Below are 55603 nucleotides of genomic sequence, written 5' to 3' on the forward strand. Positions count from 1 at the left end.
GAGTAGGGGAGTAGGGGAGTAGGGGAGTAGGGGAGTAGGGGAGTAGGGGAGTAGGGGAGTAGGGGAGTAGGGGAGTAGGGGAGTAGGGGAGAGTTCGAGCGCCCTTTAAACATATTGCCCTACTGCCCTACTGCCTTATTCCCCTTATCACTATCCCCCAGCGCCAAAGCATCCGTAATCTCGAAGCGTTCGGAAACGCCGATGCGGACGATGTTGAGGCTGCCCTCGCGGGTGAAGCGGAATTCGCCGGGCGCGTCCGCACCGGCCGGCTTGCCGGCTTTGAAGCTGATGATGCGCGTGCCGCCATCGGGCCATGTCACGGTCACGTCGATCTTGTCGCCGGTGCGCACGACGTCTGCCTTGCAGCTGGTCATCGGCTGGCCGAGATAGCGCGCGCAGGGGATGGCGTTGCCGGCACCGGGTACCGGTGTCCCCGGCGGCTGAAGCCGCGCAACGGTCTGTGCGTCGGCCGGAGGCGCCGCGTTGGCCGCGCCGAAATTCCGGACGGGGTCCGCAGCCACGGGCGGCGATCCATCAACCTGTCCAGTCGAGGGGTTTCCAGCGGCCAGGGCCAAGCGGTAAGCGTCCTCGATCGCCACCTTGCCGATTGCGTCAGCGGAGTTCAGCACCGTTTCGGGAGCGGTCGCGCCGAGGCGCGTTGTCAGATCGGGCAGTGGTTGAGAGGCAGGGCTCTCCGTATTGGCCGCCGCCTGGGGTGTCACTTGCTGGGGATTGATAGGATCGAGGTAGCGCGCCGGCGCCCATCCGCTCAGTTTGGGGTCGTCAATGTCTTCAACCTTGCACCATTTGTAACCGCTGACGTCGCCGCAGCCGAGATTTTTCACGCTCGAACCGCTCGGCAGCCGCGCCTCGATCTTGCCCATGGCCGACGCCGTGGCGCGCACGTTCAGGAGATCATCCGGAGCAAGACCCGTCACAATCGAGATAATGGGCTCCGGCTCCTGGCCGTTGGCCGGCAACTCCGCCAGCATCAGCGGAGCGGCAACCATCGCAAGCAGCGTCGTCGGGAGTGTTACTGTGCGCCTAATCATCTGCCATGGCGGTAGGTTCAATTGCCGAAGGCGCGGCCAGGCACGAAAGCGCCATCACACGCCAGCCGGTTTTTATAGGCGACGAGACGGCGCTGTGTAAGCCTGAAAAGGTGCCGCGTGTTGAATCGCGACCAAGCCACTTCCGTGAACTATCAGCCGGCAAAATATTGCACATTTCATGTAAATATGCACTCTCTCAAGTAAGGTTGAGGAGGGCAATATGGTCGACCTTGAAATATTTGCGCAGGTGGAAAACATAGTTCGCCAGCGTATCAAGAAAACGCGCGCCGAGATTGAGGCTTCACTTGGCCACATCGCCCACGGCAATCCGCTGGCCGCCGAACAGACCCTCTCCAGGCGGCTCGACAGGTTGCAGGTAAAGGCGTCGCTCAGCCGCACCGAAGCGGAGATGATATCGGCAGCGATCGACATGAGGTCTGCCGGGGAAAGAAAGGCCGCCGCCAAGCAGCCGGGGCCGGAGGCAATTCTCGGCCCAACGCTCGATTTCATCGGGGTCGCATTCCTCGAGCGTGGGCGCCGTGCTGCCGATGCGGTTGGCCGCGTTGCCTTTCTCAACGGCAATCCACAAGGATCGGGTTTTCTGGTCGGGCCAAGGCTGTTCCTCACAAACAACCATGTGATTTCGTCGCCGGCGGATTCCCGGCGCTTCCAGGTCCAGTTCGATTATGAGCAGGACGGTGCGAATGCCGTGCGTACGCCGACGACGTTCCTGTTCGATCCTGAATCCTGTTTCGTGAGCGATAGCATAGAGGGTCTGGACTATACGCTGATCGGAGTTGGCGAGCGGCGTTCCGGCCCAAAGGAACTGGGGGAGTTCGGTTTTATCTCGCTGTCGGATGCGCGCGACAAGCATATGCTCGGCGAAATCGCCAACATCGTTCAGCATCCCGATGGCCGCTTCAAGGAACTGGTGTTGCGTGAAAACCGGCTGGTGGCCCGCGACGAAACGGTGCAAGTGCTGCACTATGTCGCCGACACCGAACAGGGTTCGTCCGGCTCCCCGGTCTTCAACAATGAATGGGAACCTATCGCCCTGCACCATTGGGCCGGCCCGTTCCACGAGGTGACGGGCATAGGTGGCTATGCGCTTGCGCGCGAGATCAACGAAGGCATACGGATCAGCGCCATCGTTGATGATCTGGGTGCTAGAAAGTCCAAGCTGCCGGGCTCCTCGGCATCGGCGGTTTCGCAAGCTCTGGCGATTTGGGCCGGCATGCCGCGCATGATGGACGAGACAGTTCGGCTGAACGCCGATATTCGCGAAGATGTGCCGGACAAGCCGGTGCAGCGGCCGGAACCGGATCGCAATCCGCCGGCGACGAGACACAATGCCGATGGCTCGGTCACCTGGACTTTTCCCGTCGAGATAAATGTCCGGGCGCCGCTGATCGACCGCGACGGAGGCGATGCGAGACGAAACGACGGCAAAGGCCCGGCAAGCGAACCCGGGAAGGTGGCCATCGCCGAGGCCGCGGGTTGGAAAACAGAGGATTTCGACGATCGTGGAGGGTATGAGCCCGGCTTCATACCGGGCTTTGTCCTGGCAATGCCGACGGTTGCCAATTCACCCTACCGGTTGGCCAAAAACCTTCTTGCCAAACCGGGAGAGGACCCACACGAATTGCGCTACCATCATTTTTCGATCTTGATGAACGCCGATCGCAGGCTTGCCTTCGTCACCGCCTGCAATATCGATGGATCCCGCACCAAGGCAGTCAATCGTGAGGACAAGACGGTCATCGACAACCCGTCGCTTGTCGAATTGGGGGTGGAGTCGATTTCCGGTTCGGAAGCCAGCGATGCTTTCCGGCCGGATCGGCGCATCGACCTTGGCGAGCAGATGAACCAGGAATTCTATTCGAGCCAGAATGTGCCTGGATTTCCCGTCGCAAAATCCAAGGAACGAATCGCTCGAATGTTCCAGAAGGGCCATATTACACTTCGCGGCGACCCCGCATGGGGCGTCGATCAGGAGGCGGTCGCGGCAGAACGCGACACGTTCTTTTATACCAACGCTGCGCCGCAAGTCGGCTTCTTCAATCAAGGAAGCTCGCTTAACCATCCCGGCTCCAAAGGGAAGTTGAGATGGCGCGCGGTAGAAACCTATGTGCTGCGCAACGCCTACACGACGCGAGGCCGTGTCACGGTGTTTGCCGGGCCAGTGTTCGGCGAGGACGATCCTCCCTACCGCTTCGACAGCCATGTTCCGCTGAAGTTCTGGAAGATCGCGCTGTGGTCCGATCAAGCTGGCCTGCGCGCCATCGCGCTGCTGGCGGACCAGAAGCCGGTTCTGGAAGTGATGCCCGAAGCGTTCGGCGAGCGTGCCGAGGCATTCGATGACCCGCTTGAAATTGCCAGGGTATCGGAGTTCCTTTCGACGGTGGCCGAGATTGAAGAGCTGACCGGCCTGAACTTTGGCCAGCAGGTGCGCGACGCCGACATTCGGGCCGGTTCCGAATCCGCCCCAGCACAGACTTTCAACCCAACGCAACTAGCGCCCAAGACGTCACGGCCAAAGCCTTCGGCGACCAAGACTTCGACGTCCAAGACTTCGACGTCCAAGACTTCGGCGGCCAGCGCCCGACGTCCTGCCAAGCGATCGAAGCGATCGGCGTCTGACGACTGAAGATTGGACCGGTGGCGACTTCTGCCGCTCGAAGGCGGTCTTCCGTTCAGCTGGGCATGAGCAAGCTCAGCCTGGCATGAGCAAGCTCAGCCTGGGATGAGCAAGCTCAGCCCGGCATGAAGCCGGTGCGCAGCGCGTGAGCCCATTCGGGCCGTCCCGCCTGCTCGGCCTGATACGCCGCCGCCTCATGGTCATAGTCGACGGCGATGGATTCGAAACGATCGGGATGCAAGTCGACGATGCCGTAGCGGGCGTGCGGCGAACCCTGTTCGGAGACATGCGCCGGCGGGGTTGAATCGTCATAGGCGGGGCAGCCGATGCTGCCCGGGTTGAAGATGACCGGACCGCCGGGAATGCGGACCAGCTCGCTGCGATGGCTGTGGCCGCAAAGCATGATGCGGCAGGCGGGATCGATCGCGCCGAGGCGCCGCTGGATTGCGACCAGCGGCGCGCGCACCAGCCGGCCGTCGACGATCGCGTCAGTCAGGTATTTTTCGTCGTGGTCGGGCCGGGCGTGGAAGGCGAGTATGCCGGGCGCCACCTCCAGCGTGACGGGCAGCGCAAATAGCGCCTCGCGTTGGCCTGCGGTCAGCCGTTCCTGCGCGTAGCGGTCGGACGGCCACATGGTCTCGTCGGCGGTGTCGCGGGCAACGCGGCGGTCGTGGTTGCCGCGCACCGTCGGCAGGTCGAGCGTCTCGAGCCGCTCCATGGTCTCGCGCGGCCAGAGCGGGCCGGAAACGCAATCGCCGAGATTGACGATGAGGTCGGCGCCGCCGCGCTGCCGCAGATCATTGAGCACGGCGTCGAGCGCCAGGACATTGCCGTGGATGTCGGCGAGGACGGCAATGCGCATGGCAGGCTCCGTTAATTGGAATGGCTGGAGGGCGGGTGAAGCTACTTTGCTCGCCTCGCGAAGCGGGCGAGAGCGGAACCCAGCTTCGGGCCGTTCAGGCGCGGACTTCGATCTCGTGGCCGCCAACCGCCGGCAACGATGCGTCGTCGCCGGCCGCGGCAATCACGCTGTCGAGCAGGCCCGGGAAGCGGCGGTCGAGATCGTCACGGCGCAGCGTGATCAGCCGGCTGGTTCCAACCGCCTCGGTGCGGGTGACGCCGGCCTCACGCAGCTTGGCCAAATGGTAGCTCAGATTGGTCTTCGAGCAGAGATCGAGGAACCGGCTGCAATTCAGCGGAACGCCCTCTTTGCTGGCGAGATAGCGCACGATGGCCAGTCGCGTCGGGTCGCCGAGCACGGCAAGCACGTTCGGCAGGCTGATCTGGTCGGCGGTGGGATGGGGCAAGGTCATGCCCAGGAATTAAGCACATTCGGAGCCGATTTCAACGCATCTCCTCTCGTGGCTAATGGACACATAGTTTCGTTCCGTCGCCCCGTCCTGACACCGGGCTGTCAGGATGGTTCGGCTATTTTGCAGCGGCTTTATTGACATCATGCCCTGTTATGTCCAATTGTTCAATAAGCTTTGAACTAAGGAAATTGCCATGGATAAGCGCCTCATCTGGCTTGCGCTCGGATCGTTCACGATTTCGACCGAAGGTTTCGTCATCTCCAGCCTTTTGCCCGACATTGCAAAGGATGCCGCCATCTCCGTTCCGCTCGCCGGCACGCTGATCACCGCGTTTGCGCTCGCCTATGCGATCGGCACGCCGATCCTGGCAACGCTGACCGGCGAATGGGACCGGCGCCGCGTCATCCTGTGGACGCTGGTGTTCTTCGTGTTGGGCAACGTCGCCGCGGCGCTAAGCTCCTCCTTCGAATTGCTGTTGATCGCGCGCATCGTCATGGCGCTGTCGTCAGGCTTGTTCGCGGCGACCGCACAGGGAACGGCCGTTGCGCTTGTCGACGACCATCATCGCGCCCGCGCCATTGCCGTGGTCGTCGGCGGCACCACCGTGGCGGTCGCGGTCGGCGCGCCGCTCGGCGCGCTCGTTGCGACGGTTGCCGGCTGGCGCGGCACCTTCTTTGCCATCGCCGGCCTTGGTGCGCTCGCCGGCGCGATCCTGTGGTACCGGCTGCCGCGCGGCATCGTCGGCACCAGGCTGCCGCTCCGGATGCGGCTGGCAGCGGCACTTCGCCCCGGCGTCATGCCTATCCTGGTGACGACGATCCTGGCGCTGATCGGCGCCTTCACCGTCTTTGCCTTTGTCGCGCCGCTCGCCATCGAAGGCGGCGGACTGAGCCCGATCGCGTTACCCGGAATGCTGCTCGCCTTTGGCGTTGGCGCGGTCATCGGCAATATCGGCGGCGGTCAGGCCGCCGACCGTTTCGGCGCGACGCGCACCGTCTGCTGGTCGCTGGCGCTGAGTGCTGCCATGCTGGTCACGTTTTCGCTGATCCCGATGTTCCTGCCGCGCGGGATCGCCGGGCCGGCGCTCATGGCCATGATGGTGCCGTGGGGCATCGTCGGCTGGGCGTTCCCGCCGGCGCAGGCTAGCCGTATCATCAAGCTGGCGCCCGATGCCGCGCCCATCGTGCTATCGCTGAACGCTTCGGCGCTCTATCTCGGCGTGGCACTGGGTGCCGTGGTCGGCGCCGCGGTGCTGCGCTATGGCGCACCGGCCGACCTCGGTGTGGTCGCGGCGGCATTCCCGATCATTGGTCTGGGCGTGGTGCTGGCGGGCCATCTGGCGGCGCGTCCGGTGGCGATGCCGGCCGAATAAGGCTTGTTAGCGGAGCTTGGCTGCCCGCCGCCGATAATTCAAGTCGCGGCGGGCGGTGCGTCAAAATCCAGCGCGGCGATTTCGTCCAGCGCCGAATTCTGGGAAGTTGCCGGAAGCGACCTCGCCGACGTTCCGCAAGAAATCGTCGTGACCGCCGACGATCTGGTCGATGCAGCGCTGGTTGGCCTGGCAAAGGGTGAAGCATTCACGGCACCGGGTCTTGCCGATATTGCCGGGGTGGATGCCTTTCTTGGCGTCCGGCAAGGCTTCTTCGGCAGTCTTCTGGCGGGCAAGCCGGCGGCGCGTTACGCTGCCTGACATGGCTAAAGACTGATCTTACGCTGTCCGCCACATCGGGATGATCGAGGCGGCCAGCAGCAGGCCAAGCATGATGTTGAGCATGCGCCACTGCCGCTCGGTTCGCAGCAACCGGGCGAGCAGCGTGCCCGCCACGCACCACGCCGCCAGCGATAGGGCCGCTGCAAGACCGAAGACCGTGCCGAGCAGCACGGCGAGCTGCAGCGGCCCGTTGGCGAGCGCGGCAAAGGATGCCGCCGCTCCCAGCCCCATGGCCCAGCCCTTTGGGTTCATCCATTGCAGGCCGGCGCCGCCCAAAAAGCTGTTCGGCTTTGCCATGGCCACGTCCAGATTGGGCGGACCGCTGCGGCCGATCTTGAGGGCAAGCCACGTCAGATAGAGGGTACCGGCCATTTTCATTGCCAGTTGCAGCGAAGGAGCGGCGGCCAGCAGACCGGCGAGCCCGGCAGCACCTGCCGCAGCCACCGTGGCCAGGCCGGCCGCACTCCCGGCCATCAGCGGGATAGAGCGGCGAAAGCCGAACTGCGCGCCGGACGCCGTCGATAAGGTCGTTGCCATGCCGGGCGTTGAGGTTGAGACCAGCGCGAACAGGACGAGGGGAAGGACGGTTTCAAACATGCTGCTTCCTTTGAAGCCCGCACGGTAGGCTGTTCGGCTCATCAGTAAATGCAATGTTTGCTATGACACGCATTAGCAAATATAATAGCTGGATGCTCCGCAACCTCGATACTGCCCTGGTTCGAACCTTCGTCACCGTTGCCGACAAGGCCAGCATGACGGCGGCGGCCAACGCGCTGCATTTGACGCAGGGTGCCGTCAGCCAGCAGATCAAGCGTTTGGAAGAGGTTCTCGGCTGCAGCCTGTTCGATCGCGATCGGCGCGGATTGCGATTGACCCGCTCCGGCGAGCGATTGTTCGGCAAGGGCAAGCGCCTGCTTTCCCTCAATGACGAGATCCTGGCGGAGATGGCGGGCGATTCGGTTGCCGGTCAGGTGCGGCTTGGCGTGCCGTACGACCTTGTCGGCACCTTGCTTGCGCCAGTGCTGAAGGCCTATGCCGAGGCCTATCCGCAGGTCGAGATCTCGCTTGTCTGTGCTTCGTCGCCAGAGTTGGCCGCAGCCTTGGCGACCGGCACGATAGAGCTCGCGGTGATCGAGGAGCCGATCGGTCGGTCGGCCGGTGAATGCCTTGTTGTTGATCGGCTGGTCTGGGTCGGCGCCAAAGGCGGCGCCGCCCGCGGCAAGCGGCCCTTGCCGGTTTCGATGGTCGCCGAGACCTGTGCGTTCCGCCCGGTGGTGCTGGAGGCGCTCAACGAGCATGGGCTGGAATGGCGCACCGTATTCGAAAACGGCAGCATCGACGCGACGACGGCGACGGTGCGTTCGGACTTGGCCGTCACCACCTGGTTGGCGTCGACCGTGCCTGTCGACCTCGACATTTTGGCCAACGATCCGGAGCTGCCGTTATTGCCGAATTTTTCGATCAATCTGCATTTGCCGAAGCACGACGTCGCGCCGGCTGCACTGGCATTCGCGGGCCACCTCCGCGATGGGTTGGCACGGCGACGAGAGGCGGCTTAAAAACAGCAAAAAGGACGGCCAGTGTTCAGCCGTCCTTGATCGCCCCGCGGCATCTACTTCCAGTTCTTGCGCCGCTCGATCTCGGCTTCGGACGGCTGCTCCGTGGCAAATGACCCGGTCTTGATCTCGCCGGAGCGTTCATAGCTCGCCATGAGGACGCCGGTGGTCGATGCCTGCGAACGGGTCAGCTTGAAGGCGGCAGGTATCGTGCCGCTGCCGAACAGTTTTTTGCCCTTGCCCAGCACCAGCGGGAAGATCAGCAAGCTGATCTCGTCGATCAGGTCATTGGCGAGCAAGGTCTGGATCAGCTCGCTCGATCCCTGAATGAGCAGGTCGGGGCCGTCCTCCTGCTTCATCCGGCGCAACGTCGCCACGACATCGCTGCCGAGCGGCTGGCTGTTTTGCCAGGACAGCGACTCCGGCCTGTGCGTCGCCACATATTTGGTGACGGCGTTGAAGCTGTCGGCGATCGGATCATTCTTCTGATAAGGCCAGTGGGCGGCGAAGATGTCGTAAGTCTTGCGGCCGAGAAGCAGCGCGAACGGTTTTGAAAACGTCTCGCCCATCGCGGCGCCCATCACATCGTCCCAGTAGTGAAACGTCCAGCCGCCGAATTTGAAGCCGCCGACAGGGTCCTCTTGCGGGCCGCCGGGCGCCTGCATGACGCCGTCGAGGCTGACGAATGTTGCGGCGATGATCTTCCTCATTGGAGCTCCCTTTCCCTGATCCGTGCCGTCATGGCCGGAGTTCGAGCCAAGGACGGGCGAACGGACATTTATCCGACAGCGGCCGGCAAATTTCCAGGGTTGGAAGGGCGGATGACTGCCGACCTGGTTGCGTCGGCTTGGAGAAGAGAAACGCTCAGCCCAGACCGACGACCGTATCGTAGAGCAGCTTGAAGTTGAGCACCAGGATGAGCCCGGCGACCACCCAGGCCAGCACGGCAACAGCGCGGGAAATGGCGAAATTGCCCATCTTGCGCTTGTCCGAGACGAACTGCACCAGCGGTACGACAGCGAAGGGGAGCTGCATCGACAGGATTACCTGGCTGAAGACCAGCAACTGGCCGGTTCCCTTCTCGCCATAGAGCGCGGTGACCACCACCACCGGGATGATGGCGATGCCGCGCGTCAGCAGGCGGCGCGCCCATTGCGGGATGCGCAGCCGCAAGAACCCTTCCATCACGATCTGGCCGGCGAGCGTCGCCGTCACCGTCGAGTTCAGGCCGGAGGCGAGCAGCGCTACGGCAAACAGGATGGAAGCGATGCCGAGGCCAAGCAGCGGCGACAGAAGCTCGAAGGCCTGGCCGATCTCGGCAACGTCATGATGACCGGTGCCGTGGAACGCCACCGCCGACACGATCAGGATGGAAGCATTGACGAACAACGCCAGTATCAGCGCGATGGTCGAGTCGGTCGTCGCCCATTTGATGGCGTCGCGCTTACCGCGATCGGTGCGCTCATAGGCGCGGGTCTGCACGATCGAGGAATGCAGATAGAGATTGTGCGGCATCACCGTGGCGCCGATGATGCCGATGGCGATGTAGAGCATGGCCGGATTGGTGACGATCTCGGACGACGGCACGAACATCGCGTGCAGGATGGAGCCGACCGGCGGGGCGGCGGCAAAGATCTGAATGGCGAAGCAGCCGAAGATGATAATCAAAAGCGCTATGATGAAGGCCTCGAGGAAACGGAAGCCCTTGTTCATCAGCAGCAGCAGCAGGAAGGCATCGAGCGCGGTGATAATGGCACCGCCGATGAGCGGAATCCCGAACAGCAGTTGCAAGGCGATCGCCGTGCCAATGACCTCGGCCAGGTCGCAGGCGATGATGGCCAATTCGCAAGCGACCCAAAGCATGAAATTGACCGGTCGCGGATAATAGGCGCGGCACGCCTGCGCAAGGTCGCGGCCGGTGGCGATGCCGAGCCGGGCGGCGAGTGCCTGCAGCAGGATCGCCATCAGGTTCGACAACATGATGATGAAAAGCAGCGTGTTGCCGAATTGGGCCCCGCCGGCGAGGTCGGTCGCCCAATTGCCCGGATCCATATAGCCGACCGAAACCATGTAGCCCGGCCCCATGAAGGCGAACAGCCGGCGAAGCCAGATCCCCGAGTGCGGCACCGCGATCGTTGCGTTGACTTCGCGAAGGCTGGGCTGCTCGTCGTCCTCCGGGCGGGCAAATCGCCACATGGACCGGGGGGCTGAGGTGGCTTCGGCTTCCGACATGAAATGGCTTTCCACTGGAACGATCGATGTTGTCTCCTTATCTATGCCACGGCTGAACATTATGCAATATGCTATATTTCATTGTCTGAGCTTTTTCTTGTGGCCGCTTGGCCGTGCGGCCGGAACGGCAGTGAACGCCGGTTGCGCCGGCCACCGAATGGAAATAAACGGCCAGAACCAATAGGGTTCCGTGTTATGACCGCAATGTCGATTCAAACTGCCGGGAGGAGCGCGTATTGGCGCTGAAGAAAAGACCGGTTCCTCGCGAAAAGCCGCTGCCTGACGCAGAAATCCACTCGGAAGGCTTTAGGCAGACGCGTGAAGCGCGCCGCAGCGCGCTGGTCGAGGATTATGTCGAGCTCATCGCCGACCTGATCGAGGATGGCAACGAGGCGCGCCAGGTCGATATCGCGGCACGGCTCGGCGTCGCTCAGCCGACGGTGGCGAAAATGCTGACGCGGCTGTGCGCCGACGGGCTGGTCTCCCGGAAGCCTTATCGCGGCGTGTTCCTGACCGATGCCGGCCGCAAGGTTGCGGAAGAGAGCCGCATTCGCCACCAGACGGTCGAGGCCTTCCTGCGCTCGCTCGGGGTCAGCGCCGAGACGGCGCGCATCGACGCCGAGGGCATCGAGCATCACGTCAGCGCCGAGACGCTCGAAGCCTTTCGCAAGGCAATAATCGCCGCCCGCTGAAAAGCACGGCCAGCGTATCTCTTCGCGCGACTCGCTTCCCACGAGCAGGGTGAACGGCACAGACCTTGCGATGTCTCGGCCAGAGAGCAGGCAAGCGTCAGCAAGCATTGCTTGTTCGCACGAAAAATACTGTGACTTGGCCTAACCGTTGAGATAATTGTTGTCGCGTCCGATCGAACCGGGACACGGCCCGATCGGCCGGAAAATTGCATCACGGGGGTTGCCATGCTCTGGAAGGGCCGTCGTCAGAGTGACAATGTCGAGGACGAGCGCGGCCAGAGCGGCGGGCTTGGCGGCGGGCCGGGGCAGTTTCGCATCCCGATCGGCGGTCGCGGCGGCGGCGGCGGCATGTCGGGCATTATCATCGTAGGGTTGATTTTCCTGGCAGGGTGGTATTTCGGCTTCGACCCGAGTCAGATCCTCGATAACAGCGGCTTGCAGCCCGGCGGCGGCCAGATCACCGACAATAGCGGCGAGCAAGGCGGCGGCACCGGTGCGCCGGCATCCGACGAGATGAAGCAGTTCGTGTCGACCGTGCTGGCCGAGACCGAGGATACCTGGACTGGCATTTTCCAGTCCGAGGGCCTGACCTATCAAGATCCAAAACTGGTCCTGTTCAGCGGCCAGATTCGCTCCGCCTGCGGTTCTGCCTCGTCAGCGGCCGGACCATTCTACTGTCCCAACGATCGCAAGGTCTATCTCGACACCACCTTCTTCCAGCAGCTCGATCAGCAGTTCGGTGCCTCGGGCGATTTCGCACAGGCCTATGTGATCGCGCATGAGGTCGGCCATCACGTGCAGAACCTGGTCGGCATCCTGCCCAAATTCAACCAGATGCGGCAGAGCATGGGCGAAGCGGACGCCAACCACATGTCGGTGCAGGTCGAGCTCCAGGCCGACTGCTTTGCCGGCATTTGGGCACATTTCACCGGCCAGAAGGGCATTTTGGAGCAGGGCGACATGGCGGAGGCACTGAACGCCGCCAAGCAGATCGGCGACGACACGCTGCAGAAGAAGATGCAGGGCTACGTCGTGCCGGAAAGCTTCAACCACGGAACGTCGCAGCAGCGGCAGACCTGGCTGGCGCGCGGGTTCCAGAATGGCAAGCTTTCGGACTGCGACACGTTCAACAACCCGATCTGAGCCGACGGTTTTCTCGTAATCCGAGAGACTGGATCGCAGTCAGGGGATGTCAGGATGAAAGCACTCTGCCCGTTCCCTCATTGTTCCCAGCGATGTGCTCGCCTATAAGGTGTGTTCCCGTTCGCTCGGGCGGCCCGAGGAGATACCATCATGATAGACCCCAAAACCGCCAGGCGGGGCCTTGCGCTTGTTTTCACCACCCTGCTGCTCGACATCATCGGCTTCGGCATCATTATGCCGGTGCTGCCGGCCTATCTCAGGGAATTGACCGGCGTCGGCATCAGCGAGGCGGCTATCGAGGGCGGCTGGCTGTTCTTCGTCTATGCGGCGATGCAGTTCGTTTTCGCACCAGTGATGGGCGGGTTGAGCGACCGGTTCGGGCGGCGGCCAATTCTGCTCGCCTCGGTGCTGACGTTCGCTATCGACAATCTGATCTGCGCTATCGCCTGGTCCTATCCGATGCTGTTCATCGGCCGCGTGCTGGCCGGCATTTCCGGCGCCAGTTATTCCACGACATCGGCGTTCATTGCCGATATCTCGACCGACGAAAATCGTGCGAAGAATTTCGGGCTGCTCGGCATTGCTTTCGGCGTCGGCTTCGTCATAGGGCCGGTTCTGGGCGGGTTGCTCGGCACGTTCGGGCCGCGTGTGCCGTTCTATTTCGCTGCCGGGCTTGCTTTCGCAAACTTTCTGATCGCGCTGTTTCTGTTGCCGGAAACACTTGATAACAAGCACCGTCGCCGCTTCGAGTGGAAACGCGCGAACCCGGTCGGCACGCTCGTCCAGATGCGCAACTACGAAGGTATCGGCTGGATCGGACTTGTCTTCTTTCTGATGACGCTGGGGCACATGATGTATCCTGCGGTCTGGTCGTTCGTCTCCAGTTATCGCTATGGCTGGAGCGAACAACAGATCGGCTTCTCGCTCGGCGCTTTCGGCCTGTGCGGGGCGATCGTCATGGCGACAGTCCTGCCGCGCGTGATCCCTAAGCTTGGCGAGTGGAAGACGGCGGTAATCGGTCTGGCATTTACCGCACTCAGCGCCTTCGGCTACGCCTTCGCGTCACAAGGCTGGATGATCTATGCAGTGATCGTCGTTGGATGTCTCGAGGCGTTGGCCGACCCGCCGCTCAGAAGCCTGGCGGCCGCCAAGGTGCCACCTTCCGCCCAGGGTGAACTCCAGGGCGCGATGACCTCGATCTTCTCGATCACCTCGATCATCACACCGCTGCTTTATACGGCGATCTTTTCCTGGTTCACGGGCCCGACCGCGCCCGTGGTTTTCGGCGGTGCACCGTATCTGCTCGGCGCGATTTTCCTCACGCTGGCGCTCGTCGTGTTCGTCACCAGGGTGGCCAAGCCGACGCCGAAGGAAGTCAAACGCATGCACGCGCAGGAAGCGGTGACGGACGGGGCTTGATCGGCGCCGGGAGCCCGGCCGGCGCCGTCAATCAAATCCGTTTTTACGCAATGCGCTAAACACGCTCGGCCAGTGCCGGCTCGCCGCGCTTTTCGCGGATGAGATTGACGAAGCGGCGAAACAGATAGTGCGAATCCTGCGGGCCGGGCGAGGCTTCGGGATGATGCTGGACCGAGAAGACCGGCCTGCCGGTGAGCGCAAGGCCGCAATTCGAACCGTCGAACAGCGAGACATGCGTTTCCTCGACGCCGCTCGGCAATGAGTCGGCGTCGACGGCAAAGCCATGGTTCATCGAGACGATCTCGACCTTGCCGGTGGTGTGGTCCTTGACGGGATGATTGGCGCCGTGGTGGCCCTGATGCATTTTTGCGGTCTTGCCGCCCAGCGCCAGCGCCAGCATCTGGTGGCCGAGGCAGATGCCGAAAAGCGGGATTTCGGTCTTCAACAGATCCTGGATGACCGGAACGGCGTAGTCGCCGGTGGCTTCCGGATCGCCAGGGCCGTTGGATAGAAAAATGCCGTCGGGCCGCATCGCCAGGATCTCCTCGGCGCCGGTTTTTGCCGGCACCACAGTGACCTTGGCGCCGAGGCCGGCCAGCAGGCGCAATATGTTGCGCTTGACGCCGTAGTCGACGGCAACGACGTGCATCGACGGATCAGCCTGTTCGCCAAAGCCCTCGTTCCAGACCCAGGGCGTCTCGCGCCAGACCGAGGACTGGCCGGAGGTCACCTCCTTGGCGAGATCAAGCCCGATAAGCCCTGACCATGCGGCGGCGCGGCGCTTGAGGTCATCGACGTCGAAGATACCGTCGGGCGCGTGCGCGATGACGGCATTGGGCATGCCCTTTTCGCGGATCAGCGCGGTCAGTGCCCGCGTGTCGATGCCTGAAAGTGCGACGATGCCGCGCTTCTTCAGCCACTGGTCGAGACCGGTTCCGGCGCGGTAATTCGACGGGTTGGTGACATCGGCCTTGAACACGGCGCCGACGGCGCCGGCGCGGGCCAGCGGGTTGAGGTCCTCGATGTCTTCGTCATTGGTGCCGATATTGCCGATATGCGGAAAGGTGAAAGTGACGATCTGGCCGGCATAGGATGGGTCGGTGAGTATCTCCTGGTAGCCGGTCAGCGCGGTGTTGAAGCAGACCTCGGCGACGGCGGAGCCGGTGGCGCCCAGACCGCGGCCCTCTATGACAGTGCCGTCGGCCAGCACCAGCAGGGCTGTCGGCCTCTCGCTGGCCCAAGGGGGGGTCGACGCGGCTGTCATCGTTGCCATGGCGGCACTCCTAAAGGTTGCGCCCTCAGTCGGCGCAGCAAAAGGCGCGAAGCGGCGATCTCACAGCCTCGGCGCGCTAAGTTTTCACTTGTGCCTGTCGTTGCCCAAAACCGCTACGCATTTTTGGGCGACGTGCACTAGAATTCAATTCATGCAAGGCCCAGTACATAGGGGAAGGCGCCAAGGCGGTCAATGATGCCGCGCCGTGCGAGCCTAGATTTATTTCGTCGAATAACATCAGCGGTTTGCCGGACGCTATCGAGTTTGCCTTGAGCTATCGGCACGACTATTGTCCGCGGCATTCGAAGGAGAAAGCACTATGCGAGGCAAAATCGCCGAATCCCTGAAGAGTGCGATGAAGGCGCAGGACAAGCGCCGGCTGCCGACATTGCGGCTGATCCAGGCGGCCATTCATGATCGCGACATCGCCAATCGCGGCGCCGGCAAGGAGCCGGCCAGCGACGACGAAATCCTGCAGATCCTGGCCAAGATGGTGAAGCAGCGCGAAGAATCGGCCAAGGCGTTCGATGACGGCAAGCGGCCGGAGCTTGCAGCGCAGGAGCGCGACGAGATGGCCATCATCCGCGACTTCCTGCCGACGCAACTGGGTCAGGCCGAGACGGAAAGCGCCGTCCGTTCCGCCATCGCCGAGACCGGCGCTAGCGGCGTCAAGGATATGGGCAAGGTGATGGCGGCGCTCAAGGAGAAATACGCCGGTCAGATGGATTTTTCCAAGGCGAGCGGCATCGTCAAGAGCCTGCTTCAGTAAGCTGCCGAAGGCCCTTGCCGTCGCGCCCGCAATCCCGGCAGCCAAAAGCTCGCGCCCGTGATCGAACTCGTCAAACCGGCGCTTGAACACCTGCCGTCCTACAAGGCGGCCCTCGAGCGCGGCTGGTCGCCGGACAATGTGCGGCTGCTCGACGCGACGCGCGAGCAGCTTGCGGCTATCGAAAAGGATCCAGCGACTTTCCTTGGTGATCTCGACGATTCCGATGGCAAGGGACCGCCGATCACATTGCCCGACGGTTCGACGGTGCCGCGGCTGCCCGGATTCCGGCGCTGGATCTGGGACGGGGAAGTCGCAGGCTCAATCGGCCTGCGCTGGCAGCACGGCACCGCGGCGCTGCCGTCGCATGTGCTCGGCCACATCGGCTATGCGGTGGTGCCGTGGAAACGGGGACGCGGCTATGCGACCGAGGCGCTGCGGCTGATGCTGGTGGAGGCGAGGGCGGTTGGCCTGCCCTTCGTCGAAATCACCTGCAAGCCTCACAATGTGCCCTCGCAGATGGTCGTTCTGGCCAATGGCGGCCGGCTCGTCGGGCGTTTCTTCGAGGACGCCGCCTATGGCGGCGCGGAAAGCCTGCGCTACCGGATCGATCTGTAGCCCTATTCGGCGGCAGCCGGCAGCGGCGGCGCAGCCCGGCTTCGCCATTCCCAGACATGCGAGGCAAGCGCAACCGCGACCGCGACCAGCATGGCGATCGCGCCAACCACCGGCAGGCTGCGATAGCCATAGCCGGCATTGAGCATCGCCGCGCCGAGCGATGCGGCGAGCGCGATGCCGACATTGAAGCCCGACGGGATGAGCGACGAGGCAAGGTTGGAGGCGTCCGCGGTCCAGGTCAGGATGCGGGTCTGGATCGGCGTGCCGATGGCAAAGTTGAGGCCGCCCCAGACGAAGATCGCTATCACCATCGGCAGCGGGTAAGGGCTGACAGCGTAGATCAAGGCGAGCATTGCCGCCTGCAGGAAAAGCATGGCGATGAGCGACGGCATCAGCTTCCAGTCGGCGAGCCGCCCGCCGACGAAGACGCCGATCGTTGCGCCGACCCCATTGAGCAGGAGCACCCAAGGTATCCATTTCTCGTCGAGGCCTGTGACCTCAAGCAGCGTCGGCGTGATGTAGGTGAACAGGCCGAACTGGCCGATCATCAGCATCAGCATAATAATGAGCGAGGTCCAGACCTGCTGGCGTGCGAGCACGCGGACCTCGCTTCCAAGGCTCGCCGACGGGCTCGACGATCCCGTCTTGCGCGGCAGCAGGGCGCCGATTGCCGTGAAGGCCACCACACCGAGCGCGCACATCACCCAGAATGTCGCACGCCATCCCCAGATGTTGCCGATTGCCGTGCCGGCCGGAACGCCGATTACGTTCGATACGGTGAGGCCGGACAGGATCAGCGCCACCGCCATGCCGCGCTGGTCTTCGCGCACGAGGCCGACGGCCACCACCATGGCAACGCCGAAATAGGCGCCATGCGCCACGGCCACCGCTATCCGCAACAGCAGCATCGAAGCGAAGTCGGGCGCCAGCGCGCAGGCGGCCTGGCCGATGGTGAAGGCTGCAGTCAGTCCAAGCAGCAGGGCCTTGCGGGAGAACCTTTTGGTGGCGAGCGCCAGCAGCGGGCCGCCGACTGCAATGCCGCCGGCATAGCCGGAAACGAGATAGCCGGCGGTCGGGATCGCGACGCCAAGGCCCTCCGCCACCTGCGGCAGCACGCCGGCGATGACGAATTCGGTGGTGCCGAAGGCAAAGGCGGCAATGAACAGGGCAATGAGGGGGAGCATGGCGGAAAGGCGATCCTCGGATAAGGTCGCCTCAAACCACGGATGAGGGCAGTGGGCAATCCAGAAATTGTCGACGCCGCTTTAGCTTTTCTTGATCGCCGGTCAGGCGCCCGCCGCGGAGGCAAGAGCTAGGCGGCTGCCTTCCTTCCATAAGGAATTTTCAGCCACGCTCGCTCGTGAAGATAGTAGAGCAGCGACTTGGTGACGACCTCGGTCAGGCCGATGGCCGCGGCGAGCTTGATGCTTCCGGTCACGACGAGCGAAATGATCATCGTGTCGATGGTGCCGGTGACGCGCCAGGAAAGCGCTTTGGCGAAGCTGCGGGAATGGGTGTCCATCGACTTTCCTTCCGGTAGATGCGGCGATCTTTAGCCGACAGACAGGAGGTGGCGCAAAGATAATTTTTTGCGCATTGGCCAACAGCAATTTTCTAGGCGATGTTCTGAAGCTACCCGGCCTGTGGTTGCAATCTATCCGGCCTTCAGCCGCGAACCGGTGAGCAGGCCGCGCTCTTCAAGTACGGGATAGGCCATCGAGGCGAGCAGCGAGTTGATCTGCTTGAGGTCGCGAATGGTGTCGAGATGGATCGAACTGGTCTCGACGCTCTTGGGGGTGCCGTCGCGCAGCCGCACGAAATGGCTCTGGCTGGTTTCCTTCTCGCGGTCGCGCAGCCGGTCCTTTTCCAGCACCAACTGGCGAGCGGTCTCCGGATCGCGGGACACCAGCACGTTGAAGGCAAGCCTGGCATTGGCAAGCACCAAGGCATGGAAGGCGCAAAGCTCGCGCCAGCCTTCCGGCGTGAACTCCAGCCCACGCTCGAATTTCTTCTTCACGTGGACCAGCATATTGCGCACGATGATGTCGCCGACCTGCTCCAGCTTGACGCAGGCGCCGATCAGCTCCTGGCAACGCAGCGCCTCGTCCTCGCTCAACGGGTTCTTGGTGACCCTGGCCAGATAGAGCTTGATCGCAGCGTGCTTCCTGTCGACACGGTCGTCGAGTGCGGCCAGCGCGCCGATCTTGTCGTCATCGGCGCTCTCATAGAGCTCGATGATCCGTTTCAGCATGATCTCGACCGTTTCGCAGACCCGCACCACCTCGCGGGTGGCGTTGGCCATTGCCTGGCTCGGCACATCAAGCGCACTTTCGTTGAGCGCCGAAAGCTCGACGACGTCGAGCGCGTTGGCGGCCTGGGGCTTGGTGCCCAACGCCACGATCCTTTCCGAGGCGCGATAGACCAGGCTCGCCAGCGGTAGGCCGGCGATCAGGATCAGGATGTTGAAGACAATGTGGGCATTGACGATCTGCTCGGGCACCGTGCTGCCCAAGAAGGCGACCGGCGGTTTGAACGTCAGGAACAGGATCAGCATGATCAGCGAACCCATGCCGCGCATCAGGAGATTGCCGATCGGCACGATACGAACGCCGGGCTCTGCGTTGCGGGTTAGAAGCGGCGCGATGATCGAAGAGCCGAGATTGACACCGAGCACCAGCACGATGCCGAGTTCGGGCGGGATGAAGCCGCGGCCGGCCAGCGTCACCATCAGCAGCACCGCGGCGATCGAGGAATGGAACAGCCAGGTGACCAACGCCGCCAGAAGATAGGCGGTGACCGGATCGCCGGAGAAGTAATCGACGATGAGCGGCATCAGCGTGCTCTGGCGCAGTGGCTCCGACGCCTGGCCGATCATCTCCAGCGACAGAAGCAGCAGGCCGATGCCGACCAGGATGCGGCCGAACTGGCGCCAGTCGCGCCGCTCGGTGGCCATGAACATGACGGTGCCGGCGACCAAGCAGATCGGCACCAGCAGCGACAGATCGAAGGTGAGCAGCTTGACCACCAGTGCCGAGCCGATCTCGGCGCCGCGCACCGCAAGCTGGCCCGACATGCCGCTGACAATACCGGAGCCGGCGAATGAGCCGACCAGCAAGGTGACGGCGGTCGAGCTTTGCAGCGCGACAGCCAGGCCGCAGCCGGCCAGAACCGCCATGAACGGATTGCGCATTGTGGCGCGCAGTTTGTGGCGCAGCACATCGCCATAGGCGCGCTCGACGCCGGTCTTCACCAAACGGGTGGCAAACAGCATCAATGCGACCGCACCGGCAAGGTGCAGCAAAACGACAGAGCCACTCATGCCCGACCCCGCAACCCAACAGATGCCAGCGACGCGGGCGCCGTGACGTCAAGGGTGCAAAAGTGGGCGCGAATCGTGGACATTGCAGACGTTGATATTACTCCGATTTATTTTAGCCGAATAATAAATTTTGCCCGGTTCCGACGCCTGTTGGCACGCGACGGAGCGTGTCGGAAATGGATGGCTGACAAAATGGTTGCATAGACTGCGGAGTTGCGGCGGGTCATGCGTCCATTCCCGGACGCCCGCTTTAAAGGTAACGCTGAATTAGTCGTTCTAAACGTAGGAAATCATTACGAAAACGTAATCTCGGTGTTCAGTTTCGGTTCATCCTCCCGGCTCTATTCCGTAGGCATCGACAACCAAGGAGTACCCGCCATGAAACGTATCGTTCTTTCCGCCATTGCCTTCTCGATGCTGGCTGCAACCACCTGGCAGGGCCAGACTGCACCTCTGAACACACCAAACGCGTCGCAGTCGAACTACAGCCAGGTCGACTGGCAAAGGCCCGGCAGGCATGTCGACGTGAACAAGCGCGTCGTAGTGAAGAAAAAGATCGTCGTGAAGCGCAGCCATTGGCGCAACGGCCAGAGATATTCCAGCTGGAAGCGTCACCAGCCGATCCGCGACTATCGCCACTATGGCCTGCGCCGTCCGGGTCCCGGGCAGGAATGGATCCGGGTCGGCAACGACTATCTGCTGGTCAGCGTTCTCTCCGGCCTGATCTTCGGCGCCATCGCCGCGCAGTGAGCCCGGAACGGCTGACCGCGCTGCGTCGGTTTAGATCGAGAAGGCGGCCCGCGGGCCGCCTTCTCTTTTTGGCCTGTGAAAACCGGGTATGATCGCCATTAGGAGTCGTCGGGCTTCGACCGTGTGATTATATGGAGGCTAAACGAGCTGTCCCCCATGCGCTTTCCGCCTGCTTTCCTCGACGAGATCCGCGACCGCGTGCCGATTTCTTCGGTGATCGGCCAGCGCGTCGCGTGGGACAGGAAGAAGACTAACGCGCCGCGCGGCGACTATTGGGCGTGCTGTCCCTTCCATGGCGAGAAGAGCCCGTCCTTCCACTGCGAGGACAAGAAGGGCCGCTACCATTGCTTCGGCTGCTCGGTTTCGGGCGACCATTTCAAGTTCCTGACCGAACTTGACGGGATGAGCTTTCCTGAAGCGGTCGAGAAGATCGCCGACATGGCCGGCGTGCCGATGCCGGTTCGCGATGCCCAGGAGGAGCGGCGCGAAAAGGAACGCGCCAGCCTGACTGACGTCATGGAGATGGCGACGGCGTTCTTCCAGGAACGGCTGCAGGGACCGGAAGGGGCAAAGGCCCGCGCCTATCTGCGCGACCGAGGGCTGACACCGGCGACGCAGCAGTCTTTCCGCCTCGGCTATGCCCCCGACAGCCGCAATGCGCTGAAGGAGCATCTTGCCGCCAGGGGTGTCCCCAAGGCCGACATCGAGGCGTGCGGGCTGGTGCGCCATGGCGACGACGTCCCGGTTTCCTACGATTGGTTCCGCGACCGCGTCATGTTCCCGATCCCGGATTCCAGGGGCAAGATCATCGCCTTCGGAGGGCGGGCACTGGCGCCGGATGCGCTGGCCAAATATATGAACTCGCCCGATACGGAGCTCTTCCACAAGGGCAACGTGCTCTACAATTTCGCCCGTGCGCGGCAAGCACTGGGAAAGGGGACGCTGGCCAAGGCCGGCACCGTCATTGCCGTCGAAGGCTACATGGATGTGATCGCGCTGGCGCAGGCCGGCTTCGAAAACGTGGTGGCGCCGCTCGGCACCGCGTTGACTGAAAACCAGCTCGAACTTCTATGGCGCATGGCTGGCGAGCCGGTGCTGTGCTTCGACGGCGACCAGGCCGGGTTGAAGGCAGCGTGGCGCGCCGCCGACATGGCGCTGCCGGCGGTCCAGGCAGGCCGCTCCGTGCGCTTCGCCCTGCTGCCGGAGGGCAAGGATCCCGACGATCTGGTCAAGGGTGACGGGCCGGATGCGTTCCGCGCCGTGCTTTCCGAGGCACGGCCGCTGGCCGACCTCTTGTGGATGCGCGAGACCGCCGGCGGCATCTTCGACACGCCGGAACGGCGGGCGGAGCTCGAAAAGACGCTACGCGAACTGACCAGCCGCATCCGCGACGAGAGCCTTCGCTATCACTACCAACAGGAAATGCGCGAGCGCGTGCAGAGCTTCTTCGGTGCCCAGCGCGGACGCCAGGGACGTCAGGACGGACGGCCAGGTGAGCGCTTCCCGGGCAGGGTCTCAGCACCCGGCGGACAGTTTGCACGTGGCGGCAATGCCGGTGGGCGCACCGCGATCACCGAAAGCCTCGGCCGCTCGGCGCTGGTCAAACGCGGCGGCGAGGGCATGTCGGTGCGCGAGGCGACGATCATTGCGGCCCTCGTCAACCATCCCGTGCTGATCGACGAGAATTTCGCCCATGTCGAGTTCCTCGATCTCGCCAATTCCGATCTGAAGCGGCTGCATGCGGCCATCCTCGACGCCATGGCGCACGATATGGCCAACAACCGCGAGGCTGTAATCGCGACGATCGAGCGGGCCGGCTGCGGTGAGATCTGGCAGCGCGCGGTGGCGCTGATCAAACGTGCGCGGCAATGGCCGGCGCTGGAAACGGCAGCACTCGACGATGCTCGCGATGCGTTCAGCCAAGCTCTCCACTTGCAGCGCAGCGCGCGCACCTTACATAAGGAGCTGAAGCAGGCGGAAGCAGCGCTCGCCAGCGATCCCACGGACGAAAATTACCGGCACCTGGTCGAAATCCAGGCGCAATTTCGCGATGTGCAGGCAACGGAAGCGCTGATCGAAGGGTTTGGCGTATCGTCGGGCAGAGCTGGGCGCGTTTAGATCGAAGCCTCCAGAAGACTGAAATGTAAGGACGTGCTTGCGCGTTGAATCAAGCGTGCGGTGCTCTAAGTCGGGTAATTGATTCGCTTTTTTCATGCGAATCATGCGAGAGGCGCTTGACCTTCCGGCAGAATGGCGGAATCAGGTCGATTCGAAACGTTAACCCGCCCCGGCATCGACGGGAATGCAGCGATGTAAGGTACTGATCACTGGACAGGCAGTCAGCTTGCCACAGATATCAGGGTTAATCTGGACTTAACGAGAGATGCAGTTACTGGCCCGGTAAAGCGCGTTCTGGAAGGAGCGCATCCAATTTGACCGGACCGGCAGCTTACGCGGCTTTGATACTCAGCCGCTTGGAGAAAATAAAGACTATGGCGACAAAAGAAAAGGAAGAAGTCGAGACCGAACGCGAGGCCGCGACCGATGGCCCTCTGCTCGACCTTTCCGACGATGCTGTCAAGAAGATGATCAAGGCCGCCAAGAAGCGCGGTTATGTCACCATGGACGAGCTGAATTCGGTGCTGCCCTCGGAGGAAGTGACCTCCGAGCAGATCGAGGACACGATGGCCATGCTTTCCGACATGGGCATCAACGTGGTCGAGGACGACGAGCAGGGCGAGGAGCCCGAAGCCGCCGATACCGCCGCTGACGCCGAGGAAGACGCCAACGAGCTGGCCGAGCAGACCGGCACTGCCGTCGCCGCCACCACGACCAAGAAAGAGCCGACCGACCGAACCGACGATCCGGTCCGCATGTATCTGCGCGAGATGGGCTCAGTCGAGCTTCTGTCGCGCGAGGGCGAAATCGCGATCGCCAAGCGCATCGAGGCCGGCCGCGAGACGATGATCGCGGGCCTTTGCGAAAGCCCGCTGACTTTCCAGGCCATCATCATCTGGCGTGACGAGCTCAACGAATCGAAGATCCTGCTGCGCGAGATCATCGACCTCGAGGCGACCTATGCCGGGCCGGAGGCCAAGCAGGCGCCGGTTGTCGAGCGTATCGAGGAAGCCAAGACCGAGGAAAAGTCGCGCCGTTCGCGCGAGGACGAGGACGACATCACCAATGTCGGCGGCGACACCCGTGGCCTGGTGGACGACGACGAGGAAGACGATGACGAGGCGAGCCTGTCGCTGGCGGCCATGGAAGCGGAACTGCGCCCGCAGGTGATGGAGACGCTCGACGTCATTGCCGACACCTACAAGAAACTGCGCAAGCTGCAGGACCAGCAGGTCGAGAACCGGCTGGCTGCCGCGGGCACGCTGTCGCCCAGCCAGGACCGCCGGCTGAAGGAATTGAAGGACCAGCTGATCAAGGCGGTGAAGTCGCTGTCCTTGAACACGGCGCGCATCGAGGCGCTGGTCGAGCAGCTCTACGACATCAACAAGCGCCTGGTGCAGAACGAAGGCAAGCTGCTCAGGCTGGCCGAAAGCTATGGCGTGCGCCGCGAGGAATTCCTCAAGGAATATCAGGGCTCGGAGCTCGATCCGAACTGGACGCGCTCGATCGGCAATTTGACTTCGCGCGGCTGGAAGGAATTCACCAAGAACGAGAAGGACGCCATCCGCGACCTGCGCGCCGAGATCCAGAACCTCGCCACCGAGACGGCGATTTCGATCCAGGAATTCCGCAAGATCGTCAACCAGGTGCAGAAGGGCGAGCGCGAAGCCGCGATCGCCAAGAAGGAAATGGTCGAGGCCAATCTGCGCCTCGTCATCTCCATCGCCAAGAAATACACCAATCGCGGCCTGCAGTTCCTCGACCTGATCCAGGAAGGCAATATCGGCCTGATGAAGGCGGTCGACAAATTCGAATACCGCCGCGGCTACAAGTTCTCGACCTACGCGACATGGTGGATCCGGCAGGCGATCACCCGTTCGATCGCCGACCAGGCGCGCACCATCCGCATTCCGGTGCACATGATCGAAACGATCAACAAGATCGTGCGCACCTCGCGCCAGATGCTGCATGAGATCGGCCGTGAGCCGACGCCGGAAGAACTGGCGGAAAAGCTCGCCATGCCGCTGGAAAAAGTGCGCAAGGTGCTGAAGATCGCCAAGGAGCCGATCTCGCTCGAAACGCCGGTCGGCGACGAGGAGGATTCGCATCTTGGCGACTTCATCGAGGACAAGATGGCGATCCTGCCGATCGACGCGGCGATCCAGGCCAATTTGCGCGAGACGACGACGCGCGTATTGGCCTCGCTGACGCCGCGCGAAGAGCGCGTGCTCAGAATGCGCTTCGGCATCGGCATGAACACCGACCACACGCTTGAAGAGGTCGGCCAGCAGTTCTCGGTCACCCGCGAGCGCATCCGCCAGATCGAAGCCAAGGCGCTGCGCAAGCTCAAGCACCCGAGCCGGTCGCGCAAGCTCAGAAGCTTCCTCGACAGCTGAGGCCGGGTGACGGATAAGCAGTTTCAAGGGCGCCGGTGGCGCCCTTTTCCGTTTGGGCACAGGCGATCACGATTGAACGCGCCGCTCTTGCGTGTCGTGCCCTACGAGAGGATAATTCCGCGACGGACGCATTCTCTGGGCGACAAACCCGGATGCCCGCCCCGGCAGTTGGACGCCGTGCTCCGTGGCACCGGAGGGAGGTGTGGCATGACAACTTACATCGTGCTGATCAACTGGACGGAGCAAGGCGCCAAAAACGTGCGCGAATCGCCGAAGCGGCTCGATGCCGCCAAGAAGCTGCTGGGAGACATGGGCGGGTCCTTCAAGGCATTTTATCTCACCATGGGGGATTGCGACATGGTGGCCGTGCTCGAAGCGCCCGACGATGCCGTCCTGGCTCGTTTCTCGTTAATGCTGGCGACGGCTGGCAACGTCAGGACTCGGACGCTCAAGGCTTTCCCGGAGGATGCCTATCGCGAGATCATCACCTCGCTCGGCTGAGCCGCGGCGCCTGAAGCGCGTCGCGCTGAACGGCCTTTGCGACGCGCTTAAGCTCTTCTTTTTATGCATGTCGTTATCGTAAAACCGCTGCGTACCCTTTGGGCGACCTGGATCAGCGAAACCGGCCATTCCGCCGGTATCGTGTCACGTTGCGGCGCAACGGCATTTCTCGGATAATCCGTGCGTGTCCTCTGGTGCCGTTTCGAAAGATGAGCAAGCCTCTGCTGACCGTCTGGTATAATACGCGCTGTCCGGTCTGTGATGCCGGTATCAGCCGGCAGAAGCGGCGGCTGATCGAGGCGGTCAAGGCCGGGCGGATCGAATTTCGCGACATCAATGCCGAACCGGCGGCGCTGGCCGGATACGGCATCGGGCTGGAGGACATCCGGCGCCGGCTGCATGCGATCGACGCCGACGGCAAATTGCTGGCCGGCGCCGATGTTGCCATTGCTGTATGGCGGACGACGCCCGGCGAAGGCTGGCTCGCAACGCTGTTCGGCAATCCCGGCGCACTGCCGTTGACGCGCTATGGCTATGATCGCTTTGCCGATCTGCTCTATGCCTGGAACCGGCGCAAAGGCCGCTGGTAACGGGTATTATTCGCTCCGCACCGAAAGGTCCGGAGATTGTTTCCAGGCCTTTCGCGTGCCCTGCTATCGAGCCACGGGCTCGCAAAGCCAGCCAACGATACGGCGCACCGCCGGCAGCACCAGCAGCAGCGTCGGAAAGGCCACCAGCCAGGACAGGCCCCAAGCCGTCAGCCAAGTGGCCAGCATGTCGGGCTGGAAGCCAAGGCTTTTCAGTGTCGAGATGAACGACACGATGAACGTCATCAGCAACGACAGCACCAGCGGGCCGAGCACGGCGGCATAGCGCGCAGGCAGCTTGCTGCGGGGGGTTTTCATGGTCATTTGGATTTCCCTGAAGCATCCGGTTCGTCGCCTTGCATCCATTCGCCGGTATTGTCGACGTAACTGCCCGGAACGACCGGGGTGGATGCGTTGCTTCACAGACGCTTACGGAGCGGCCTTCGGCCCTCATGCACCCTCTAGCTGCCCTCGCTGGCGAAATCAATCCTGCTGGTGCCATTTTCAGATACATCGTAAGTAAGATATATCTTGACTCGACCGTGGCGGGCACTTAGTTGAGATATATCGTAAGACATAACTCAAGGAGCAGACAATGCACAAAGACAATCATTTCGGGCATCATCGTTTTGGCGAACACGCCGAGCGCGTTTTCATGCATATGGCCGGCAAGTTCGGTGGGCGCGGCGGCTTTGGTCCGTTCGGGCATGGCATGAGAGGCGGCGGACGCGGCGGGCCGGGCGACATGTTCCGCGCCGGGCGCATGCTGGCCGACGGCGATCTCAAGCTGATCACGCTGTCGCTGCTGGCCGAGGCGCCGCGGCACGGCTATGACATCATCAAGGCGCTGGAGGAGCGCACCAGCGGCTTCTACAGCCCGAGCCCCGGCGTGGTCTACCCGACGCTGACCTTCCTGGAAGAGGCCGGCTACGCCGTTTCTACGGCGGAAGGCAACAAGAAGGTGTTTTCAATCACCGAGACTGGGCAGGCGCACCTCAACGAAAATCGCGAGATGATCGACCACGTGCTCGAACATCTCGAGCGCTTCGGCCGCAAGATGGCGAAGGCGCGCGACTGGTTCGGCTGGAACGATGACGGCGACGGTGGCCGGCGCGGCCGCGGCCGCTCGGAAAAGCGCGACGAGTTTCGCGCCGTGCGCCACCGGCTGCGCGCCGCGCTCGGCGAAATCGTCGATGCGCCTGAAGCAAAGCAGGCCGAGGCAATCAGCATATTGGAAGCTGCCGCAGAGGCGTTGGAAGCGTTGTCGCGCGACTGACCTCTGAGTGCCAAGCCAGCTGCGGCCCTTGCCCGCTCGGCCAAGGACCGGTACTGAAAATCATCCTGCACCGCGCTATGTGGTGCAGGATGATTGCCGTTGGAGGATACCCCATGTCTTTTCTGAAGCGTCTTTTCGGCGGAGGCAACGAAGCCGCCGAGCCAAAGACAGCGGCGCCGGCAAAGCAGATCGAGCACAAGGGATTTTTGATCAGCGCCACGCCCTACAAGGCGGAGGGCCAGTACCAGACCTGCGGCGTGGTTTCGAAGGAGATCGACGGCGTGATGAAGGAGCACAAATTCATCCGCGCCGACCGCTTTGCCGGGCTTGATGACGCTGTCGACATCTCGATCAAAAAGGGCATCCAACTGGTCGACGAGCAAGGCGAGAAGATCTTCGGATAGATCGGCTACTACAGCCTTGGGTCGATTGGCTCGCTTTCCAACGCCAGCACGGCGAAGACACACTCGTGAACCCGGCGTAGCGGCTGCTTGGCGACAAATCGCGTTAGCGCTTCGTGGCCAAGCGCGAACTCTCTGAGCGCCAGGCTGCGCTTGCCGGCCAGGCCGCGTTCTCGGAGGCGGACGAGATTGTCGGGCGCGTCATATTCGGGACCATAGATGATGCGCAAATATTCCGGGCCGCGGACCTTCAGCGCCGGCTGGATGAGCCCCTTCTTGCCACGGCTGACGAAGTCGCATGGTTTGACCACCATGCCTTCGCCGCCTGAGCCAGTCAGCGCTTCCCACCAGGCGACGGCCTCGGCACACGCGCTGCCGTCGGCCAGATCAACCATACGCCATCGAGTCGGCGTGACCACGCCGCCACGGGCAGCCAGACGGTCCGCGAGCGACATGTGCCAGACATGGTCCTGGTCAAACCAAACACGTCCCTCGCTGGCCAGCAGGTGGAAAGGCGCGGCCTTAAGGTCCTCGACGCCCGAAACTGGCCATACGTAGGGTGCCCAGGCGGTGGCGTATTTGGCTGCGCGGACGGCCCGGTCTTCAAGGCGTGCGTTCAGGCCGGCTGCATCGACGCCGCGCGCCATCGCACGGGCCAGCGCCTCGCTGCTGGCCTTGAGACCGGCGGCAGAGGATGTGGCCACAGGCGCATACTGGCTTTCGATCAGACTGCCGGCCTTGGCCGACCAAGGCATTATCTCGGCGTCCAGCAGCAGCCAGTCGCTGTTCAATTCCTTCCACAGATCCGCCGCGTCGACCTCGGTGCGAAGACGGGCGAGCAGGTCCTCCGTCATGGCAGTGTCATTGAAAAAGGAGCGTCCGGTGCGGGTCCAGATTGCGCCGGTTTCGTCGCCAGGGACCCCGAAGCGGCTGCGTGCCGCCTGCGCGTTCCGGCAGAGCGCGATCACTGCCCGCGAACCCATGTGCTTCTCCTCGCACACGATCTGCGCAACGCCGCGCTCGCGGAAGTAAGCGAAGGCATCCTCCGGACGTTCCAGCCAGCCGTCCTGGCTGCTGGTCTCGGACGGCGACATGGTCGGCGGCAGATAGATCAGCCATTGCGGCGAGAGCGCGAAGCGGCTCATCACCTCCAGTGCTGCCGACGCGTTCTCCTCGGCCACGACAATCCGGCCCCTCAGTCCGGTCTCGATCCAACGGCGACCGGAGACATCCTGATAATCGAGCACGCCGTCGGCGTCGGCCTGTGCCGATTTACCGGGACCGGACCCGCCCAGCGGACGTATCGGCTCCGACCAGGTCTCGATTGCCGACACCTCGACCAGTTCGCGTTCCGGCCAGCGCAAGGCCGTCAGCTTGCCGCCAAATACGCATCCGGTGTCGATGCACAGGGTGTTGTTGACCCATTCGGCCGATAGCGTGGGCGTATGTCCATAGATAATGGCCGTCTTGCCACGATAGGCCGCAGCCCAGTCGGCACGGACGGGCAGCCCGAACTCGTCGGTCTCGCCTGTGGTCTCGCCGTACAGAGCGAACTCGCGCACAGCGCCGGAACCGCGTCCGATCATCTCTTCCTTGAGGCCGGCATGGGCGACGGCGAGGCCTCCGCCATCGAGCCAGACATGGCTGCGCAGGCCGTCGAGAAAGGCCGGCAGCGCCTCGCGCAGGCCTCGGTCCTGTGCATTTAGCTGATCGACAGTCTGCTGGAGGCCGTGAGCGACCGTGACCTTGCGGCCTTCTAGCCAGCGGCTGAGTTTGCGTTCATGGTTGCCCTGGACACAGTAAGCCGTTCCAGCCGCGACCATGCTCATGGCAATGCGGAGTACGTTGGGCGAGTTGGGGCCGCGATCGACGAGGTCGCCGACAAAGACGATCTTGCGGCCCTCTGGTGGAACCACGGTGACCGTTCGGTCGCCCTGATGCTCAGACCAGACGATGCTGTAGCCCAATCGAGCGAGCAGGATATGAAGCTCATCCGAACAGCCGTGGATGTCGCCAATGATATCGAACGGGCCATGGTCGTCGCGCTTATCGGTCCACAGCGGCTGTCGCGACACCTCGGCCGCGTCGATGCTGGCCTCGCTGGTAAGCTTCCAGACTTGGCGGAAGCCCTCGCGTTGGAGGCCGCCAAGACCCTTGCGGATCTCGGTTGTCATGCGCTGGGCGACCCCGGCGCCGAACGGCCGGTCGGCTCGCACCGCATTGCGTGCGACGCACACCTCGACGCCTGGATCGAGGACCACGGCGACCGGCAAAGCGTGCCACTTGCGCGCCAGCTCAATCCAGGCCTTGCGGTCGGCGGCTCGCACATTGGTGGCGTCGATGACGGCCAGCCTGCGGTGTTTGAGCCGCTTGCCGGCTATTTCGCGAACCAGGTCGAAGGCATCCGCAGAGACGTCCTGGTCGGTTTCGTCGTCGGAGATCAGCGCCCGGCACTGGTCCGAGGAGATAATCTCGGTCGTCAGGAAATGCTTGGCGGCGAAAGTCGACTTGCCCGATCCGGTCGAGCCGATCAGCACGACGAGGGCGAAGTCAGGAATGGTGAGGTTGGTCTTATCGGGTTCTCTCATCGGGTGAACACCGCCATCTGTGTGGGGGCGCCGAGGGTCGGGTCCTCGGCTCCGATACCGCTGAAGGTGGCTGCATAGCCATAGATCTCGGTGATTTTGGCCGCCCAGGCTTGGAACTGAGCCCGGCTCCATTCGAAACGGTGATCGGGATGGCGAAATGCGCCAGGGACCAGTCTTGGAAACAGAGCGTTGTAGTCCGCATTCGGAGTGGTCACGATGACGGATTTGGGCGCCGTCTCACCGAAAACGATGCGTTCGACCAGGGGCAGCCTGTCCTCGTCGAGATGCTCGATGACCTCGACCAGAACGGCGACGTCGGCTGCGGCCCAACGGCTGTCCCGGTAGGTCAGCGATCCATGCAGCAGCGTGACCCGGGCCTCGGGCGGCCCGCCTAATTCGTTCAGCTTGAGACGCTTTGCGGCCCATTCCAGTTCGCGCGCCGCCGGATCCAGACCGAACAGCTTGTGGATCCATCGCTCGCGCACCAGCCTGTCGAGCAGCTTACCTTCACCGCATCCCAGATCCGCAACCGTGGTTCCTCCCGTCGCCCGAATGGCGTGGACAACTGCGTCCATGCGCAGATCGTTGAGCCGGATAGGCGTCTCAAGCGCTTCCTCGGGCGTGGCGCGCAACTCGGCAGGTCGTGCCTCGCCAGACGTCTCGGGAGCCAGCCGCTCCAGGGCGATGCGGGTCAAGGCCCTGCGATTGCCCAGATAGCGGCGCACGATCAGGTCTTTGGCCGGATGATTTTCCAGCCAGCCTTCGCCTTTGGACAGCAGCTTGTCGATCTCTGCTTCGCCGACCCAATAATGCTTGGCATCGTCCATCACCGGGATCAGCACGTAGAGGTAGTTCAACAAGGCGCTGAGCCGGCCCGTGCCGGTCAGCTTCAGATGGCCGTATCGGGGCTCGCCTGCAACACCCCCGATTCCTTCGATTGGCGTCAGATCGACTGTCCAGCCCAAGGGTTCGAACAAACTTCGAACCAGAACCTCACCGCCGCGCATTGGCAGTGGCGTAACCACGGCTTCCAGCGGCAGTTCGCTGTCGGCCAGTTCCTGGCGCTCCTTCGATATACCGGTCATCGCCGTCCGCAGCATTTTATTCAGCGCCACCGACAGGAAGGATGATGCTGCGTAAGGCCGGTCGTTCACATATTGGTCAAGCAGGCCTTCTGCCTGGCCCTTGCCCCGCACCAGTCCCACAGGATCGACATCGAGCAGGAGTGCAGCCTCGCAACGGTCTTCGGTTGCCTCGGGATAGAACAGCCACGCCTTGCCGAAAGACAGGTCGGTCTCGTGCAGGCGATCCGGATGCTTGTGCAGCAAGAAGCCGAGATCGGTGGCCGGACGATGCGTTGTGGCAACGGAAAGGAACATCCGCGACCGATAGCGCAGACAAGCGGAATAACCAATGGCGGTTGTGTGGCCCACCACAATAGGTTGTCGCCAACGACAACAAGGGCAGGCGCCGGGCGCCTGCCCTTGTACAATTCAGACGATCCTGACGCTTTACGCCGCGGTGGCGACGCGCTCGGCATTACCGGTCGCGGCCACAATGGCGTCGACCTTGGTCGAGGCCTTGGCCAGCGCTGCTGCCACCGCATCGGCGCCCATGCCGACTCCTTCGATGCGGATGACCTCGACATCGGTCATGCCGAGGAAGCCAAGCACACTGCGCAGGTAGGGAATGGCGTGATCGAACTGCACGGCCGCACCTTCGGAATAGATGCCGCCCGAAGCCAGCACGATATAGACCTTCTTGCCGGTGACGAGGCCCTTGGGGCCGTTCTCGCCATAGGCAAAGCTCTTGCCGGAACGGGCAATGTGATCGACCCAGGACTTCAGCGTCGAGGAGATGTTGAAGTTGATGAAGCCGGTGGCGAGAATCACCGTATCGGCCGCGAACAGTTCATCCAGAACGACATCGGAAACGCCAACGACTTCAGCCTGGCGTGAGGTGCGCGCTTCGGCCGGCGTGTAGATGCCGGTCGCATAATCGGCATCGATGTGCGGCAACGGATTGGCGACGAGGTCGCGCACGACAAGCGTGTTCGACGGATCGGCGGCAACAAGCTTTTCGGCGAATTCAGTAGCAATACGGGTCGAGTGTGAGGCAGCGCCGCGCGGGCTCGATGTGACAAGAAGGATGGACATAATGGGGTCTCCAGGGTTGGATCAAAATCTCCCGGCAGATATGTGTGCGCAGACCCATTTGAAAAACTGGTATATTTTGTATATTATCCATCTAAAATGTGGATTGAACGATGCAACCGAACCCGACGCTTGACCAACTGCAGATCCTGGTTGCGGTGGCCGAGACCGGCAGCTTCTCGGCCGCCGGGCGCAAATTGAATCGCGCGCAATCGGTGATCAGCTACGCCATCGCCAACCTCGAAGCGCAGCTCGGGCTGAAGCTGTTCGAGCGCGAGGGCACGCGTGAACCGCAACTGACCGATGTCGGCAAGGCGACGCTGGAAGATGCGCGGCGCATGGTCGGCGTGCTGCAACGCATCCGCTCGCGTGTCGACGGATACCGGCAGGGATTGGAGGCGGAAGTTACGCTGTCGGTCGACGTGACGCTACCGTCGCCGGTGCTGGTTCGGGTGCTAAAGGCATTCGAGGCGCAGTTCCCGGCCGTGACGCTGCGTCTGCATATCGGCTCGCTTGGCCTTATCCTCGATCATGTTGTCGGCGGACAGGCCGATCTCGGCATCGGGGGGCTTCTGGGTGAGACGGACGTGAATCTGCTTCGCATCGGCTTCTTCTCCCTGGTGCCAGCCGCAGCGCCTGATCACCCCCTGGCGCTGCTGCCTAGACCAGTGGCGCTAGAGGATGTCCGCGAACACATCCAACTGGTCGTCTCGGACCAGTCCGAGCGTACGCGCGGGCGTGACTATGGCGTCTTCGCCTACCGCACCTGGCGGCTGACGGATGTGCGCACCAAGCACGTGCTGATGCGCGAGGGGCTGGGCTGGGGCGGGCTGCCGCGATGGCTGATTGCCGATGATCTGGCGACCGGCCGGCTCGTCGAACTCGATCTCGAGCCTTACAGCGAAGTCCGCTCGCCGCTCTATGCCATGCACCGCGCCGATCGCAGCCCGAAACCGGCGGCCGCCTGGCTGATCGACCAGTTCAAGCGCCAGCTAGGCTGTTTCAACGAGTTCGAACCGGGTGAGATACCTGAGGAGGAGCCGGAGACAGGCCGTCGATCAGCGCCATGAGAACGGCGCGATAGTCCTCGATCGATGCTCCAGTTTCGATGGCGAGCGCTGCGCGGTCGAAGGCGGCTGCGAGCACCGCGGTCAGTGCTTCCACAGGCAGTCTCGTCATGGAGTGCGAGCGCATCGCGGTAACAAGGCCTTCGCGCAGCGAACGGTTGCCATGGCGATTGTCGATCGCATCCATGGCGGCGCGGCCGAGCACGGCCGGGCCGTCAAGCAGCAAGAGCCGCGTACGGCCGGGCGCACGCATGGCAGCCAGATAGGCATCCGAGCCGGCAATCAGCGCATCGCGGGCAAATAGCGAAGGCGGCGACGCGCGTTCGATCTCTTCCGAGACGGCTTGCGCCTCCTGTTCGACCACAGCGGCAAACAACGCCTGCTTGTCGGCAAAGTGATGATAGAGCGCGCCGCGCGTGACGCCGGCAGCGGCGGCGATCTCGGGTGTGCCGGTCTCGGCATAGGACTTTTCGGTGAACAGTTTGCGAGCCGCGGCGATGAGCTCGGCGCGTGTCGCGGCGGTGCGATCACGGTTGGAGCGACGAGCGGATCCTTGTTGCATACATGCAGCCTGTATGTTAATTCCATTTACCTGCAGACTGTATGTTATTTGCCGGGAGAAGGAAAGATGAGGACGACGAGCTATTATCCGGTGCTGATGACGAGCGACGTTGCCGGCACGGCAGCCTTTTATGTTGCGCATTTCGGCTTCAAGCCGCTGTTTGAGGCCGACTGGTACGTGCATCTGCGCTCGGCCGAAGACCGTCGCGTCAACCTCGGCATCGTCCAGGGCGATCATGAGACGATCCCGGAGGAAGGGCGGGGCCGCACATCTGGCCTGCTGATCAATTTCGAGGTCAGGGATCCGGATGTCATCTATGAGCGGATCACCGCCGTTGGCCTGCCGATCCTGCGAACGCTACGCGACGAACCCTTCGGCCAGCGCCATTTCATCACCAGGGATCCCAACGGCGTGCTGATCGACGTGATCAGGCCGATCCCGCCGAGCCCAGAATTTATGGCGCAATATGCGCAGGGTGCTGCGGCGCGCTAACTCGCCCGCGCCAACGGCATCACGGTGACCTGAGTAATGCCGGAGCGGCGCACCACCGTGCACAGTGTCTCGCGGCCGATTCGCTCGGCGTCGAGCATGCGCACCAGATCGTCGACGCCGGTGACCGGGCGGCCGTCGATGGCGGCAATAATGTCGCCTTCCCTGAGGCCGGCTTTGGCCGCCGGGCTGTTCTTTTCGACGGTGCGCAGGCGCACCGCCGTGCTGCTCGATACTTGCGACAAAAGAGCTGCGCGGCGCGGCAGGTTGGTGGTGTCGGCGGAAACGCCGATGAAGGCACGGCGCACACGGCCGAAGCGGATGATTTCCGAGATGACGAAATTGGCGGTGTTGGAGGCAACCGCGAAGGCGATGCCTTGCGCACCGTGGATCATCGCGGTGTTAACGCCGATCACCTCGCCGGCCGAGGACACCAGCGGGCCGCCGGAATTGCCGGGGTTGAGCGCGGCGTCGGTCTGGATGACGTCGTCGATCAGCCGGCCGGTGGAGGCGCGCATCGAGCGGCCGAGTGCCGAGACGACGCCAGTGGTGACGGTCCATTCGAAGCCGAGCGGATTGCCGATGGCAATTGCAATCTGGCCGCGCCTCAAACGCTTGGAATCGCCAAGCGGCGCAACATCGGCAAAGTTGCCGTCGGCGCGCACCAGCGCAATGTCGGTGTCGGGATCGCGGCCGAGCACGCGGCCTTCCCTGGAGGCGCCGTCCGGCATTGACACGCGCACGCTGCGCGCATCGCCGACGACGTGGAAGTTGGTGACGACCAGCCCGTCCTGCGCGATGACGAAGCCGGAGCCATGGCCGCCCGGGCCACCGATGCGCTCGATGCGGCAGACGGCGGGCCCGATGCGGTCGACGGCATCGGCGACCGTCGCCGAATAGGCATCGAGAAGGGCATCGTCATATTGCAATTGCTGGGCGGGCAGGGCCATCCGAGGGCTCCGTTTGGAACAAGATGAACAATGCCTATATGTGCGGAGCGGCCGGACCGGCCGCGACCTGACCAGATGGCCAGTCACATGCCCAAACTAGCCGTCAGGCGAGTATCCGCCAACGTCCTGCCGGGCGATATCTGGGTCACGAAGAACCCAGGAGATAAATCATGAGCGATTTCAATCTGAGCACGTTTTCCGACGCCATTGCCGACATCGCGGCAGCCGCGGCACCAGCGACGGCCAGCTTCGCGACGCACCACCGGACGTCAACTGCTTTCCACTGGCGGGACGGCTATTTCGTCACTGCCGAGGAGGCGGTCGAGGCCGGCGAGGAGATCGAGCTGACGTTTTCTTCGGGCGAAGCCGTCAAGGCGGAACTGGTCGGCCGCGACCCGTCCACCGGCACGGCCGTTTTGAAACCGGCCGGCGCGCCGGGCGCCCCGTCACTGGTAAAGGCGGATGCGGTGCGGCCGGGCAATCTGGCGGTCGTGGCGGGCAATAGCGACGGCACCTCGCTCGCTACCTTCGGCACGGTCGGCGAGGTCGGCCCGGCCTGGCGTTCAATGCGCGGCGGCACGATCGACCGGCGCATCAACCTTGCCGTCAATGCCGGCGGCCGTTTCGAGGGTGGCCCTGTGCTCGACGCCAAGGGTGGACTGATCGGCATGCTGCTGTTCGGGCCACGCCGGCGGGCGCTGGTCATGCCTTACGAAACGATCGAGCGGGCAGTCACGACGCTGCGCGAGAAGGGCCATGTGGCGCGCGGCTATCTTGGCGCCGGCCTGCATCCGGTCCGCAATGGTGATACACAGGGCGCCATGGTGATGAGCCTCGACGATAACGGGCCGGCGAAATCAGCCGGTCTCAGTCTCGGCGACATCATCGTGTCGTGGAACGCGGAGACGGTGCATGGCCCGCGCGAGCTGATCCGCAAGCTCGGGCCGGACAGCGCCGGTGCCTTGGTCACACTCGGCGTGGTGCGCGGCGGCGAGAACCGTGAGGTTTCCCTGACCATCGGTGAAAAGCCACTGAGCTGAGGGATAGATGGTAAGCGGCGAGGTCGCTGGCAGACGGCTGACGGTGCTGATCGCGCTCGGTGACGTCGAGCGCGCGCGAAGTCTGTCCGCCGTTCTCGCCGCGACCGATGATCTGCGGCCGGTTCTGGCCGGCGAAGTCGACGGGCGTGAGGCGGCGGATGTCGCCATCGTCGATGATCATGGGCTACAAGGCGGGCTCGTCGACGCGGCTATGCCTCGCGTGCTGCTATCGTCGCGAGCGGCCCGCGAACGGCCGGCCGATACAGTGTTTGCCGTGCTGCCCGTGCAAGCGGACGAGTTGCTGATCGCCGCCGCCGCGCGGCTCGCGGCTGCGGCCTACCGGATTTCGCGCGACAGCCATGCTCTATCCGATCGGCATCACGATTTGACCTTCCATGACAGCGACCGGTTCGAAGAGGAACCGACTGACGAGCATATCGTCCGGCCGACGCTTTCGCCGCGGGAAAGCGAGGTGCTGGCGCTGCTGGCCGAGGGCGCCCCCAACAAGGTCATCGCGCGGCGGCTGAACATCTCCGTGCATACGGCGAAGTTCCATGTCGCAGCGATCCTGACGAAGCTCGGTGCCGCCAACCGCACCGATGCGATTGCCATCGCCATGCGGCAGGGCCTGGTGCTGGTCTAGCTCGTCTCAAGGCCGACGCAGCGTAACCCGCATCCGGTGTGTTGGGCCTTGCGCGGCGGTTCTCAGCCGCGCAAGGATCGTGTCTTTCATGTTGAAGGAAGGCGCAAGGATGTCGCTCAAGGGAAAGACGCTTTTCATCTCCGGCGGGTCGCGCGGCATCGGGCTGGCGGTTGCGCTGCGCGCCGCGCGCGATGGCGCCAATGTGACGATCGCGGCCAAGACCGACGAGCCGCATCCGAAGCTGCCCGGGACGATCTACACAGCGGCGCACGAGATCGAGCAGGCCGGCGGCAAGGCGCTGCCGGTGCTGTGCGACATTCGGGATGAAGAACAGGTCGCCGAAGCGGTCGCCAAGACCGTGGAGAGGTTCGGCGGCATCGATATCTGCGTCAACAACGCCAGTGCCATCCAACTCACCGGCACGCTGGAGACTGATATGAAGCGCTACGATCTGATGCACCAGATCAACACGCGCGGCACTTTTCTCGTCTCCAAAATGTGCATTCCGCACTTGAGGTTGGCGGAAAATCCTCACATCTTGAATCTGGCGCCGCCGCTCGACATGAAGGCCAAGTGGTTCAAGAACCATGTCGCCTACACGATGGCAAAGTTCGGCATGTCGATGTGCACGCTGGGCATGAGCGCCGAGTTCGCCAGGGACGGCATTGCGGTCAATTCGCTATGGCCGATCTCGACCATCGACACGGCGGCGGTGCGTAACCTCCTGGGCGGGGCGACGGTGGCGGCGATGAGCCGTTCGCCCGACATCATGGCCGATGCGGCATACGCCATCCTGGTCAGGCCGTCGCGTGAGGCGACCGGCAATTTCTACATTGACGAAGAAGTGCTGCGCGCTGAGGGCGTCAGCGATTTCTCGGCCTATGCGCCGGGTGCGACAGGCCCGCTCGCCGGCGACTTTTTTGTGCCGGACGAGGTGTTCGGCCGGTCGGATACCAAAATCAAAGGTATCTACTGACGGAAAGTATCTCGCTACAGAAGTATCTCTCAAAAGACCGGCACAGACGCGTGCTCAGTCTTCGGCTTTCTTGGCTTTGCCAAGACCCATCAGCCGGTCGATATAGGCAAGCATCAGTGCCGACAGAACGAAGGCCAGATGAATAATGGTCAGCCACATCAGCTGGTCAGTCGTGTAGGAGACCGAGTTCAGGAACACCTGCAAGAGGTGGATCGAGGAGATCGCTACGATTGTCGAGGCGACCTTGACCTTCAGCGAGCCGACATCGATCGTGCCCAGCCAATGCACCTTGCCATCATTTTCATCGAAGCGGCTGACGAAGTTTTCGTAACCCGAGATGATCACCATCACCACCAGTGAGGCGACCAGCGCGGCATCGATGAGGCCGAGTATTTTCAGGATGGTGTCGGTGTCATCGAGCGTGAAGGCGACGGAGACGAACTCGAACAGCTTGTTGCCGAAGGACACGGCATAGATGGCAAGTGCCGCACCCAGTCCGAGATAGAAGGCGACCAGCAGCCAGCGCGAGGCGAGAATGATCGATTCGATGGCGAGTTCGAGGCGCTTCATGCGGCGATTCGGGCTCCGTTGTCGGAGCGCCGTATTTCGGGCAGGCTGCGGCGGTTTGCAAGGTTTCAAAAAAACGAAACCCCGCCGGGGAGGGGAACCGGCGGGGCTCGTGTGTCCCGCTGGAGTCGGGACAGGGCAGGGAACGCCCTTTCCAGAATCTGGGATGGGTAACCGCGCGTTTCAAGATTGATGACCGCGCGATTCAATTGTTGATCAAATCGCGCGGTTCACATTGCGGTTTATTGGGCGCTGGCCACCGGCGCTACCAGGGGGGTAATCCGGCGGATGGCGACGCGGCGGTTCTCGCGGTTGGGTCCCGACGTGTTGACCTTGAGATACTCCTCGCCATAGCCCTGCGTCGTCAGGTTCTCCGGCGGGATGCCAAAGGCGTTGGTCAAGGCTTCGGCGACCGCCTCGGCGCGGCGGTCGGACAGAGCAAGGTTCGCTTCCGGTGTGCCGACAGCGTCGGTATGGCCCTCGATCAGGAAGCTCTCGGCCGGGTTTTTCTTCAGCAGCTTGTCCATGGCGCTGGCAACACCCTCCAGCTTCTGGACCTCGGTGTCGGAAATCGAGGCCGAACCGAATTCGAAGTTGAGCGTGTCGAGGTCGATGCGGCGGGCGATGTCGCGCACGCGGGCCGAGCGCTTGACCTCGTCGATCGAATAGAGGCGCTGGACCCTCTCGACCGGCGGCCGTTCGAGGAAGGTGTAGTAGTCGTCCGGATCCTCGACCTCTTCGGAATCCAGAATGTATTCCTCTTGCGGGATGGTAAGGCGCATCGGCGGCAGGTCGTCGCCCGGGTCGCGCCAGTCTGCATCATCATCATAGTTCCGCTCGTCGACATAGCTCAGCACATATTCACGGCCGTCGGGCGCGATGCGTGAGCGCTGGATGACGTCGCCGTAGCGGTTGCGGATGGTGACGATCCGGACACCATTGTCGCGCTCGACGATTTCCCGGGTGCGATCGCCCGACAGGTCCTCATAATAGACATTCCTGGCGCCACGATGCATGCGCGGGGCATCGCTGCTTTCGACGAACGTCTGGTTGTTGAACTGTAGGATGACGCGGTCGCCGAATTCCCTGACGACGTTGGTGCCCTGGGGGCGCGGACGGCGGCGAACATCCTCGATGTCCGGCGCACGCTCGACACGCTTGCCCTTTTCCTCCGTCACCGGAACGATCTTTTCAGGCTTGATCGCCTGCTGGGCCGCCTTGTCGTCGGTAGGTGGCGGTCCCTCCTCGACCGGAGCCGGCTTCGGGGCTTCCACCTGGTTCTCGCCCTGCTGGGCGGGCTGGTTGCCCTGCTGCTTACCGGCATTTTGGCCGCGCTCCTTGCCACCCTTGCGCTTGCGCAAGACATCCTTCTGGCTGTCCAGAACAGGTGCCTCGTTCGGATTGGCCTGGGCTTCACCCTGGACCGGATTTTCACCCTGGACAGGCGCGGCCTGGCCAGTCGAAGGCTGTTCGCCGGTCGAGGGCTGTTGCTCTCCTGTCACCGGCTGTTCGCCGACAGGCCTCTTGCCACGTTTCTTGATCTTGTCCTGGGGCTGTTCGCCCTGGACGGGAGCGGCCTGCTGCTCGGTCGGAGCCGGTTGGGCCTGTGGGGTCGCTTCCTTATTGGTCGGCGCCGGCTGGCCTTCCGGCTCCGTGGCGGGTCCGGTCAATTCAGCAGGCTTCTTGCGCTTGCCCGGCTTTTGTCCGGGCTCGACAGTCGGAGCCTGTTCTGCCGGGGCAGCCTCGATCTGCTGGTTCTGTTTTTGCTTCTTCTTGCGCGGATTGATGTTGGGCTGGTTGTCGTTTGCCGGCGCTGCCTGCTCGGCCGGTTGTTCCGATGGGGCCGCTTCGATCTGCTGCCGATTGCGCCGCTTCTTGCGGGGTTGCTCGGTCTCGGCCGGAGCGATCTGCTCGGCCGGAGCAGATTCTGTTTGCTGCTGCTGATTGCGCCGCTTCTTGCGGGGTTGCTCGGACTCGGCTGGAGCGATCTGCTCGGCCGGAGCGGATTCTGTTTGCTGCTGCTGATTGCGCCGCTTCTTGCGGGGTTGCTCGGACTCGGCTGGAGCCGCCTGCTCGGCCGGAGCGGATTCCGTTTGCTGCTGCTGGTCGCGCTTCTTCTTTCTGGGCTGCTCTGCCTGCTGGCTTTGCGCGCAGGCCTCCGCCGACTCGCCCTCGGCGCAACTCGATTGCACTGGGATGAACGGCGCTGCGGTGCGTTGCACGGGGCTGAATGCGGCATTGCCTTGCAGCGGGAACGCGCCTAGCGGCGCGGACGCCATCAACAGGCCAAGCGCCGTGCCTGCCAGAATCCGTGGTTGGCGTTTCATCATAAACACTCCTTGTGGCGTCCCATCCCTGCCCAAACTTTCAGCAACCATGTTTGGTTCCTGTTTGTAGGTTCTAGCTGTGGCACAGGGCGATTGACCGGCGTTTTGAAGGCGACTTCATGTCATTCGTATGGTCCTGGCGTATGTTCCGGCGTATGGTCCCGGCGTATCGTTCGGACGAGGGTGCACGGTTGCCGTGCTTGACCTTGAAGCGTCCGAGGGCCACATGCCGACGATGGAAAAGCCGTTCTGGAAGACCAAGACGCTCGAGGCGATGACCCCGGCCGAGTGGGAATCACTCTGCGACGGCTGCGGCAAATGCTGCCTGTCCAAACTCGAAGACGAGGACACCGGCGAGATCTACTGGACCAGCGTCGGCTGCCGGCTGTTCGACGCTGGAAGCTGCCGCTGCTCCGACTATGCCAACCGGCTGGCGCGTGTTCCGGATTGCGTCGGGCTGACGCCGCAGAATGTGCGCACCATCAGCTGGCTGCCCAAGACCTGCGCTTACCGGCTGGTCGCCGAGGGCCGCGACCTCTATTGGTGGCACAGGCTGGTGTCTGGAAGCGACGAGACCGTGCACGAGGCCGGCATCTCGATGCGCGGCCGGGTCAGCGCCAGCGAGACCGACCTTGCCGAGCCGGACGACTATTTCGACCATATGCTCGCGGACGAGCCTTAGGATTTTACCGCGAAATCGAGAATCCGGAACGACGGCAAAACGGACGTTGTCCATCCACCATGCCCACCCTATGCAGCACCGCCGTCCATAACACCGGTTCCAGAAGCGAGAGACTATTCCGGTTCTGCCTTATGAACTGGAGATGAACGGCCGGTTCGCAAAAAATTCAGACAGACAGGTGCATTCTCCTCCCATCGGTTCGACGAAAACGTGTGGAAACCCTCAACAAGGAGAGAAGACAATGTTCAACACCATCAAGACGGCGGCTCTTTCGGCTCTTGTCGGCCTTGGCACGCTTGCTGCCATCCCCGCTCATGCTGACAGCATCTATCTCGGCTTCGGCAACAACCAAGATCCGCGCGTCGGCGTCTATACCGGCGACGAAGATGATGGTTACTATCGCGAACACCGTCGTCATGGCGGCTGGCGCCGGTCCTGTTCGCCGGAGCGTGCCATCGACAAGGCCGAACGCATGGGCCTGCACCGCGCCCGCATCATCGACATCAACCGCCGCACGGTCAAGGTCGCCGGCCGCCAGTATGGCGACCGCGTCGTGATCGTATTCGCCAACGAGCGCGGCTGTCCGATCATCTATCGCTAAGGTCTTCGGGCCTGCGGCCGGCTGACTTGCAGCCGGTAGAGTAGCGGAGCCCTTTCCGCCAGGACGGAAAGCGCGGCTCAAAAAACCCCGGAGGATCGATCCTCCTGGGTTTTTCATGCTGCAAGCGATGATCATTTCAATTCGAAAGTCACCGTCACCTGTGCGGTATAGGAATTTTCGCCGGCTTGCACCGGGACCGACGCACCGGCGGCATCGAATGCCTTGGCGTTGATCGGCATCGGCGGTGGTGCGAAATTCTGGTCGGTGATTTCCAAGACCCGGCCGATGCCGACGCCGGCCGCTTCGGCCAGCGTCTTGGCCTTGGCCATGGCATTGGCGACGGCCTTCTTGCGCGCCTCGGTGACGGCTGCCGCCGGATCGTCGTTGGAGAAGGAGATGCCGCCGCCCTGGTTGACGCCGAGCGACACCGCCTTATCGAGAATGTCGCCGGTCTTGTCGATGTCGCGGATGCGCACCGAAAGCGTGTTGGTCACCTGGTAGGCGACAAGCTCGGCCTCCTGGCTGCCGTCGGGCTTGTTGGCGTAGTTATAGCGCGGATTGATCTGGATGCCCGCGGTCTGCAGGTCGCGCTCCTTGATGCCGGACGATTTCATGGCAGCGATCACTGCGGCCATGGCGTCGTTATTGGCATCGAGCGCTGCACGTGCCGTCTTGGCTTCGCGCATGACGCTGAGCGTCAGCAGAGCCAGATCGGGTGCTATCGCCGCCTCGCCTTCACCGGTGACAACGATACGCGGCGGCGGTGGCGAATCGGCGGCGGCCGCGATCGCCGGAAATGCGATTGCGGCGGCAATCGCCAGGGGCAAAATACGTCTGGTCATGAAATCTCCTCGATCTGGGATCCCAAGACAGCCGAGTGTTGGCCGGCGTCCAATGGGCGACGTGCAATAGGTTATCAATATGGGCTGATTTGGGCGATCTCTGCCAGCCCCCTTGGAACGCCTGCTCGGAAAGCCCTCGGAAAGCCTTGTGCGGTTCAGGGAAAATCACTAATCCAGCGCCGTGGGGCCTGTAGCTCAATGGTTAGAGCCGGCGGCTCATAACCGCTTGGTTGGGGGTTCGAGTCCCTCCGGGCCCACCATTGGCTTTTGTGGCCGTTGATTTAATTGGATTTTTTGGCCATTTTTGTCCCACCTCTTTCAACCCCCTCAGAAAGTGGGACAATTTTGTTCTCTTTTCGATCGATAACCAGCAGGTATTTCGCCGCTCTCGCTACCTTCCGGCGACGCGCTTTCTTGATGTAGTGGTCGGGCTGCTGGTACGTCGTCCACCCATATATCGCCTTCAGCTGCTCGTGGGTCGCGCCGTTCTCAGCGGCGATCGTCGCGCCGGCCTTGCGAATTCCATGAGCACTGCAGTGCGGCAGCTCAGCTTGGTCACACCACTGGCGCATCTTGTTGCCTAGACCGTTCTCCGAGAACGGGCGACCATATTCATTGACCAGGAATGTCATCTGGTCGGAGGGCGTGTGCTCAAGTTCCGCCTCTAGTTCGGGCAGCAGCGGGAGCTCTACTAACACCGCATCCTTGTTACGACTGGTCTTCCCAGGCTTGATTCTGATCCACTTCTCCCACTGCTCGGTCTCCTCATTGTAGACGAGCGTGATGTGCTGTCGACCGAAGATCGCGACGTCCGACAACCGCAGGCCAGTAAACATGAAGATCGAGAGCGCACGTCTGGCTGCGGTACCCAGCGGATGCCGCTTCTCATATTGAACGATCTCCGACAAGTCCCATGGGTGCCAGCCGTCGCCGCTCTTCAGCCGTCTGATGCCGCGGGCGGGATTGGAGTCGACGCCCGGAATCTCTGTGTCCTTTGCCCACTCAAACATCGCGCTGATGGCTTTTACGATATTGTTTGCGGCGCCAAGGGCGTCGAGCCTGGTGTCCCTGATCTCCTTAACATGAGACCGTTTCATACCGGCGAATGGCAGAGATCCCTTGGTGGGATACTGAGGATCCGGGTCACCTTCGAGGGGATGAGGTAATTCGCATACGCGCTCCAGAATTGCTCGTCGGCGCGCCATAGTGTCTTGGGTGATTTCCGTGCCGCCCCGACGGTAATACTCCTGGCAAAGCCACAGTAACGTGCCTTTCTTCGCTGGCTCGGAAGGCTTGGGGAGGCGCCGGCAAATCTCGGGAAGAGTGCCGGGCCGAACATAAGAGACCTCGGCGCGTGCGCAGCGCAGTTCCTCGAGGAACTCGTCGCTGCCGGTCGGTTCACGGAGCCGGACCTTCTTCCGACCCGGTGCGCGAAAATAGTACCGATCATTGCCGTGGCGATCAGTGTCCTTCACTACGCCCTTAAGATCGATTTTCACGGGCTCATCCGTCATGTTCGTGGTTTTCGATCCCAAGGATTGTCTAGTGGCGGCGAATCTTCGTCAAGCTTTGGTGCTCCTCCGATTTGGCGGTGAGGGAGCTTTCGAAAGGCCAATACAAGTTCCTCGACGTCCCAAACAATGCGCCCCTTGCTCGGCATTCGTGGCTGCGGCATCCGGCCGTCCTGGACCATTTCATCAAAGGTCGTTGAGCTTACGCCGATGAACGTCGCAGCCTGCTCGCGATTGATTCCTACCGGCGGGAGCGAGGGCGGCAAGACGCTCGGGGTGCGTAGCATCGGTTTAGCGCGTTGAAAGCGCGTTTTTGACGCCTGCCTGTCTTCCTATGTACCTGTCCGAATATTGCAGACGCTCAATCATGTCCTAGCCCTGTGCTTGCAGGCTCACCCTAGGTCTCCAGACCTAGGATCGCTCAAGACACCGGACTCTTTTCCAGCCTTTGTGTACGATGATGGGTATCTTAATGCGCTCGAGGCCAAGAACTGAATGGTCGGCGACTTGGAAGGGCAAAATGACCGCGGAACCACGAATCTGAGTCAGAGGCGGAATCCAACTGAGGAAAGCATGGCTGTGTTTTCAGACGGTTATGACTCTCATGCATGCGTAACAACCAACAAGAATACAAACAAAATATTTCTGTGGATTACTTTCATTCCTCATGGAATGCGCGACTGATTTGGTCCGACAGCGGCTTCACAAAATAAGAAAGCGCCGTACGCTCGCCCGTCTGGATCATCGCTTCGGCCGGCATGCCGGGCACGAGCGTCAGGTCCTTGAGCTTCGTCAGTTCCGCATGCGGAACCGACAGACGCACCAGGTAATACGAAACGCCGTTTTTTTCGTCCGTCGCCAGATCGGCTGCGATCCGGCTGACATATCCGTTCAATACCGGCGTGGTCCTCAGATTGAAGGCTGACATCCGCAGCACGGCCTTGTGACCAAGCTGGATTTGGTCGATGTCCTTCGGGGTGATTCGTGCTTCAAGCGCAAGATCGTCGCCTTCCGGCACGATTAGCATAATCGGATCGGCGGGCGTGATCACTCCTCCGACCGTATGAACTGCGAGTTGTTGAATGGCGCCTGACTGCGGCGCGACAATATCGATCCGTCGCAGTTCCTGTTCAGCCGCCACCTTGCGCTCAACATACTCCCCAACCTGCGCCTGAACCTCTCTGAGCTCCTGGCCGACTTCCGTCTTGAAATCCGGATCGATCTGCAGGATCTGGAGGCGCGTTTCGGCTATGCGGGCTGCCGTCTGTGCCTGATGTGCAATCTTCTCACCGCGTTCGCCGCCGAAAGTGGCAACCTGCGTCTTCAGGCTGTTCAAGCGTTGGTCCGAGACAATGCCTTGGTCGCGCAGCCCACTCAGGGCAGCAATTTCCTTTTGGAGAATCTCGGTGCTTTTCTCAGAAGCGATTTCCTGCGCCTTGAGCCCCTCGATCTCGTGCTCATATTGAGTGATGCGTTCCGCTAGCTGCGCCTGCCTTCCGTCGCGGGATTGTCTGCGGAATTCGAACAGCCGCGTCTCGCCATGTACTGCCGAAGCTACGTCCGGAACATCTCTGCGGGCGAGCAGCCAGTCCGGGAAGGCGATCTCCGCCAGATCGTCACGCTCAGCTTCGAGTCGTGCCAGGTTGGCGGCCAGCTCATCGAGCCGCTTGGTGACTACAGCGAGAGTGGCGCGCGTCTGGGTGGCGTCGAGCCGCATGAGGATGTCGCCGGCTTTTACTTTATCACCTTCGCTCACCAGGATTTCTCCCACCACCCCGCCGGTCGGGTGCTGCACCTTCTTCACATAGGAATCGACGACAAAGTGTCCGGACGCGACAACCGCACCGGAGAGATTCGTGAAGGCCGCCCAGGCTCCGGCTCCTCCAACAAAGATCACGCTCGCCAGAAGGCCCGCCACCAGATGCCGGCGAATGGAGCTGGAAACGTCATTATTCTGATGAATGCCGGCCACCGGGATCCTCCATGTCAGCGCGCTCTCCCACGTTATCCTGTGTAGACTCGATGGCCTTGACGCCAGCGCCTGGTGCCATCGCTGCCCTCTTCAAGACTTTGGAAAGCGCTTCATCACGCGCACCGAATGCTCGCTGCCGTCCACCTTCCATGACCAACACAAAATCCACGGCGCGGATGGCGCTCGGCCGATGGGCGACGACAACCGCAATGCCCTTGCGCCCGCGCACGGAGGCGATCGCCTTGACGACCGCAGCCTCGCCTTCCGCATCGAGATTGGCATTGGGTTCATCCAGCACAACAAGGAAAGGGTCTCGATAAAGAGCACGGGCAAGACCGATACGCTGGCGCTGCCCGGCGGAAAGTGCCGATCCGGCCTCACCAATCGGAGTTTCGTAGCCGTGCTCAAATCGGAGGATCAGTTCGTGCGTGCCCGCTGCTTTCGCCGCGGTGACAATAGCCTCAGGGTCAGGATTATCTTCAAAACGAGCGATGTTTTCGGCAATGGTGCCGTCGAACAGTTCAACACCTTGCGGCAAATAGCCGATATGACGGCCTAGCGCTTCCGGGTCCCATTGATCGAGGCTTGCGCTGTCGATGCGAACCTTTCCGGCGACCGGCGTCCATGCGCCGACGATGGCGCGCGAGAGTGTCGACTTGCCCGAACCCGATGCACCGATGATCCCGAGTGCGCTTCCCGCCTGAACGGCAAACGCAAGGCCGGTCACGGTCGGCTTCCTTTCGCCGGGCGGAACGATTGTCACGCCTTCGACGCGGAGTTCGCGTTCAGGTGCAGGCATTGGCATAACAGGAGCGGTTTCAGGAACCTTTCCCAGGAGGTCCTCCAGCCGCGCCCAACCCTGGCGCGCCATGAGGAAGGGTTTCCAGCTTGAAATGGCCAGATCGACCGGAGCCAGCGCACGCCCCATCATGATCGAACTGGCAATCATGACCCCGGCCGTAGCCTCCTGCCTGATGACAAGGTACGCGCCGACGGCAAGAATGGCCGATTGCAGCAGCACGCGCAACGACTTTGCAATGCCACCCAGCCCACCTGCCACGTCCCCAGCTTTCCGGTTGGCGGCCAGATACTCGGCATTGGCCTTGTGCCATCGGGCAGCGATCCGCTTTCCGAGACCGAGAGCTTGCACGACCTCGGCATTGCAACGCGCTGCTTGCAGTAGGCCATTGCGCACCATGTCGTGGGCAATGGTCTCGCGTATCGGCCGTTGCGAGAGAGTGTTGGTAAGAAGTGTCAGAGATGTGAGACCGATCGCCCCGATAAGTGCCGTCATGCCGATCCAGAAATGAAGGAGGAAGCAAATGGCAAGATAAAGCAGCATCCATGGCAGATCGAAGAACGCTGTCGGACCGTTTCCACCTAAGAATCCGCGAATATTGTCGAGGTCGCGAAGCGGCTGCAAGCCGTCGCCCGGCATGCGCGTTAAAAGCGGAAGGCGAACGATCGCATCGTGAACGCATCCGGAAAACTGTTCATCGAAACGCTCGCCAATCCGCAGCAGCACGCGGGCGCGCAAAACGTCGAGCAGGCATTGGAACGCATAAAGCCCTGCAGCAAGCACGACGAGCCCCACTAGCGTCGATACGCTGCCACTTGCCAGAACGCGGTCGTAGACCTGAAGCATGAACAGCGGCGAGATCAGCGCAAGCACGTTGACCACGCCGCTGATCAACAGAATTCCCCAAATAGCGGAAGTCAGAGGGAAAGGTCTCAAAGCTGAATCCTTCAAGGAATGGTTACTCACGTAGGTCTCCGTGAGGATCTGGCGACCCAGCTCCCTATATTGCTCCCCGAGCGGCAACCGACTCGCTGATTCAGGATCAGTGCTCCCGCCGAATATGTTTGGCTTGGCATCTAATGGAGCGGGTCAACAACAACACCGTCCGGCTGAAGGTTTGGAAGGGCAACGTCATCGTGGCCGGCCGCAAGGGCCCGAACAGGCTTCCGCCTCCACGCGTTCAGGGAGATTTCGGTGTACGACCAGCGCGACGTGCAGGGCTTCGTCAAGCTGTACACGCTGCGACTGCTCCCGGGCGCCCCGGCCCATCGCAAGTAGCGGAGACGGAAAGCCCCCGCCCAGGGGGGCGGGGCGCTGTTCCGTATGGGTTTTCTGGATCAAACGAAGGTGAAGTCCGACGCGGTCAGGCCTAGGTCGGCCACGGTGACCACACCGCCCAGGTGGGCGAACTCATGCCCGTTGTTCTCGGCGGTGACATAGGCCAGAGTTGCGACTCTGTCGCTGTAGCTGCTTTGGTAGACAATGATGTCGCCGGCGTGCTCGCCGGAGATCGCACTCGCGGCTTCAGAAGCAGAGTTGAAAGATTCGCCAGTGATCACCACGACGTGTTCGCCGTTCGCACCCGAGGCCGCACCACTGTAGAAGCTGCTCACCGGGTAGCCGGACTGTATGCTGGCGTTGTTGACGAAGTTCGCGCCAAAACCGTCGTTGTAGAGGCCCACCGCATCGAAGGCGAACCTATCCTCCGTCGGGTTGAAATCGGTGATAGTGGTAATGTCCGACTTCGACCCGACAACCCCAGGCACCGGATTGTGGAACTGGAACACGAACGTGTCACTGTCGGTGCCCCCGGTCAACGTGTCCTGGCCGTCACCCACGTAGAGGACATCCTGGCCGGGACCGCCGCTGAGCCTGTCATTGTCCTCACCGGAGACGCGCGGGTTGAAGCGGCCGTTGTCGCCGGAGAGATCGTCCCAGCCATCTCCGCCGAAGATGCGGTCGTTACCCTTGCCGCCGATGAGTCGGTCACTGTCCGGGCCACCCGAGATCTCGTCGTTGCCGCCACGACCGTCAATCCAGTCACCGCCCTGGAAACCCTCCATCCAATCGTCAAGCTCGGTGCCGATGAGTGTTTCGGCACCCGGGCCACCCTCGATAATCTTTGCCATCGAAAATACTCCTAATGATGCACCCTGCCTGACGCGTTCATATTGCTCATCGGATAATTAGAGAAATCGATTGCTTGGATAGACACACATTTACGAAATGGATGCATTCACGTTCACTTCGCCCTTCTGCTGAGCAGTTGCGGGCTCGCTGGCGGCGGGGACGCTGGTCGCCCAAGCAATCGATCTGAAGATTCGACACTCAAACCACCAGGACAACACTTCGTAACGGGGCCGACCTGGTTCGGCCCCAAACTTCTCTCTGTTTGCTCGACGCCGGCATACCCGCACCGTAAGCGCTGGACGAGGACAAGTTCCGCTGGCCGCCGGTGGAGAACGGCGTGATCCGGCTTGCCGCGCGGAACTGATGGCGCTCGTCGAAGGCATGGACTGGCGCGTTTGAGCCGAACGGAGACGGCGTCCGACGTCGGCCGGATAGGCCGTGGCGAAGTGACTCAGGCGCAAAAGGCGGGCCTCAGGCCGTGCAAAATAAGCTCCTGTCGGCGTCATGACGAGAAGCGCTTCGGCCCGTCCCCACGAAATCGATCCGCTCAAGGCGATGTTCGTCGCCATGGCGGCGGAGAAGGCCGAACTGCAACAACTCCGGAGCGAAACACTCAAGGCCGAGATCGTCCGGATGGCGACACTCAACGAGCGTGCCCAGGAGAAGATCGCCGACCTTCATGGGATCATCAAGCAGCTGGAGCGCGCCGCTTCGGTCGCAGCTCCGAGAAGCTCGAACGTGCCCAGCAGGCCTTCGCCTTCGAAATCCAGACCGGGCTCGGCGCGATTGAGTCCGAGCTCGAGGCCGCAAGACCGACAGGCGAGCCGCGACGTGCTGCGCGACCGCGCAAGGCGTTCCCGGCGCATCTGGAGCGGGTCGAGATCGTCATCCAGCCCGAGCCATGGGGGAAGAAGCGCTCCCGCAGCCAATTGTCCGGTCCGTCAAACGCGGTCGGCCGCACAGGCTTGCGAAACGGAACAGTCCCGCCCTCGCTTAGATACCGAGGCACCGTGTTGCGCGCGCACCCGAATTCCTTCGCCCGTCGGTTCATTCCCCAGCCAAGCTCATGCAGCCGCAGCATCGTTGCCACCTCTTCAGGCTGAAGGATCTGCTCTCCCTGCATCGTTCTCGACAATGCAGGAATCGCCCAATCCCAATCGCCATCCATGCCTCCTCTCATAACCGAGGGGTCGTCGGCCGACAACTGAGACGTCCGGTGCTCTTAGGCGGGGTAATCATACGAGATGCCTCCTGCAACATCATTTCCCGCATCCATAGGCTTGCCGGATCATTATTGTGAAGCGCAGGCCATTGGACGGCCTCCGTGAATGCGGCAGGAAGTGGCGGCGGAAGTTCGACAATCCGCAGGGGTGTTAATTTTGCGAAATGCTGCGCCAGCCGTAAGGGCATTGTCCCGATGCGGTTGGTGCCTGATAGAAGGGGCGGGATCATGCTAAAGCCCTGTACGACGACCTCGATACGTCTCTCGAAACCGTTCTCGAGCAAATACCATTCCTCGATGGAGGGCTGCCGGGTGTCCCCGAATTTAAGCACAACCTGCCCCATCGACAAGTATCGGTCGAATGTAAGTGGCTCTGACAGCTGCTTGTTCGTGCCGCAGCCTACGCATACGAGCATATCTTCGAACAGGGCTGCGCGAGGATGTTTCGACATGAACACTTCCGGCATAATCAGAAAATCAACGTCGCCGCGCCGGAGAAGCTCCTCGGGGTCGTCGGAAATAAGCAGACATTCGAAGCGGACGGCGGGAGCTTCCCGCGCAGCACGCTTTACGATCTTCTTAAAAAATACGAGCGTGAGGTAATCGGAAAGGATGATGCGGAAGCGACGATCCGATCGGGCCGGGTTAAAGGCGTCCCAGGAAATAATCGACAGCTGGATGTGCAGCAATGCCTCCCGGACTGCTGTGGCGAGCCCCTCCGCGCGCGGTGTCAAAATGAGTTCGCGGCCGTTCATCGTAAATAGCTCATCGCTGAAATAGGCGCGTAACCGACCGACGGCGGCGCTCATGGCCGGCTGACTCAGGTTAATACTGCGGGCCGCGGCGGTGACTTTACGCTCCCTGATCAAAGCGTCCAGCACAACCAGGAGATTTAGATCGAGTCCCTTAAAACGCATGTATTGACCTATCCGACGCGTGGATGGGTATCGCCCAAAGAATCAATTTTTCGAATGGTGAGTAGCGTCAACGCATCAGCCGACGACGAAATAGAGCAACCGATAGGAAGAACGGCAAAACCGTGTATATGCAAAGCGCGCCGATATGCAGGCCCATGCTGCCGGCCGGACGGCCAAGCATCGCCGGACGAATGAGGTCAATTGCATGTGCGAGCGGCAACAAGGAGGCGACGTCCTGAAAAGCGCCGGGCAATTGGTTGACCGGAAACATCGCGCCGCAAAGGAACAGCATGGGTGTTATAACAAGCGTATTATAAAATATGAAATATTCATAACTGGGCGCAAGCGCCGTGACGACCATCGCTAGACTCGCGAAGGCGAGGCCACTGAGAGCGATGACTGGCAGCAAGCAGAGGATGGATGGCCACGATGTGTAGCCGAGCGTGGTGGCAACAACAGTGATTGCTGTGCCCGCCATCAGGGCCTTGGTGGCTGCCCACGCCAATTCGCCGAGTAAGATATCGCCGAGCGTCAGCTGAGTGCATAGCATTCCTTCCCAGGTGCGCTGGTTGTCCATGCGGCCGAAACTCCCGTAAACCGTTTCAGCAGTCGCCGATGCCATCGCGCTTGTGGCAACCATGCCAGCCGCGAGAAACGCAATGTACGAAGTGCCCTCAACAGGACCTATCATTGTTCCGATGCCAAAGCCGAGACCGAACAGATAGATCATCGGATCGGCGAGGTTGCCGAGAACCGATGCAAGCCCGATTTTCTTCCATCCAAGATAGTTGCGGCGCCAAACCGCGACCCAATTCCACGCATTGGCGGGCATGGCCGCCGCATAACGTTCGCCCATTGTTCAGTCCTCCATCTCGCGCCCGGTTAGCCGCAAGAACACATCCTCGAGATTGGGGGGACGCTGCAGAAGGCGCAGACCCGCGCGCCCGCGTAGCTGCACCAGCACCTGCTCCGGATCGGGTGCATAGCAAAAAAGCGTCTCACCGCTCACCTCGATGCGGTGTGCGTACGGCCGGATCAGCGCACCCAGTTCATGCGGATTGCCGCCGTAGACCTCGACCACGTCACAGCCGATCTGCTCGTCAATGAGTGCGGACGGGCGGCCTTCGGCGATCTTGCGCCCCTCCTCCATAACGCACAGCCGATCGCACAGCCGCTCGGCCTCTTCCATGAAATGGGTAGTCAAAAGAATAGTCTTGCCCCGCGCCAGCAGCGATCGCAGCCGTTCCCAGATCAGGTGACGGGCCTGCGGATCGAGGCCGGTGGTCGGCTCGTCCATCACCAGCAAGTGCGGGTCATTGATCAGCGCACGCGCGAGCGTCAGGCGCCGCTTCATGCCGCCGGACAGTTCGGCGACGCGCGCATCCGCTTTGTTCTCGAGGCGGGCGAACTCAAGCAGCGATGGTATGACCGCTTCGATCTGGCGTCTGCTCATCCGGAAGTAGCGCCCGAACACCAACAGGTTCTCGCGTACAGTGAACGCGGTATCAAGATTGTCGAACTGCGGGACCACGCCGATGCGCATACGTGCCAAACGCGCGCGCGCCGGCACTGGAGCGCCGAGCACAGTAATCTTGCCCGCATCAGGCGATGTCATGCCGAGGACCATACGCGCAATCGTGCTTTTCCCCGCACCGTTCGGTCCCAAGAGCCCGAAGCATTCCCCCGCCGCAACGCGGAACGACAGTCTGTCGACAACGAGCTTGTCATAAGTTTTGCTTACGTCGGTAAGATCGATCGCTACCATGGACATGGGTTCATTTTACCGAGAGGGACGCCAAGACTGGCGGTTGCTTGGTTGCCTGCCGGACCTGAAACTGTGACTCGTCTTCGCCATCCCAGCCGTCGATAACGAACTGATCGACATCACAAGGATTTAGCCCCTGTTCCGCCAAAGCGGCGACAATTGCGTCGAGATTATCGATGGTGTGATAACGCGGATTGTTGTGCCGCTTTTCCTGCTCAACGCAGAAGACGAGCCGTCCATCCTCGACAAGGGCGATCGCCCCATCATGGGTCAGCTTGGTACCACAGATGCGCATAGTGTCTCCACGTTAACGGCGATAGATTCGATTCATCAGGAAGCGGAAAGCGGGTTCCGGAAACGGACGAGCAAGCAGTCTTCGTTGACCGACTCGCCCCGACACTCAAGACGCTCTACCTCGATCAACGTTTCGTTCAGCATGGCGATGACCGGCTCAGCACCAGCGGCGTGACCCCAGCGACGGCAATTAGCATCCCTTGCCGATCCGAAGATCAGATGCCCGCCTGGCGCAAGCACCCGCACCAGGTTTTTGACGGCCGCGCGCATCTCGGCTATGTCTTCGAGGTAGTATAGGACCTCCGCCACAACGATCAGGTCAAACAACTCGTCGGTCGAAAACTGTTGAACATCGGAGACTATCCAGTTGATGCGCGACGGCTCCTTTATCCGTTGACGTGCTCGAGCAATCGCTTGCGCCACCACATCGATGACGGTGAGCCCTTGGCAGTAGGGAGCTAGTTTTTCCGTGAATGCGCCGGCAGCGCACCCGACTTCGAGGGCATTTGTAATGGAGCCTTGGGCAAGCGCCAGCTGGAGCATTTGCGTGTGGCGCTCCCGCTCGAACGGATTGCCGTCGAGGCGCCACGGATCGTCTGCGGCCAATTCCCGATCGAGCAACTGATGATTCATGTTCTGGGTCAAACTCGTCCACCTCTCGTCCACCTAGGTAATTAGCGATCACTCGTCGCCGCAGATGTTGCTCGACAGCGCTAATCCCGAAGAATCCGCGCAAGATTGAGCCTGCGAAGCGGAGCCGCATGCGGTGAGAATTCTGCCCTGCTTGATCCAGTGATCGGAGTTTGGGCGGGGGCCTGTTTTCCCCCAGTGTTCGATGTAGCGACAGCAGAGCTTCGCGACAGCCAATCGCTATTGCTCAATGTACACAGCGCGTAGGCCTTCAAGGGAAGTAAGAGAAAGATGTTGATGAACGTGTGCAGGGAAAAGCCCAGAAATCGAAACTGTCGAGCACGAAATGCTACCACGCTGCATCGGACCATGGTCATGGACACAATCATCAGTCCTGTCCACCAAGGCACAGTGCCTGTCAGTGCGAAATGTGCGAGGCCCGTTAGTACCGATAGGGCGAGGAGTAGCGGCCCGAGATTCTGTCCGACCACGTCCAACGTGAGATAGCTATTGAGGCCGGGCAGCAAGCGCAGCCCAAGCAGCGTGTCCCGGAATGTGCTTCGTGCCCAACGGAGTTGTTGGCGCAGATACGGTCCGAGTCTGTTCGGAACGACTGTGGCCGCGATGGCGCCCGGAACGTACTCGGTTCGAAAGCCTGCTTTCAGCATGAGGATAGTGAGATGGCGATCCTCCCCGAAGTCGCTTGGCTTGCCCCGAAAAAATTGCGACTCGTACTGGTCCAGTAACAAAAGGAGCGCAGACCGGCGGTACATGGCACATGGGCCGCAACAGCACATAACGGCACCGAAGCGAGCCTGTGCCGCGCGCTCCTCGTTGCAAGCCAGCCAGTACTCCATGTCTATCAGCCTTGTCAGCCAGCTCTCGCTCCGGTTACTGGCAATCAACTGACCCATGACTGCGCCGACCGCTGGATCTCGCATCTTCGGTACAAGCTTGGTGATGACGTCGGGCGCGAGTATCGTGTCTGAATCAACGTTAAGCACCAAATCCCCGGATGAGCGGCGTATCGCGGCGATCTGCGCCTTGCGCTTTCCAACATTCTCGGGAAGCAAAATGATGTCGAACCTAGGGTCGCGCGCGTAGGTTTCGTGGAC

52 protein-coding genes, 1 tRNA gene and 3 pseudogenes (1 of these 56 cut by a window edge) are annotated in these 55603 nt (G+C 62.0%); 25 read left to right on the plus strand and 31 right to left on the minus strand.

All coding sequences use genetic code 11. The features are described 5' to 3' along the window. Window positions 1-119: 119 nt before the first annotated feature. A complete protein-coding gene (locus NKI97_RS27805) occupies window positions 120-992 on the minus strand; it encodes an SH3 domain-containing protein (protein ID WP_352837756.1) in 873 nt (290 codons plus the stop codon). A 280-nt stretch (window positions 993-1272) separates the two neighbouring features. Here NKI97_RS27805 and NKI97_RS27810 point away from each other — a divergent pair, with 280 nt between their 5' ends. Then, window positions 1273-3699, plus strand: coding sequence for a DNA/RNA non-specific endonuclease (locus NKI97_RS27810; RefSeq protein WP_352837758.1), 2427 nt, complete (start codon window positions 1273-1275; stop codon window positions 3697-3699). A 106-nt stretch (window positions 3700-3805) separates the two neighbouring features. Here the strand turns inward: NKI97_RS27810 and NKI97_RS27815 are convergent, their stop codons facing one another. Both NKI97_RS27815 and NKI97_RS27820 read right to left on the minus strand, forming a co-directional pair. After that, window positions 3806-4552, minus strand: coding sequence for a metallophosphoesterase family protein (locus NKI97_RS27815; protein WP_352744522.1), 747 nt, complete (start codon window positions 4550-4552; stop codon window positions 3806-3808). Window positions 4553-4646: 94 nt separating this feature from the next. Beyond that, window positions 4647-5003 carry an ArsR/SmtB family transcription factor gene (locus NKI97_RS27820; RefSeq protein WP_023719360.1) on the minus strand — a complete coding sequence of 119 codons (357 nt, stop codon included), beginning with the start codon at window positions 5001-5003 and terminating at the stop codon, window positions 4647-4649. 193 nt (window positions 5004-5196) lie between these two features. On the opposite strand from NKI97_RS27820, the gene NKI97_RS27825 reads away from it, so the two are divergent. Then, entirely contained in the window at window positions 5197-6375 is a 1179-nt protein-coding gene (locus NKI97_RS27825) for an MFS transporter (RefSeq protein ID WP_352450706.1), read from the plus strand. A 3-nt stretch (window positions 6376-6378) separates the two neighbouring features. Then, window positions 6379-6693, plus strand: coding sequence for a hypothetical protein (locus NKI97_RS27830; protein ID WP_352450707.1), 315 nt, complete (start codon window positions 6379-6381; stop codon window positions 6691-6693). An 18-nt stretch (window positions 6694-6711) separates the two neighbouring features. Here the strand turns inward: NKI97_RS27830 and NKI97_RS27835 are convergent, their stop codons facing one another. Further along, window positions 6712-7311, minus strand: coding sequence for a LysE family translocator (locus NKI97_RS27835; RefSeq protein WP_352450708.1), 600 nt, complete (start codon window positions 7309-7311; stop codon window positions 6712-6714). Window positions 7312-7403: 92 nt separating this feature from the next. On the opposite strand from NKI97_RS27835, the gene NKI97_RS27840 reads away from it, so the two are divergent. Then, window positions 7404-8273, plus strand: a complete 870-nt coding sequence (locus tag NKI97_RS27840; protein ID WP_352837761.1) for a LysR family transcriptional regulator — start codon at window positions 7404-7406, stop codon at window positions 8271-8273. Window positions 8274-8326: 53 nt separating this feature from the next. Here the strand turns inward: NKI97_RS27840 and NKI97_RS27845 are convergent, their stop codons facing one another. Both NKI97_RS27845 and NKI97_RS27850 read right to left on the minus strand, forming a co-directional pair. Then, window positions 8327-8980, minus strand: a complete 654-nt coding sequence (locus tag NKI97_RS27845; protein ID WP_352744532.1) for a dihydrofolate reductase family protein — start codon at window positions 8978-8980, stop codon at window positions 8327-8329. A gap of 154 nt (window positions 8981-9134) precedes the next feature. Continuing rightward, window positions 9135-10502: an Nramp family divalent metal transporter gene (locus NKI97_RS27850; protein ID WP_352837763.1), complete on the minus strand. Its 1368-nt coding sequence runs from the start codon at window positions 10500-10502 to the stop codon at window positions 9135-9137. 236 nt (window positions 10503-10738) lie between these two features. Here NKI97_RS27850 and mntR point away from each other — a divergent pair, with 236 nt between their 5' ends. From mntR to NKI97_RS27865, 3 genes are all read left to right on the plus strand, one after another. Then, window positions 10739-11194, plus strand: a complete 456-nt coding sequence (gene mntR, locus NKI97_RS27855; protein ID WP_023678308.1) for a manganese-binding transcriptional regulator MntR — start codon at window positions 10739-10741, stop codon at window positions 11192-11194. 225 nt (window positions 11195-11419) lie between these two features. Continuing rightward, window positions 11420-12337, plus strand: coding sequence for a KPN_02809 family neutral zinc metallopeptidase (gene ypfJ / locus NKI97_RS27860; protein ID WP_352747569.1), 918 nt, complete (start codon window positions 11420-11422; stop codon window positions 12335-12337). A 150-nt stretch (window positions 12338-12487) separates the two neighbouring features. Next, window positions 12488-13756 carry a TCR/Tet family MFS transporter gene (locus NKI97_RS27865; protein ID WP_352837765.1) on the plus strand — a complete coding sequence of 423 codons (1269 nt, stop codon included), beginning with the start codon at window positions 12488-12490 and terminating at the stop codon, window positions 13754-13756. Between the two features lie 55 nt (window positions 13757-13811). Here the strand turns inward: NKI97_RS27865 and carA are convergent, their stop codons facing one another. Next, complete coding sequence (gene carA, locus NKI97_RS27870) at window positions 13812-15029, minus strand: glutamine-hydrolyzing carbamoyl-phosphate synthase small subunit (protein WP_352450714.1); 1218 nt, start codon at window positions 15027-15029, stop codon at window positions 13812-13814. A gap of 319 nt (window positions 15030-15348) precedes the next feature. Here carA and NKI97_RS27875 point away from each other — a divergent pair, with 319 nt between their 5' ends. Together NKI97_RS27875 and NKI97_RS27880 are read left to right on the plus strand one after the other, a co-directional pair. Next, window positions 15349-15798: a GatB/YqeY domain-containing protein gene (locus NKI97_RS27875; protein ID WP_023678304.1), complete on the plus strand. Its 450-nt coding sequence runs from the start codon at window positions 15349-15351 to the stop codon at window positions 15796-15798. A gap of 57 nt (window positions 15799-15855) precedes the next feature. Further along, the gene (locus NKI97_RS27880) at window positions 15856-16413 is read left to right on the plus strand and encodes a GNAT family N-acetyltransferase (protein ID WP_352450715.1); all 558 of its coding nucleotides are present in this window, start codon (window positions 15856-15858) and stop codon (window positions 16411-16413) included. Window positions 16414-16415: 2 nt separating this feature from the next. Here the strand turns inward: NKI97_RS27880 and NKI97_RS27885 are convergent, their stop codons facing one another. The 3 genes from NKI97_RS27885 to NKI97_RS27895 form a co-directional block, all read right to left on the minus strand. Further along, window positions 16416-17597 carry an MFS transporter gene (locus tag NKI97_RS27885; RefSeq protein WP_352450716.1) on the minus strand — a complete coding sequence of 394 codons (1182 nt, stop codon included), beginning with the start codon at window positions 17595-17597 and terminating at the stop codon, window positions 16416-16418. Window positions 17598-17725: 128 nt separating this feature from the next. Further along, entirely contained in the window at window positions 17726-17935 is a 210-nt protein-coding gene (locus NKI97_RS27890; protein WP_023678301.1) for a DUF2061 domain-containing protein, read from the minus strand. Between the two features lie 132 nt (window positions 17936-18067). Beyond that, window positions 18068-19732, minus strand: coding sequence for a Na/Pi cotransporter family protein (locus NKI97_RS27895; protein ID WP_352450717.1), 1665 nt, complete (start codon window positions 19730-19732; stop codon window positions 18068-18070). A 378-nt stretch (window positions 19733-20110) separates the two neighbouring features. On the opposite strand from NKI97_RS27895, the gene NKI97_RS27900 reads away from it, so the two are divergent. The 5 genes from NKI97_RS27900 (at window position 20111) to NKI97_RS27920 (ending at window position 26087) form a co-directional block, all read left to right on the plus strand. After that, window positions 20111-20482, plus strand: coding sequence for an RcnB family protein (locus tag NKI97_RS27900; protein ID WP_352450718.1), 372 nt, complete (start codon window positions 20111-20113; stop codon window positions 20480-20482). Between the two features lie 156 nt (window positions 20483-20638). Continuing rightward, window positions 20639-22600, plus strand: coding sequence for a DNA primase (dnaG, locus tag NKI97_RS27905; RefSeq protein WP_352450719.1), 1962 nt, complete (start codon window positions 20639-20641; stop codon window positions 22598-22600). A gap of 374 nt (window positions 22601-22974) precedes the next feature. Then, entirely contained in the window at window positions 22975-24996 is a 2022-nt protein-coding gene (gene rpoD, locus NKI97_RS27910) for an RNA polymerase sigma factor RpoD (RefSeq protein WP_023678297.1), read from the plus strand. A gap of 207 nt (window positions 24997-25203) precedes the next feature. Continuing rightward, entirely contained in the window at window positions 25204-25497 is a 294-nt protein-coding gene (locus NKI97_RS27915; RefSeq protein WP_352450720.1) for a GYD domain-containing protein, read from the plus strand. Window positions 25498-25706: 209 nt separating this feature from the next. Beyond that, window positions 25707-26087: a thiol-disulfide oxidoreductase DCC family protein gene (locus NKI97_RS27920; protein WP_352450721.1), complete on the plus strand. Its 381-nt coding sequence runs from the start codon at window positions 25707-25709 to the stop codon at window positions 26085-26087. 63 nt (window positions 26088-26150) lie between these two features. Here the strand turns inward: NKI97_RS27920 and NKI97_RS27925 are convergent, their stop codons facing one another. Next, the gene (locus tag NKI97_RS27925; protein ID WP_031212108.1) at window positions 26151-26408 is read right to left on the minus strand and encodes a DUF2798 domain-containing protein; all 258 of its coding nucleotides are present in this window, start codon (window positions 26406-26408) and stop codon (window positions 26151-26153) included. Between the two features lie 271 nt (window positions 26409-26679). Here NKI97_RS27925 and NKI97_RS27930 point away from each other — a divergent pair, with 271 nt between their 5' ends. Continuing rightward, the gene (locus NKI97_RS27930) at window positions 26680-27360 is read left to right on the plus strand and encodes a PadR family transcriptional regulator (protein ID WP_352450723.1); all 681 of its coding nucleotides are present in this window, start codon (window positions 26680-26682) and stop codon (window positions 27358-27360) included. 113 nt (window positions 27361-27473) lie between these two features. Then, entirely contained in the window at window positions 27474-27764 is a 291-nt protein-coding gene (locus NKI97_RS27935; protein ID WP_023678291.1) for an HlyU family transcriptional regulator, read from the plus strand. An 8-nt stretch (window positions 27765-27772) separates the two neighbouring features. On the opposite strand, the gene NKI97_RS27940 is transcribed toward NKI97_RS27935, so the two are convergent. The 3 genes from NKI97_RS27940 to NKI97_RS27950 form a co-directional block, all read right to left on the minus strand. Beyond that, a complete protein-coding gene (locus NKI97_RS27940) occupies window positions 27773-30349 on the minus strand; it encodes a polynucleotide kinase-phosphatase (RefSeq protein ID WP_352450724.1) in 2577 nt (858 codons plus the stop codon). Then, entirely contained in the window at window positions 30346-31728 is a 1383-nt protein-coding gene (locus NKI97_RS27945) for a 3' terminal RNA ribose 2'-O-methyltransferase Hen1 (protein WP_352450725.1), read from the minus strand. Before NKI97_RS27945 ends, NKI97_RS27940 begins: the two co-directional genes overlap by 4 nt. A 132-nt stretch (window positions 31729-31860) precedes the next feature. Further along, the gene (locus NKI97_RS27950; RefSeq protein WP_023678288.1) at window positions 31861-32505 is read right to left on the minus strand and encodes an FMN-dependent NADH-azoreductase; all 645 of its coding nucleotides are present in this window, start codon (window positions 32503-32505) and stop codon (window positions 31861-31863) included. A 110-nt stretch (window positions 32506-32615) separates the two neighbouring features. Here NKI97_RS27950 and NKI97_RS27955 point away from each other — a divergent pair, with 110 nt between their 5' ends. Continuing rightward, window positions 32616-33572: a LysR family transcriptional regulator gene (locus tag NKI97_RS27955; protein WP_352450726.1), complete on the plus strand. Its 957-nt coding sequence runs from the start codon at window positions 32616-32618 to the stop codon at window positions 33570-33572. Here the strand turns inward: NKI97_RS27955 and NKI97_RS27960 are convergent. Beyond that, window positions 33505-34131 carry a TetR/AcrR family transcriptional regulator gene (locus NKI97_RS27960; RefSeq protein WP_352450727.1) on the minus strand — a complete coding sequence of 209 codons (627 nt, stop codon included), beginning with the start codon at window positions 34129-34131 and terminating at the stop codon, window positions 33505-33507. The two genes, NKI97_RS27955 and NKI97_RS27960, sit on opposite strands and share 68 nt — an antisense overlap. A gap of 66 nt (window positions 34132-34197) precedes the next feature. On the opposite strand from NKI97_RS27960, the gene NKI97_RS27965 reads away from it, so the two are divergent. Continuing rightward, the gene (locus tag NKI97_RS27965; protein WP_352450728.1) at window positions 34198-34623 is read left to right on the plus strand and encodes a VOC family protein; all 426 of its coding nucleotides are present in this window, start codon (window positions 34198-34200) and stop codon (window positions 34621-34623) included. On the opposite strand, the gene NKI97_RS27970 is transcribed toward NKI97_RS27965, so the two are convergent. Further along, window positions 34620-35570: a S1C family serine protease gene (locus tag NKI97_RS27970; RefSeq protein ID WP_023678284.1), complete on the minus strand. Its 951-nt coding sequence runs from the start codon at window positions 35568-35570 to the stop codon at window positions 34620-34622. The genes NKI97_RS27965 and NKI97_RS27970 overlap by 4 nt on opposite strands. Window positions 35571-35740: 170 nt before the next feature. Here NKI97_RS27970 and NKI97_RS27975 point away from each other — a divergent pair, with 170 nt between their 5' ends. From NKI97_RS27975 to NKI97_RS27985, 3 genes are all read left to right on the plus strand, one after another. Then, the gene (locus NKI97_RS27975) at window positions 35741-36610 is read left to right on the plus strand and encodes a S1C family serine protease (RefSeq protein ID WP_023678283.1); all 870 of its coding nucleotides are present in this window, start codon (window positions 35741-35743) and stop codon (window positions 36608-36610) included. A gap of 7 nt (window positions 36611-36617) precedes the next feature. Further along, complete coding sequence (locus NKI97_RS27980; protein WP_352837769.1) at window positions 36618-37253, plus strand: helix-turn-helix transcriptional regulator; 636 nt, start codon at window positions 36618-36620, stop codon at window positions 37251-37253. A gap of 109 nt (window positions 37254-37362) precedes the next feature. Further along, on the plus strand, window positions 37363-38229 hold the full coding sequence (locus tag NKI97_RS27985) for an SDR family oxidoreductase (RefSeq protein ID WP_352837777.1): 867 nt from the start codon (window positions 37363-37365) through the stop codon (window positions 38227-38229). Between the two features lie 54 nt (window positions 38230-38283). Here NKI97_RS27985 and NKI97_RS27990 read toward each other — a convergent pair whose 3' ends face one another. Together NKI97_RS27990 and NKI97_RS27995 are read right to left on the minus strand one after the other, a co-directional pair. Continuing rightward, complete coding sequence (locus NKI97_RS27990) at window positions 38284-38799, minus strand: TIGR00645 family protein (protein WP_352450730.1); 516 nt, start codon at window positions 38797-38799, stop codon at window positions 38284-38286. A 239-nt stretch (window positions 38800-39038) separates the two neighbouring features. After that, a complete protein-coding gene (locus NKI97_RS27995) occupies window positions 39039-41123 on the minus strand; it encodes an OmpA family protein (RefSeq protein WP_352450731.1) in 2085 nt (694 codons plus the stop codon). Between the two features lie 235 nt (window positions 41124-41358). On the opposite strand from NKI97_RS27995, the gene NKI97_RS28000 reads away from it, so the two are divergent. Both NKI97_RS28000 and NKI97_RS28005 read left to right on the plus strand, forming a co-directional pair. Continuing rightward, window positions 41359-41805, plus strand: coding sequence for a YcgN family cysteine cluster protein (locus tag NKI97_RS28000; protein WP_023678278.1), 447 nt, complete (start codon window positions 41359-41361; stop codon window positions 41803-41805). 241 nt (window positions 41806-42046) lie between these two features. Next, on the plus strand, window positions 42047-42406 hold the full coding sequence (locus NKI97_RS28005) for a hypothetical protein (protein WP_023678277.1): 360 nt from the start codon (window positions 42047-42049) through the stop codon (window positions 42404-42406). A gap of 131 nt (window positions 42407-42537) precedes the next feature. Here NKI97_RS28005 and NKI97_RS28010 read toward each other — a convergent pair whose 3' ends face one another. Further along, window positions 42538-43248 carry an SIMPL domain-containing protein gene (locus tag NKI97_RS28010; protein WP_352750593.1) on the minus strand — a complete coding sequence of 237 codons (711 nt, stop codon included), beginning with the start codon at window positions 43246-43248 and terminating at the stop codon, window positions 42538-42540. A gap of 184 nt (window positions 43249-43432) precedes the next feature. Here NKI97_RS28010 and NKI97_RS28015 point away from each other — a divergent pair. Then, window positions 43433-43508, plus strand: a tRNA-Ile gene (locus NKI97_RS28015). Window positions 43509-43529: 21 nt separating this feature from the next. Here NKI97_RS28015 and NKI97_RS28020 read toward each other — a convergent pair. From NKI97_RS28020 to NKI97_RS28040, 5 genes are all read right to left on the minus strand, one after another. After that, the gene (locus tag NKI97_RS28020) at window positions 43530-44747 is read right to left on the minus strand and encodes a tyrosine-type recombinase/integrase (RefSeq protein WP_352837772.1); all 1218 of its coding nucleotides are present in this window, start codon (window positions 44745-44747) and stop codon (window positions 43530-43532) included. Between the two features lie 670 nt (window positions 44748-45417). Continuing rightward, entirely contained in the window at window positions 45418-46731 is a 1314-nt protein-coding gene (locus tag NKI97_RS28025) for an HlyD family type I secretion periplasmic adaptor subunit (RefSeq protein ID WP_352566043.1), read from the minus strand. Continuing rightward, window positions 46709-48481, minus strand: a complete 1773-nt coding sequence (locus NKI97_RS28030; protein ID WP_352837778.1) for a type I secretion system permease/ATPase — start codon at window positions 48479-48481, stop codon at window positions 46709-46711. The genes NKI97_RS28025 and NKI97_RS28030 overlap by 23 nt, the downstream gene beginning before the upstream one ends. Window positions 48482-48867: 386 nt before the next feature. After that, the gene (locus tag NKI97_RS28035; protein WP_352837774.1) at window positions 48868-49659 is read right to left on the minus strand and encodes a calcium-binding protein; all 792 of its coding nucleotides are present in this window, start codon (window positions 49657-49659) and stop codon (window positions 48868-48870) included. Window positions 49660-50131: 472 nt separating this feature from the next. Further along, window positions 50132-50341, minus strand: coding sequence for a hypothetical protein (locus tag NKI97_RS28040; RefSeq protein WP_352811373.1), 210 nt, complete (start codon window positions 50339-50341; stop codon window positions 50132-50134). A gap of 32 nt (window positions 50342-50373) precedes the next feature. On the opposite strand from NKI97_RS28040, the pseudogene NKI97_RS28045 reads away from it, so the two are divergent. After that, window positions 50374-50532 (plus strand): annotated as a pseudogene (locus NKI97_RS28045) (IS66 family transposase); the annotation flags it as partial. A 29-nt stretch (window positions 50533-50561) separates the two neighbouring features. On the opposite strand, the pseudogene NKI97_RS28050 reads toward NKI97_RS28045, so the two are convergent. The 7 genes and pseudogenes from NKI97_RS28050 to nodC form a co-directional block, all read right to left on the minus strand. Then, window positions 50562-50828: pseudogene (locus NKI97_RS28050) on the minus strand (hypothetical protein); the annotation flags it as partial. Between the two features lie 8 nt (window positions 50829-50836). Beyond that, window positions 50837-51799 (minus strand): LysR family transcriptional regulator, encoded by a 963-nt coding sequence (locus tag NKI97_RS28055; protein ID WP_352516375.1) that lies wholly within the window; start codon window positions 51797-51799, stop codon window positions 50837-50839. 67 nt (window positions 51800-51866) lie between these two features. Further along, window positions 51867-52655 (minus strand): ABC transporter permease, encoded by a 789-nt coding sequence (locus NKI97_RS28060; protein ID WP_023719312.1) that lies wholly within the window; start codon window positions 52653-52655, stop codon window positions 51867-51869. A gap of 3 nt (window positions 52656-52658) precedes the next feature. Further along, a complete protein-coding gene (nodI, locus tag NKI97_RS28065) occupies window positions 52659-53570 on the minus strand; it encodes a nodulation factor ABC transporter ATP-binding protein NodI (RefSeq protein WP_352710397.1) in 912 nt (303 codons plus the stop codon). A gap of 43 nt (window positions 53571-53613) precedes the next feature. Further along, a pseudogene (locus NKI97_RS28070) lies at window positions 53614-53859 on the minus strand (carbamoyltransferase N-terminal domain-containing protein); the annotation flags it as partial. 35 nt (window positions 53860-53894) lie between these two features. Further along, window positions 53895-54491, minus strand: a complete 597-nt coding sequence (nodS, locus tag NKI97_RS28075; RefSeq protein WP_352450799.1) for a nodulation methyltransferase NodS — start codon at window positions 54489-54491, stop codon at window positions 53895-53897. Window positions 54492-54571: 80 nt separating this feature from the next. Next, window positions 54572-55603: the 3' portion of a chitooligosaccharide synthase NodC gene (gene nodC, locus NKI97_RS28080; RefSeq protein ID WP_352837775.1), read on the minus strand. Its footprint extends 294 nt past the window's final position; the window shows 1032 of its 1326 coding nt (coding positions 295-1326); its start codon lies off the right edge, out of view — the gene reads right to left on this strand; its stop codon occupies window positions 54572-54574.

This window comes from Mesorhizobium sp. M0296, assembly GCF_040321675.1.
GTDB lineage: Bacteria > Pseudomonadota > Alphaproteobacteria > Rhizobiales > Rhizobiaceae > Mesorhizobium.

Bases quoted from the DNA above. Each gene is read 5' to 3' on its own strand.
- NKI97_RS27820 (WP_023719360.1), bottom strand. From the start codon at position 5,003: ATGACCTTGCCCCATCCCACCGCCGACCAGATCAGCCTGCCGAACGTG.
- NKI97_RS28035 (WP_352837774.1), bottom strand. From the start codon at position 49,659: ATGGCAAAGATTATCGAGGGTGGCCCGGGTGCCGAAACACTCATCGGC.
- rpoD (WP_023678297.1), top strand. From the start codon at position 22,975: ATGGCGACAAAAGAAAAGGAAGAAGTCGAGACCGAACGCGAGGCCGCG.
- NKI97_RS27955 (WP_352450726.1), top strand. From the start codon at position 32,616: ATGCAACCGAACCCGACGCTTGACCAACTGCAGATCCTGGTTGCGGTG.
- NKI97_RS27975 (WP_023678283.1), top strand. From the start codon at position 35,741: ATGAGCGATTTCAATCTGAGCACGTTTTCCGACGCCATTGCCGACATC.
- nodI (WP_352710397.1), bottom strand. From the start codon at position 53,570: ATGTCCATGGTAGCGATCGATCTTACCGACGTAAGCAAAACTTATGAC.
- NKI97_RS27890 (WP_023678301.1), bottom strand. From the start codon at position 17,935: ATGGACACCCATTCCCGCAGCTTCGCCAAAGCGCTTTCCTGGCGCGTC.
- NKI97_RS27985 (WP_352837777.1), top strand. From the start codon at position 37,363: ATGTCGCTCAAGGGAAAGACGCTTTTCATCTCCGGCGGGTCGCGCGGC.
- NKI97_RS27900 (WP_352450718.1), top strand. From the start codon at position 20,111: ATGAAACGTATCGTTCTTTCCGCCATTGCCTTCTCGATGCTGGCTGCA.
- NKI97_RS27980 (WP_352837769.1), top strand. From the start codon at position 36,618: ATGGTAAGCGGCGAGGTCGCTGGCAGACGGCTGACGGTGCTGATCGCG.
- NKI97_RS27935 (WP_023678291.1), top strand. From the start codon at position 27,474: ATGTCTTTTCTGAAGCGTCTTTTCGGCGGAGGCAACGAAGCCGCCGAG.
- NKI97_RS28060 (WP_023719312.1), bottom strand. From the start codon at position 52,655: ATGGGCGAACGTTATGCGGCGGCCATGCCCGCCAATGCGTGGAATTGG.
- NKI97_RS27815 (WP_352744522.1), bottom strand. From the start codon at position 4,552: ATGCGCATTGCCGTCCTCGCCGACATCCACGGCAATGTCCTGGCGCTC.
- NKI97_RS28005 (WP_023678277.1), top strand. From the start codon at position 42,047: ATGTTCAACACCATCAAGACGGCGGCTCTTTCGGCTCTTGTCGGCCTT.
- NKI97_RS27845 (WP_352744532.1), bottom strand. From the start codon at position 8,980: ATGAGGAAGATCATCGCCGCAACATTCGTCAGCCTCGACGGCGTCATG.
- NKI97_RS27850 (WP_352837763.1), bottom strand. From the start codon at position 10,502: ATGTCGGAAGCCGAAGCCACCTCAGCCCCCCGGTCCATGTGGCGATTT.
- NKI97_RS27920 (WP_352450721.1), top strand. From the start codon at position 25,707: ATGAGCAAGCCTCTGCTGACCGTCTGGTATAATACGCGCTGTCCGGTC.
- NKI97_RS28010 (WP_352750593.1), bottom strand. From the start codon at position 43,248: ATGACCAGACGTATTTTGCCCCTGGCGATTGCCGCCGCAATCGCATTT.
- NKI97_RS27805 (WP_352837756.1), bottom strand. From the start codon at position 992: ATGCTGGCGGAGTTGCCGGCCAACGGCCAGGAGCCGGAGCCCATTATC.
- nodS (WP_352450799.1), bottom strand. From the start codon at position 54,491: ATGAATCATCAGTTGCTCGATCGGGAATTGGCCGCAGACGATCCGTGG.
- NKI97_RS27940 (WP_352450724.1), bottom strand. From the start codon at position 30,349: ATGAGAGAACCCGATAAGACCAACCTCACCATTCCTGACTTCGCCCTC.
- NKI97_RS27925 (WP_031212108.1), bottom strand. From the start codon at position 26,408: ATGACCATGAAAACCCCCCGCAGCAAGCTGCCTGCGCGCTATGCCGCC.
- NKI97_RS27995 (WP_352450731.1), bottom strand. From the start codon at position 41,123: ATGAAACGCCAACCACGGATTCTGGCAGGCACGGCGCTTGGCCTGTTG.
- NKI97_RS28000 (WP_023678278.1), top strand. From the start codon at position 41,359: ATGGAAAAGCCGTTCTGGAAGACCAAGACGCTCGAGGCGATGACCCCG.
- NKI97_RS27885 (WP_352450716.1), bottom strand. From the start codon at position 17,597: ATGCTCCCCCTCATTGCCCTGTTCATTGCCGCCTTTGCCTTCGGCACC.
- NKI97_RS27960 (WP_352450727.1), bottom strand. From the start codon at position 34,131: ATGCAACAAGGATCCGCTCGTCGCTCCAACCGTGATCGCACCGCCGCG.
- NKI97_RS27865 (WP_352837765.1), top strand. From the start codon at position 12,488: ATGATAGACCCCAAAACCGCCAGGCGGGGCCTTGCGCTTGTTTTCACC.
- NKI97_RS27835 (WP_352450708.1), bottom strand. From the start codon at position 7,311: ATGTTTGAAACCGTCCTTCCCCTCGTCCTGTTCGCGCTGGTCTCAACC.
- NKI97_RS27950 (WP_023678288.1), bottom strand. From the start codon at position 32,505: ATGTCCATCCTTCTTGTCACATCGAGCCCGCGCGGCGCTGCCTCACAC.
- dnaG (WP_352450719.1), top strand. From the start codon at position 20,639: ATGCGCTTTCCGCCTGCTTTCCTCGACGAGATCCGCGACCGCGTGCCG.
- NKI97_RS27810 (WP_352837758.1), top strand. From the start codon at position 1,273: ATGGTCGACCTTGAAATATTTGCGCAGGTGGAAAACATAGTTCGCCAG.
- NKI97_RS27970 (WP_023678284.1), bottom strand. From the start codon at position 35,570: ATGGCCCTGCCCGCCCAGCAATTGCAATATGACGATGCCCTTCTCGAT.
- NKI97_RS27945 (WP_352450725.1), bottom strand. From the start codon at position 31,728: ATGTTCCTTTCCGTTGCCACAACGCATCGTCCGGCCACCGATCTCGGC.
- carA (WP_352450714.1), bottom strand. From the start codon at position 15,029: ATGGCAACGATGACAGCCGCGTCGACCCCCCCTTGGGCCAGCGAGAGG.
- ypfJ (WP_352747569.1), top strand. From the start codon at position 11,420: ATGCTCTGGAAGGGCCGTCGTCAGAGTGACAATGTCGAGGACGAGCGC.
- NKI97_RS27825 (WP_352450706.1), top strand. From the start codon at position 5,197: ATGGATAAGCGCCTCATCTGGCTTGCGCTCGGATCGTTCACGATTTCG.
- NKI97_RS27965 (WP_352450728.1), top strand. From the start codon at position 34,198: ATGAGGACGACGAGCTATTATCCGGTGCTGATGACGAGCGACGTTGCC.
- NKI97_RS27840 (WP_352837761.1), top strand. From the start codon at position 7,404: ATGCTCCGCAACCTCGATACTGCCCTGGTTCGAACCTTCGTCACCGTT.
- NKI97_RS28040 (WP_352811373.1), bottom strand. From the start codon at position 50,341: ATGAAGGTCGGCGATCTTCTCCTGGGCACGCTCGTTGAGTGTCGCCAT.
- NKI97_RS27990 (WP_352450730.1), bottom strand. From the start codon at position 38,799: ATGAAGCGCCTCGAACTCGCCATCGAATCGATCATTCTCGCCTCGCGC.
- NKI97_RS27875 (WP_023678304.1), top strand. From the start codon at position 15,349: ATGCGAGGCAAAATCGCCGAATCCCTGAAGAGTGCGATGAAGGCGCAG.
- NKI97_RS27895 (WP_352450717.1), bottom strand. From the start codon at position 19,732: ATGAGTGGCTCTGTCGTTTTGCTGCACCTTGCCGGTGCGGTCGCATTG.
- NKI97_RS27915 (WP_352450720.1), top strand. From the start codon at position 25,204: ATGACAACTTACATCGTGCTGATCAACTGGACGGAGCAAGGCGCCAAA.
- NKI97_RS27930 (WP_352450723.1), top strand. From the start codon at position 26,680: ATGCACAAAGACAATCATTTCGGGCATCATCGTTTTGGCGAACACGCC.
- NKI97_RS28055 (WP_352516375.1), bottom strand. From the start codon at position 51,799: ATGCGTTTTAAGGGACTCGATCTAAATCTCCTGGTTGTGCTGGACGCT.